This window comes from Amycolatopsis benzoatilytica AK 16/65, assembly GCF_000383915.1.
GTDB lineage: Bacteria > Actinomycetota > Actinomycetes > Mycobacteriales > Pseudonocardiaceae > Amycolatopsis > Amycolatopsis benzoatilytica.
On record NZ_KB912942.1, the window covers coordinates 8519619 to 8575513 of the forward strand.

A 55895-nucleotide genomic window follows, 5' to 3' on the forward strand; every position below is an offset into this window, starting at 1 on the left:
CCTCGGTGTTGCCGGCGGCGCCCGCGGACATGGTCATCGCCATGGCCGAGTTCTCGCCGTCCAGCCGCATCGCGCCGTCGACCTTCATGGTCTGCCCGTTGGCGGACGTCTCCATGGTCATCTTGACCGACTTGGCCTTCTGCGTGCCCTGCTTGGCCGCGTCGGCCAGCTTGAGCGCGTCGCTGAACGGCGAGGCGGAGCCGCCGTTCTTGTCCGGGGCCGCCTGGCCGGCCGGAGCGGCGGTGCCGTTCTCCGCCGCCGAGCCGCAGCCGGTCAGCACGAGCGCCAGTGCCGCACCGGCGGCGACAGCGAACGTCGTGGTCTTGCGCATGGGTCTTTCCCCCTAGAAAGGTCGGTCTCGTACCCGCGTTGTGCCGCCGGTCGCGATCCGGCGTGCGGTCCAGTGGCAGGGTGACTTCGAGAGATCGTTCCTCTGACGCCGTTCCGCGGAAAAAGGTTCCCGTCGCGGAGCGGGTTTTTCCGGTTCGTCCTGCCGCACTGCCTATCGGCAGCGGGTGCCGGAGGTTACCGAATCCAGATCACGGTTTGGTACTGCTTTTGCCCGCTGCCGGAGGAGTTCCGCCGGACGCATGCCGCAGCGCCGCCCGGCCGGGGCCGATGATCACGGTTCGGCGCGGATCTCCCCATTGCCCGTCTTCTCCCCGCCGCCCCCGCGCGACACCAGCAGCCTGCGCAGCGACGTCAGCCGCTCGGCGCTGGCCTTTCCGGCGGAGACCACCTCGTCCAGCGCGCAGTCCGGGTCCTCCGGCGCGCCGAGGTGGCCGCAGTTCGGCGGGCATTCCTCGGCGGCTTCGGCGAACTCCTCGAAAGCGTCCACGATGTCGTCCGCGGTGACGTGAGCCAGCCCGAACGACCGGACTCCGGGGGTGTCCACCACCCAGCCTCCGCCGGGCAGCGGCAGCGGCAGCGCGACCGCGGCCACCGACGTGTGCCGTCCCTTGCCGACCGCGCTGACGTCGCCGGTCGCCAGCTCCGCCGCGGGCACCAGCCGGTTGACCAAAGTCGACTTGCCGACTCCGGAGTGCCCGACGAGAGCGGTGACCCGGCCGTCGAGTCGTTCGCGCAGGCCCTCGGGCTCCTCGTCGTGCCTGCTGACGACGGCCGGGACGTCCAGGCCCGCGTATCCGGCGAGCAGCGCCTCGGGACTGGCCAGGTCGGATTTCGTCAGGCAGAGCACCGGTTCCAGGCCGCCCGCGTAGCAGGCGACCAGACAGCGGTCGATGAACCCGGGACGGGGCGGCGGGTCGGCCAGCGACGTGACGATCAGCAGCTGCGCCGCGTTCGCGACCACCACCCGCTCGAACGGGTCGGTGTCGTCGGCGGTGCGGCGCAGCACACTGGAGCGGTCGTCCACGCGGACGATCCGGGCGAGCGTGTCCGGCCGGCCGGACACGTCGCCGACCAGCGCGACCATGTCTCCGACCACCACCGACACCCGGCCCATCTCGCGGGCCCGCATGGCGGTCACCACCCGGTCCGGGTCGGCGTCGACCGCGCACGTCCAGCGCCCGCGGTCCTTGCCGATCACCATCGCGGTGACCGCGTCGGCGTGCTCGGGCCTGCGCTTGCTGCGCGGCCTGGAGCCCTTGCCGGGGCGGACCCGAACGTCGGATTCGTCCAGCCGTCTCCAGTCGCCTCGCGCCAAACCGCCCACGTCCTCCCGGTCGCCCGTGCCCGTCGTCCTTGCCTGGTCGAATGATCCCATGCCGCTCGCGCGGGTCCCGGTTCGCGTGCGACGATGGCCAGCGAGGCACCGGTGAGGAGGTTGGCATGTGCGGCCGTTACGCCGCGACGAAGGACCCGGCGAAGCTGGTCGAGGAGTTCGCCGCGGTCGACCTGACCGAAGGCCGGGCGCGGGTGGACCACAACGTCGCGCCGACCAAGAACGTCATCACCGTCGTGCAGCGGCACCCGCGCGACGCCGAGGGGCTCGTGCTCGAAGACGAACCGGCCGAGCGGTCGCTGCGGATCATGCGGTGGGGTCTCGTGCCGTTCTGGGCCAAGGACCCGTCAGTCGGCTCGAGGATGATCAACACCCGGGCGGAAACCGCGAAGGAGAAGCCCGCGTTCAAGCGCGCGCTCGCGTCGCGGCGCTGCCTGGTGCCCGCGGACGGCTGGTTCGAGTGGCGGCGCACCGGCACCGAGAAGGAGCCGTTCTATCTGACGGATCCTTCTGGCGCGTCGCTCGCGTTCGGGGGGATCTGGGAAAGCTGGCGGCCGAAGGACGACGCCGACGCCGCGCCGCTGATCACCTTCTCGATCATCACCACCGATGCCCAGGGACAGGTCGCCGAGATCCACGACCGGATGCCGCTGGTCGTACCGCGCGACAACTGGGCGGGCTGGCTCGACCCGGATCGCTCCGAGGTGGACGAACTGCTGGTGCCGGCTCCGCCCGCGGTGGTCGAATCGCTGGAGCTGCGGCCGGTGTCGAAACTGGTGAACAACGTCCGCAACAACGGACCGGAATTGCTGCGGCGCGCGGAAGCCGAGCAATCCGTCGACGCGTTGTTCGACGCGCCATGACCACCCTGGAGATCGACACGGAGTACGGCCCGGCCCGGGTCGAGCTGCATTGTGCTCCGGAGGGAGACGCGGTGCTGCTGCTCGGCCATGGCGCCGGCGGCGGGATCGGGGCGAAGGACCTGGTGGCGGTCGCCCACGCGGCCACCGAGGCCGGGGTGCACGTGGCGTTGGTGGAACAGCCGTACCGGGTGGCCGGCCGGCGCGCGCCCGCTCCGGCGAAACAGCTGGATGCGGCATGGCTGGCGGTGGCGGACGAGGTGTCGGCTCGGTTCGACGACTTGCCGCTGGTGTTCGGCGGCCGCTCGTCCGGGGCGCGGGTGGCGTGCCGGACGGCTGCGGCCGGGCAGGCGGTAGCGGTGTTGTGCCTGGCTTTTCCGGAACACCCGCCGGGCCGTCCGGAGAAAACCAGGCAAGCGGAGCTGGACGCGGTGGAGGTGCCCGCGCTGGTGATCCAAGGGGAGCGGGACCCGTTCGGCCGTCCGACGCCGGCCCCGCACCACGAGATCGTGGTGGTCGCCGGGGACCACTCGCTGTCGGCGGATCTGGACTCGGTGGCCCGGGCGGCGGCGGAGTGGCTGGGAAGGATCGTACGGCCGCATTTGTGACGGCTGTGGATAGGCTCGACCGGAATCACTGCTGGTCAGCGCGCTTTTTGCGGAGTTGTCCACAAGTTGTCGAGCCTGTGGGCAACTGTCGTGAACCGCCACGTGGCGCGCCTCGTTCGTGCCATGGTGGAGCGCATGACGTCCACCGAAGCAGGCGAGCTCGTTCCCAACGACTATGACACCTTCGGCGAGGCTTACGCGGTCGAGAACGAACGCAGCCTCATCAACGCCTACTACACCCGTCCGGCGATCCTCGACCTCATGGGCGACGTAAAGGACCGGAGAATTCTCGACGCCGGGTGCGGTGCCGGGCCGTTGTCCGCCCAGCTGCGCGACCGGGGCGCGGTCGTGTCCGGGTTTGACTTCAGCGCCACGATGGTGGACCTGGCCCGCAAGCGGCTCGGCGCGGACGCGGACCTGCGGATCGCCGACCTCAGCCAGCCGCTGCCGTACCAGGACCAGTCGTTCGACGACGTCATCGCGGCTTTGGTGCTGCACTACCTGGAGGACTGGGCCGCGCCGCTGGCCGAACTGCACCGGGTCCTGCGGCCGGGCGGACGACTGGTGCTGGCCGTCAACCATCCGCACATCTACAAGTACGTTCGCCCGGAGGGCAACTATTTCGGCATCGAGAAATGGGCCGAGGAGTACACCTTCAACGGCAAGAATGCCGTCCTCGAATACTGGCATCGGCCGCTGCGCGCGATGACCGCCGCGTTCACCGACGCCGGCTTCCGCATCGCCGTCGTCGACGAACCGTATCCGGCACCGGGCGCGCGCGAGCGGTTTCCCGAAGAATTCGGGGAGAAGGAAGCGTTTCTCTGCTTCCTCTTCTTCGTGCTGGAAGCCGCTTAGCGCCTGTGTCGCATGGTGCGGTCGCCTACTGCCGACCTGCTCCGGAGGCAGGTTTGATCGGCCGTCGGGGAAGGGAAGGGCCCCTTGAGGGACTCAGATTCCCTCAAGGGGCCCTTCACGGACGAGGTCCGCGCCCTGTCACCTGCACCAAACGAGACACGCTCTTAGCCGGCCGCGATCGGCGCGATCACCGCACCGGTGAGCCGCACCAGTTCGGCCGGGTCCAGTTCGACCTCCAGGCCACGCCGTCCACCCGAGCAGAACATCGTCGGGAAACCCGACGCCGAACTGTCCACCACCACCGGCAGCCGGCTGCGGTGGCCCAGCGGCGAGATTCCGCCCAGCACGTAACCGGTCGCGCGCTGCGCGGCGGCCGGATCGGCCATCTTGGCTTTCTTGCCGCCGGCGGCCGCGGCGAGGGCCTTCAAGTCCAGCTGGCCGGTGACCGGCACCACGCCGACCACGAGCTTGCCGTCGACGTCCGCGACCAGGGTCTTGAACACCCGCGCCGCGTCGAGTCCGAGGGCTTCCACCGCTTCGAGTCCGAATGACTCGGCGCGCGGGTCGTGGTCGTAGGTGTGCACGGTGTGCGCCACTTTCTGCTTCTGCAGCAGCGCCGTCGCCGGAGTGCCTTTGCCCGCCATGGCGCGAGTCTAGGCAACCGCCGGGGAATGCTTGGACGGCACGTTCTGTTGAAGACACCGTGAACACCACGCTCGCTACTCCCCGATCCGGCAGGAGCCGTCCCAGGACCGGCTTGCCGAACCCGCGCGTAAACTCGGTGCTGCCGTATGCGCACAAGCGCATCGACGCCGAACGGGAAGGGAACGGTTTGCCGAGCACCCCCAACTCCGCGCCGGAAACGGCGGCCGACGACCTGGAGCTCGCCGAGCGCTTCGAGCGCGACGCGATGCCCCTGCTCGACCAGCTCTACGCGGCCGCCATGCGGATGACCCGTAACCCGTCCGACGCCGAGGACCTGGTCCAGGAGACCTACCTGAAGGCGTACGCGGCGTTCGCGTCCTTCAAGGCGGGCACGAACCTCAAGGCGTGGATGTACCGCATCCTCACCAACACCTACATCAACGGCTACCGCAAACGCCAGCGGCAGCCGGTGCAGCAGCCGACGGACGAGATCACCGACTGGCAGGTCGCCCGGGCGGAAAGCCACACCTCGAGCGGCCTGCGCTCGGCCGAGGTCGAGGCGATGGACAACCTGCCCGACACCGACGTCAAGGCGGCCCTGCAGAAGCTGCCCGAGGAGTTCCGGCTCGCGGTCTACCTCGCCGACGTCGAGGGCTTCGCGTACAAGGAGATCGCCGAGATCATGGACACTCCGATCGGCACAGTGATGTCCAGGCTGCACCGCGGCCGCGCCCAGCTGCGCGACCTGCTGGCCGACGTCGCGCGCGAGCGCGGCTTCATCCGGGGGAACCGCGAGGAGGTGGCGAAACGATGAGCGCGGAAGACGTGCCCGCGGAGAAGATGCCCTGCGAGGACGCGCTCGCCGAGATCTACCTGCTGCTGGACCGCGAATGCAGTCCAGAACGCGACGCGGAGCTGCGCCGGCACATCGACGACTGCCCGCCGTGCCTCGAGGAGTACGGCATCGACGAGCAGATCAAGCACCTGCTCGCCCGCAAGTGCGGCGGCGACCTCGCCCCGGCGGAGCTGAAGAGCCGGCTGCGCGCGTCGATCCGGCAGACCGTGGCCAGCCAAGGGGGCATCACGGTGGAACGCACCGAGATCACCTTCGAGCAGCGCACCACCAGCGACTGACCAGACGACGACGGCCCCCATACCGAATCGGTGCGGGGGCCGTGCCGTGTCCAGGCGCGGACTCAGGCGTTGGGCTTCTTGCCGTGGTTGGCGCCGTTCTTCTTGCGGTCGCGACGCTTGCGGGCGCGCTTCGACATGTTCTTCTCCTCGGTGTGCGCTGAGTGGCCCGGGGCCGGGGTTCGACACACCGGCCGGGCACGGGTCAACCGTTCAAGTGTGGCATGCGGGTCGCGGCACCTCGGCGGCACCCGCCGCTGCGCTCTGGTTGGATGAACACAGGAGGTGCTCAGGGATGAATCACACCGCACGCGAGGGCGGCCGGTAGCCGTGTCCACGCTCGCTGATCTCCTCGCCGAAAACACCGGCTTGCCTGGTGAAGCGGCCGACCATCTGCAGACCGTCGTCGCGGAATGGCAGCTGCTCGCCGACCTCTCGTTCGCCGATTTCCTGCTCTGGGTCCCGGTCTCCGCGGAGCACCACCCGGACGGCGGAGATTTCGTCTGCGTCGCGCACGCGCGGCCCACCACCGCGCCCACCGCGCACCCCGAGGACGTCGTCGGGACCCGGTTCACCGTGGAAGAGCACCCGCAGCTGGCCAAGGCCATGCGCGAGGTGAAAATCTGCCGTGAGGAAGACCCGCACTGGTACCGCGACCTGCCGATGCGCCGCGAAGCCGTGCCGGTGAGCTTCGGCGGCGAGGTGATCGCGGTGCTGAGCCGCGAGACCAACCTGGCCGCGCCGCGGGTGCCGAGCCCGCTGGAGATCGCGTATCTGGGCAGCGCCGGCGACCTGTGCCAGATGATCGTCGACGGCACCTTCCCGCCGCCCGGAGGCAACCAGGCCGACACGCACACCAGCCCGCGCGTCGGCGACGGCCTGATCCGGCTCGACCCGGCCGGCACGGTCGTGTTCGCCAGCCCGAACGGGCTGTCCGCCTACCACCGGATGGGCCACGAATCGGACCTGGTCGGTCAGCGGTTGGCCCCGCTGACCCGGTCGCTGATCCGCGACCCGTTCGACGCCACCGAGGTGTCGCACCGGATCATCGAAGCTCTCGACGGCAAGCCGTCGGCCCGCACCGAGGCCGACTCGAAGCGCGGCGCGGTGGTGCTGTTCCGCGCACTGCCGCTGCGCCCGGCCGGACAGCCGGCCGGTGCGTTGGTGCTGGTCCGCGACGTCACCGAGGTGAAGCGCCGGGATCGCGCGCTGCTGTCGAAGGACGCGACGATCCGCGAGATCCACCACCGGGTCAAGAACAACCTGCAGACCGTCGCCGCGCTGCTGCGGCTGCAGTCGCGGCGGACCACGAGCGAGGAAGCCCGGCTGGCGCTGGGCGAATCGGTACGCCGGGTGTCGTCGATCGCGATGGTGCACGAGGCGCTGTCGATCTCCGTGGACGAGCGAGTGGACCTGGACAAGCTCCTCGACAACGTGCTGCCGATGGTCGGCGAGGTCGCCACCGCGGAATCGAAAGTCGGGCTCACCCGCAAGGGCTCGTTCGGCGTGGTGGTGGCCGAGATCGCGACGCCGCTGGTGATGGTGCTGGCCGAGCTGGTGCAGAACGCCATCGAGCACGCGTTCCCGCAGGGCAGACCGGGCAAGGTCGAGCTCATCGTGGAACGGTCGGCTCGCTGGCTGGACGTGCTGATCCGCGACAACGGCCGGGGACTGCCGTCCGGGTTCTCGCTGGAACGCAGCGACGGGCTGGGCTTGCAGATCGTCCGGACGCTGGTGGAATCGGAACTGCGCGGGTCGCTGTCACTGCGGAAGGTGCGCACCGACGAGGCGGGCAACCGGGTGCCGGGCACCGAGGCGGCGCTGCGGATCCCGTTGTCACGCCGGCTCTGATCGCATAATCCGGAGACGGGTCCGCTGCGCCGGGCTACGGTTCGGCGCATGCCAGAACTTCACTGGCGTCCGCTCACGAAAGCGGACGCCCAGTCGTCGGCGGATCTGCTCAACGCGATCGAAACCGTCGACCGGATCGGCGGCACCCGGCTCGTCTCGGAGGGGATCGAAGGGGCGAAGAAGGTGCACGCGCTGCACCATCCGACGCGGAAACTCGCCGTGGACATCCACCAGGCGGAAAAGATCAGCAGAGCTCTTTCGTGCGCACGGGTTCGCGCCCGCCCGCTATTTCCAGCGGATCACGCATCCGCTCGGCGGGGCCACCGCGCCGATTCCGGACGGCTTCGCGACCGAGCGGTGGTCGGCGGAGAACGCCGACGATTTCCGGCTCGTCCGGAATGAGTCCTTTCTGGACCATTGGGGCGCGACGCCGGTGTCGGCGGAGGCGTCGGGGAACAAGTTCGCCAACCACGCCATGCAGCCGGAGATCAGTTTTCTGCTGCGGGACAAGGCAACTGGTGGCGCGGCGAGTCTCGTGCTGACGCGGTCCTGGGAAGCCGACACCGAGACGACCGGGATCCGCGACGCGCATTTCATGGTCGTCGGAACTCGTCCCGCTTATCGGAATCACGGACTCGGCAGTGCCGCGATCGGATGCGCGCGGCCGGCGAACACGGATCCGGCCAAGCCAGCGCGTCGGTCGATTCGGCGTGCGCGCAGGGAGCGCCGAGGATTTTAGAACGAGGCGGATTCAGCGGGAGCGAGCGTTATGTGCGGTGGGCGCTGAACGTCTGAGCTGGAACGTCCAGGAAGGGAACTCGCGGGAATCAGAACCTTCGAAGCTCCCTTCCCGGACACACGGAAGACAGTGGGCACGATGAAGGGCCGGTACCAGATGGAGCGGTACCGGCCCGTTCAACGTTCCGCGGGAGGACTTGAGTAGTCCGGGGCGAGGCGGCACCCGGGTGCAGGGTGGCCGACCTCGGTTGTTACGCTCAAACCGGGTAGATGTCGCCATGTGCGGCACGGACACGGCAGTGTCCGCCGGGCGAGAGTCCGGTTCGAGTGGTGGTGCTGTTGAGCGTGGGTGGTGCAGCTGAGCCGTAAAGGCTCAGGCGGTGGTACGCGTGCCGATGTGCGTACGGCGGCGCTTGAGCGCGCGTCGCTCGTCTTCGCTCATTCCGCCCCAGACGCCGGCGTCCTGGCCGCTGGCCAGAGCCCAGGCCAGGCAGTCGGAAGCTGCGGGGCAGCGGTGGCACACGGCCTTCGCCTCGGAGACCTGCAACAGAGCCGGACCGCTGGTTCCCACCGGGAAGAACAGCTCGGGGTCCTCGTCTCGGCAGGCCGCGTCGTGGCGCCAGTCCATGTTCGTGAGCTCCTTCACAGTGACGCGGGAGGGCCGCGCCACAGTAGTGGCGGTCGTGTTTTTGGGTGCTTGTGAATGCTTTCACGAAGCACCGCGTTCGACAAGGGTTTCGCCAAGATCGGTGAGTCAGCTCACCCGGCCGAGCTATGCCTCTGACCTGCGGTTTCATTCTGAAACGACCCGCTCGCCGGAAGGCTGATGCGGTGAACGGAGGGTTTGCGTCGCCGAGCGGCAAGCGACACTTTGCCGCGGGCGATCAGTGGTCGACTGGTCACACGACTACGGTGAGTGCATCCGGGACGCTCTGGAACTCGACCCGGGTGCGTTGCCCGACGAGGTCGCCGTCGACCTGGAAGTTGACCGGTTCAGCTGCGTCGATGCGGATCAGAGGCACATCGTCGCGACGGAGCAGACGCCGGCCATGCTGATCACTGTCGGTGAGGAGAGCTTGCCGTACATGCTTGAACACGGTGGGCAAGCGAAGACCGTTCAACGCGAACAGGCCCAATCCGGTCTCGAGCGAGCAGCCGGAGTTGAGATGGACCGGACGTTCCCCGAGGTAAGTCCACGGATCGGTGTTCGACACGAACGCCGTCACCGCCTGGGCCGGTTCCTCGCCCGGGATCCGCACGGTCAGCGCGGGCCGGCCCAGCGGGGGCCGGAAGTAGGAGCGCACCGCGGCGCGCAGATAGAGGCTGGCGCTGGTCTGTTTGCCTCGCCGCTTCGCGACCCGGCCGACGACGTCGGCGTCCCAGCCGAGCCCGGCGTTGAAGGTGAACCAGTGCCCGTCGGCCAGTCCGAGCCCGATCCGGCGGGTACGTTCGGTCTCGAGCGCGGTGAGCAGCTGGTGGGTCGCTTCGACCGGGTCGCCCGGCAGCCCGACCGCGCGCGCGAACACATTGGCGGATCCGCCAGGCACGACGCCCAGCATCGGGATCGAGCCGCAACTTCCCGGTGCGCCGTCGGAATCGGCGAGCAGACCGTTGACGACCTCGTTGACGGTGCCGTCGCCGCCGTGCGCCACGACTAGGTCGAAGCCGTCCCGCGCGGCGGAACGGGCCACCGCGAGCGCGTGGCCGCGGTAGTCGGTTTCGACGACGTCGAGCTTCACCTGGCTGGCCAGCGCGTGCGCCAGCACGTCCCGGCCACCCGCGGTGGTCGAGGTGGCCTGGGGGTTCACGACGAGGATGGCACGCACTACCGCAGAGTAAGTGGTTTTCGCCCGGCGGGCGTACCTCCTGCGCCACAAGGTGACGCGAAGCTCAGCGCGGTCCCTGGCCCGGTGACCTCGGCAACGACCTTGTCGACCTGTGCCGGGCGGCCCTCCTCTGCAGACGGCGAAACTCCGCTCGTCGTTGACAAGTGCACCCGGGCCGACCGCCCGCTCATCCACGACAAGGTCGATTTTCCCGGGCTCCGCCGCCGCGCGAAAACGGCCGACCGGGTGGCATACGATCGGTAGTGCTCACGCACGGTCACTCGCCCTGGTCGGGTGGCTGTGCTCCCGCAAAGCACCTGGATCCGCACCGCCACTTGCACCCGCATCACCGGAACCCGCACCGCACCTAAACCCGCACCCGCAGAACCTGAACCCGCACCGCATCTGAAGGGCCGCCTCCCGTGTCGCACCCCGAAACCCCGCCGCCCACTCCGATCGAGGTCCGCCTGGCCGGCGTCCTGACCGGCTTGCCCGGCGTGGGGCTGCTGGTCTTCGGCGTGGCGCTGCTGGTGCATGGGCTGTCGAACCCGCCGATTCCGGGCAACAACGTGTGGGCGGAGTTCGGTACCTACGCGGTGCTCGCGGTGGTCTTCCTGGCCGCGTCGGTGGGCCTGCTGCTGGGCCAGGTGTGGGCGCGCTCGCCGGGAGTGGTCGTCGCGCTGCTGCTGGTCGGCGTGGGCTGGTACTTGCTCGGCCCGTCCGGTCAGCCGCTGTGGGGCGTGCCGATCGGCCTGTGCGGCGTGGCTGCGCTGGTGCTGCTGTTCCGCCGCCCGGCGCGGGCCTGGGCTCTCGGGATGCACGAGGACGAGACCGAGGAAGAGGCCGCGGAGCGCGGCGGTCTCGCCGGCCGGCGCGCCGAGCGGGAGCGGCGCGAGCGCGACTGACCGCTGAGGTTCGCCCCCCGGTTGCCCCCGCCCCGACCGCCCCAATGCCACATTGGGTGCATCTAACGCACCGAATGCCACATTGGGTGCGTCGGATGCAGCGAATGCCACATTGGGGTGGCCGGGTGGGGTAGCTCCCGGGGCTCAGGCTTGCTTGGCGAGGGTTTTGAGCGGATCGTCGGTCAGCCGGTACACGGACCATTCGTCCTGCGGCAGCGCGCCGAGCGCCCGGTAGAACCCGACTGCCGGGTTCCAGTTCAGCACCGACCATTCCAGGCGGTGGTAGCCCTTGTCGACGCATTCCGCCGCCAGCGTCGCCAGCAAGACCTTGCCCAGGCCCGAGCCGCGCTGTTCCTCGCGGACGTACAGGTCCTCCAGGTAGATCCCGTGCGTTCCGCGCCAGGTCGAGAAGTTCAAGAACCACAAGGTGAATCCGGCGACCTGGCCGTCCACCTCGGCCACGTGGCCGAACAGTGCCGGGGCTTCGCCGAACAGCGCGGAGTGCAGCTGTTCGGTCGTCAGGTGGCATTCCTGCGGCGCGCGTTCGTATTCGGCCAGCGCGTAGACCAGCTCGACGACGGCTTCGACGTCGTCCGGCCGGATCCGCCGGACGCGGGGGTCGGTCACGTCATCCCTCCAACGCGGGCAGCAGGTTCAGGTGTTCGATCTGCGGTTCGCCGCGCTCGTCGCCGAGCACCGCGAGGCCGGCCGGGTCGAGTCCGAAGTGGACACCCGCGGTGCCGGGCAGGCCGAGCCAGCGCGCGACGAGCACACGGCTGAAATGCCCGTGTCCCACCAGGACCACGTCGCCGTTCTCGATCTCGCGGCGGGCTCGGTCGAGCACCTTGTCCGCGCGGGCCTGGACGTCCGCCACGCTTTCGCCGCCGGGGACCGGGCGGGTCCACACCGTCCAGTCCGGGACGGTTTCGCGGATGGTCGCGGTGGTGATGCCTTCGTAGTCGCCGTAGTCCCATTCGGCGAGTTCGTCGGCGACCTCGTCCACGCGCAGCCCGGCGAGTTCCGCCGTGCGCAGCGCTCGGGTGCGCGGGCTGGACAGCACCAGCCCGGGACCGCCGAGCAGGGTGCGCAGGGTGCCGCCCGCCGCGCGTGCCTGTTCCTCGCCGGCCGGGGTCAGCGGGATGTCGGTGCGTCCGGTGTGCCTGCCGTTCGACGACCATTCGGTCTGGCCGTGCCGGAGGAGAAAGAGCCGATGTGCCACGCGGCCGAATATAGCCGGGGCGGGTTTGCCCGGCAGGTCCGTCGTATGCTTGGCTACTCGTGAGTAACTTCACCTGGGAGGTGCTGATGGGTTCGCCCTCGACGTACGCGCTGTGGCGCAAGCTGGTCGCCAAACCCGGCGGCAAGCAGCTGTTTTCCGCCGCCATGTGCCTGCGGGTGCCCTACTTCGGCACCGTCTTGCCGAGTGTTCGCGAGCTGCGGCCCGGTCACTGCACGGTCGCCGCGCCGAAGTGGTGGGGTGTCCACAACCACATTCGCACCTTCCACGCGATCGCTGCCTGCAACCTGGCCGAAATCGCGATGGGAATGCTGGCCGAGGCCACTGTGCCGGACACGCACCGCTGGCTGCCCAAGGGCATGGAAGTGAGTTACGTCGCGAAGGCCGAGACCGGGCTGCGGGCGATCGCGGAACTGCCCGAGCTGCCCGAGTTCGGCGACGCCGGATTCGATCTTCCGGTTCCGGTGCGGATCGTGGACAAGGCCGGCACCGAAGTGGTGACCGCGACGATCACGGTGTGGGTCACCCCCCGGAAAGCGGCCTGACCGGCAAATCCGGCACCGCGAGCTGCCCCGGTCGGGTGAAACTTAACACCGTTTACTGGGCAAACGCGAATACTGTTCGCCTTGACCTTGTCAGGGCGCGCGGCACCGGGCCAGCATGCTCCGATGCCCCTCAACCGCCGCCGATTCCTCGGCCTCGCCGCGCTGAACTCCGCCGCGGCCCTCGGACTGACCAGCATTTCGACGGCGAGCGCCCGCGCTGCCACCTCGGTGCCCCTGCCCGACTTTTCGCCCGCGGTGGTGATCGGCACCGGGTACGGCGCGGCGGTCACCGCGCTGCGGCTCGGTGAGGCGGGAGTGCCCACGCTGATGCTCGAAATGGGCCAGTTGTGGAACGAGCCCGGCCCGGACGGCAAGGTCTTCTGCGACATGCTGAAGCCCGACCAGCGTTCGATGTGGTTCAAGAAGCGCACCGAGGCCCCGCTCGCGTCGTTCCTGTGGCTGGACATCGCCAACCACGACATCAACCGGTACGCGGGCGTGCTGGACCGGGTGAACTACGGCGACATGTCGGTGTACGTCGGCCGCGGCGTCGGCGGCGGCTCGCTCGTGAACGGCGCGATGGCGGTGCAGCCGAAGCGTTCGTACTTCGAAGAAATCCTGCCGCGGGTGGACGCCGACGAGATGTACGGCAAGTACTACCCGCGCGCCAACGCCGGCCTTGGCGTGAACCACATCGACCCGGAGTGGTTCGAGACCTGCAAGTCCTACCAGTTCGCCCGCGTCTCCCGGAAAGCCGCGCGGAAGGCCGGCCTGACCACCACTTTCGTGCCCAGTGTGTACGACTTCGAGTACCTGAAGAAGGAGGAAGCCGGCACCGTCGAGCGTTCCGCGCTCGCGTCCGAGGTGATCTACGGGAACAACCACGGCAAGCGTTCGCTGGACAAGAGCTACCTCGCCGCCGCGCTCGGCACCGGGCACGTCACCATCCAGACGCTGCACGAGGTCCGCGAGATCATCCAGCAGCCGGACGGCACTTACACGCTGGCCGTGCGCCAGTCCGACGCGCTGGGCAACGTGCTCGCGACCAAGCACGTGAACACCAAGCACCTGTTCCTCGGCGCGGGCAGCCTCGGCTCCACCGAGCTGCTGCTGCGCGCCCGCGAAACCGGCCGCCTGCCGAAGCTGAACGACGAGGTCGGCCAGGGCTGGGGCACCAACGGCAACGTGATGCTCGGCCGCGCCAACCACGTCTGGGACACCACCGGCAGCCTGCAGTCCGGGATGCCCGCACTGGGCATCGACGACTGGGACAACCCGACGAACCCGGTGTTCGCCGAGATCGCGCCGGTGCCCGCCGGGCTGGAGACCTGGGTGAGCCTGTACCTGGCGATCACGAAGAACCCGGAACGCGGCCACTTCACCTACGACGCCGCCTCGGATTCGGCGAAGCTGCAGTGGACCGCCGACCAGGGCCAGCCGTCGATCGACGCGGCGAAAGCGCTGTTCGACCGGATCAACAAGGCGAACGCCACGATCTACCGCTACGACCTTTTCGGCGACACCCGGCCGTTCGAGAACCGGTTCACCTACCACCCGCTCGGCGGTCTGGTGCTGGGCAAGGCGACTGACGACTACGGCCGGGTGAAGGGATATCAGAACCTGTACGTGACCGACGGCTCGCTGATCCCCGGCAGCACCGGCGTGAACCCGTTCGTGACGATCACCGCGCTGGCCGAGCGCAATGTCGAACGGGTCATCGCCGAGGACGGCGTGCGCGCTTAGCGGTGCGCCGAGCGCAGCTTTTCGTAGTGCGCCACGCAGTCCTCGTAACGCGGCAGCAGGCCCTGGTCGAGTGCTTCGGCCAGGGTCGGCGCCGCACTGTCCTTTTCGGACACGATCGGAGTCAGTCCGGCCGGCCAGGGCAGGTCGAGCGCCGGGTCGAGCGGGCTGATCCCGTGCTCGCCGCCGGGGTTGTAGGGCTCCGAGCAGAGATAGGCCATCGCGGTGTCGTCCTCCAGCGCGATGAAGGAGTGCCCGATCCCCTCGGCCACGTACACCGAGCGGAACCCGGCCGAATCGAGCCGCACCGCGTCCCATTCGCCGAAGGTCGGCGAGCCGACCCGCAGGTCCACGACTACGTCGAGCAGCGCGCCGGACGGGCAGTAGACGTACTTCGCCTGCCCGGGCGGGGTGTCCGCGAAGTGCACGCCGCGAATGGTGCCCGCGCGGGAAACGCTGTGGTTCGTCTGCGCGACGCGCATCGGGTGCCCGGTCGCCCGGACGAAGACCTCTTCCTGCAACGGCGCTACGAACAGCCCGCGCTCGTCCGGGAAGAGGCGCGGGACGAACTCGAACGTGTCGGCGACCTTGAGCGGGCGAAAGTCCATGAGGCTCACCTTATCGAGCAGATTTCCGGAGGTTCGCGGGAACTGCTTACGAAACCGGACGGACGTCTTGGGAATGGCGAATCTGTGACATGAGCCGCACCGAGGGGTCGGCGGCGGCAGGGGGCCTGTCATGATTGACAGACCGCAGCGTCCGCAGCCATCGCCACACCCCACGGATCGGATGGCCGCTGAGACGTTTCGCCGACAGGCCGGCGCTACCGCGCTGGGCTGCCGTACGGAGGACGAGTTCCCACCCGGGACGGGCACGCCTTCGCCCGTTGACCAGGTGGTCCCCCGCTCGCAGTCCCAGGAGTACCTTCGATGACCCAGACCCATCCGCCCGTTTCCGGCATCCCTACGACAGGAACACCGATGCCCCACCAGGCCAGCAGCGCAGCGGCCGTGACCGACGCCGAGATCTTCGCCGGGCACGAGGGCGGCAAGCTCTCGGTGGCCGCCACGCGGCCGATCTCCGACCCGCGCGACCTTTCGATCGCCTACACGCCCGGGGTGGCGAAGGTGAGCCGCGCGATCGCCGAGGACGCGGCCAAGGCGAAGCGCTACACCTGGGCGGACCGGCTGGTGGCAGTGGTCAGCGACGGCACCGCAGTCCTCGGGCTCGGGGACATCGGCGCGAGCGCTTCGCTGCCGGTCATGGAGGGCAAGTCGGTGCTCTTCAAGACCTTCGGCGGCCTGGACTCGATCCCGCTGGTGCTGGACACCACGGACGTGGACGAGATCGTCGAGACGCTGGTCCGGCTGCGCCCGTCGTTCGGCGCGGTGAACCTCGAAGACATCTCCGCGCCGCGCTGCTTCGAGCTGGAGGACAAGCTCAAGCAGGCGCTGGACTGCCCGGTCATGCACGACGACCAGCACGGCACCGCGATCGTCACGCTCGCCGCGCTGCGCGGCGCGAACCTGGTGCTGGACCGCGACATCGCCGGCGAGCGCGTGGTCGTGTCCGGGGCCGGCGCGGCGGGGGTGGCCTGCGCGAAGATCCTGCTCGCGGCGGGCGTCGCGGACGTGACGGTGCTCGACTCGCGCGGCATCGTGCACGCCGGACGCGAGGACCTGAACCCGATCAAGCGCCAGCTGGTGGAAACCACCAACAAGGCGGGCCTGACCGGCGGGCTGGCCGAAGCGCTGCGCGGCGCGGACGTGTTCCTCGGCCTGTCCGGCGCGACGATCGACCCCGACCTGCTGTCCACCATGGCCGACGACTCGATCGTGTTCGCGTTGTCCAACCCGGACCCGGAGGTCCACCCGGACGTCGCCGCCCGGCACGCGGCGATCGTCGCGACCGGCCGGAGCGACTTCCCGAACCAGATCAACAACGTGCTGGCGTTCCCCGGCGTGTTCCGCGGCGCGCTGGACGCGGGCGCGCGGGCGATCACGGAGAACATGAAGCTGGCGGCCGCGGACGCGATCGTCGCGGTGGCTTCGGACGACCTCGGGCGGGACCGGATCGTGCCGAGTCCGCTGGACCCGCGGGTCGCGCCGGAGGTGGCGGAGGCGGTGGCCAAGGCCGCGGTCTCGGACGGCGTCGTCGGCTGAGCAGCTGATCTTGGAAAGGCTCCCCGGCGCTCGGTGCCGGGGAGCCTTTCTGTACGCCACCCGTTGCCAACGTCAGTGAAAGGCCCCTTACCGGAATCCAAGTCCCTCAAGGGGCCCTTCACGGACAGCTCCACCTGCCCGTTCAGCCCGGCAGCAGCTCCGCCAGCCGGTGCCGTGGCACGTCGACCAGGCGCAGGTCCGCTAGCTCCGCCGGCACGTGCAACGCCGCGTTCCCCAGCCGGGCGTGCGCCCGGGTCAGCAGTTCCGACGGATGGTCCACCAGGTCCGCCACCACGATCGCGTGTCGGTTGTCCGGGTTGCTGCGCAGCAGCCGCAGGCGGTACTTGTCCGAAATGAGCCCGGTCAGCGCTGCCTGCGCGGCCGCGTCCGCGAGGTCCGGGTGGTTGTTCGGCACCAGCAGCGCGAGCCGACGGGCGTTCGTGCCCAGCAGAGTGCGCAGGAGCCACGGGCCGGGGTCGGCGGAGAGGTCCATGGCGATCGCGTCGCCTTCCGGGCCGGACGTCGCCCAGCCGACGGGGCGGGTTTCCAGTGCGAGGCCGCCCTCGGCGGCGATCTCCCGGACCGCGGCGAGCAGGCCCGGTTTCGTCCCGGCCGCTTCGACCGACTGCGGGCCATGCGTGTAAATCGCCGAACTTCCCTTGCGCGCGAACGACTTCTTCGCCTTGGCGGTCGGCTGGCAGACGTAGAGGTCCGCCGCGCTGCCGATCGCCTGAGCACCGGTGTAGCGGTTGAAGTCCGGGAGGATCGCTTCGAACGTCAGGCCCAAGGTGGCGAGCGAGCGCTGCACCTGCGCGCCCAAGGCCGGATGGCGCGGGCTGTAGCCGTATGCCAGCAGAATCCGGCCGTCGGTCGGTTCCCGCAGCGCTTGCACGGCGCGGGCGGCGAACAGGCCCATGCCTTCCGGCGTGTACGGCGGGTCGCTGAACACCAGATCCGCCTTGCCGAGCAGCGCGGGCGGCAGGCCGACGCGCAGATCGGCGTGTGCGGTGAAGATGTCGCGCTCGCCGGTGGTGTCCAGGTAGGACAGAACGCGCTCGTCGAGATCGACGACGGTCAGCTCGGCCTCCGGGCGGACCGCGCGCACGGCGAGCGACGTCAGATCGTGGTCGCCGAGGAACAACACCTTGCTGCGGCGGAGGTCGTAGCGCGAATTCAGCCACAACGCGCGGCGCAGCACGGTTTCCGCGGTCGCCTGCACGTGATCCAGTGCGGCGAGCGGCGGCGGGACCGCGGCGATCCGCTCGGCCAGCAGGGTGAGCAGCGCGGGGTGGGCGGCGACGGCCGCGTCGAGCGGGTCGGGAAGCTCCGGCAGTGCGTAGGAGGCGTAGGACTCGCGGGCGGCGGGGGCGATCCGCACGCCGGCGGCCGACCGTTCCAGGTCTGGTTCGAGTGCGGTCAGCAGGTCTTCGACGCTTCGTCGCGGAGCCGCGGTGAGCCGCACCAGGTCGGCCAGTTCGCAGGAACCGCTGCGGAGCAGGCCGAGCACGTCGTACAGCGGGCGGACGGCGGCGCCATGTGCGGCGAGGACGTCGTCTAGTGCGGTCACAGGGTCCGAGAGTAATGGCCACGCCGCGAGACAGGCTGCCAAGCCCGCGCGAGTCGGCTACCGTCGGACTTTGCACCGACGTGGGGAGAAGTCTGTGGCCATCGAATTCCGAGACGTCGTCAAACGCTATCCGGACGGCACCGTCGCGGTCGACGGCCTCTCGCTCACCGTGGAAGACGGCACCATCACCGTGTTCGTCGGTCCGTCCGGCTGCGGCAAGACGACGTCGCTGCGGATGATCAACCGGATGGTCGAGCCCACGTCCGGAGCGGTGCTGCTGGACGGCAAGGACGTCAGCGAGGGCGATCCGGCGGTGCTGCGCCGCGGCATCGGTTACGTGATCCAGCACGCCGGCCTGTTCCCGCACCGGACGGTGCTGGACAACGTCGCCACCGTGCCGCTGCTGTCTGGATGGGACAAGCGCAAGGCACGCGCCCGCGCGGGCGAGCTGCTCGAAACGGTCGGCCTGCCCGCCGAGCTCGGCAAGCGGTATCCGGCGCAGCTTTCCGGCGGCCAGCAGCAGCGGGTCGGCGTGGCCCGCGCGCTCGCCGCCGATTCGCCGGTGCTGCTGATGGACGAGCCGTTCTCCGCGGTCGACCCGGTGGTCCGGGAGGGTCTGCAGGACGAGCTGCTGCGGCTGCAGTCCCAGCTCGGCAAGACCATCGTGTTCGTCACGCACGACATCGACGAGGCGGTGCGGCTCGGCGACAAGGTCGCGGTGCTGCGCGTCGGCGGGAAACTGGCCCAGTACGGCACTCCGGCCGAGGTGCTGCGGCATCCGGTGGACGATTTCGTCGCGTCGTTCGTCGGCCGCGACCGCGGCTACCGCGGGCTTTCCTTCCTGCCCGCCAGCGGCGTCGAGGTCTCGCCCGCGAACACCGTCGAGCTGGGGAGCACAGTGGACGGTCCGTCGGCGGGCTGGCTGCTCGCGGTGAACGACGACAAACAGCCGCGCGGCTGGCTGCCGCCCGGCTCCAGAGTGGATGGTCCGCTAGCCGAAACAGATTTGGTGGCAGGCGGCTCCCTGTACGTGCAGGGCACGCCGATCCGCGGCGCGCTGGACGCGGCGTTGTCGTCACCGGCCAGTCTCGGCGTCGTGGTGGACGACGAGCTGCGAGTGCTCGGGACGGTGGTCGCGCACCAGGTGCTGGATGTGATCGAGGCTTCCCCGCAGGCGTCCTGATGGGCGGCTTCTTCGGTGAGCTCGGCCGGTACCTCTCCAGCGCGAACAACCGCGGCGAGATCCTCCGCGACCTGCTCGCCAACGTCTATCTGGCGCTGGTCCCGCTGGTCGCCGGCATCGCGGCGGCGATCCTGTTCGGCTGGCTCGGGCACCGCTGGCGGCCCGCCCGCAGCGTGCTGCTGGTGGTCGGGAACCTGCTGTACACGATCCCGTCGCTGGCGCTGTTCGTGGTGATCCCGGGCATCATCGGCACGAAGATCCTGGACAGCGTGAACGTGCTCGTCGCGCTCACGATCTACACCACCGCGCTGCTCGTGCGGCCGGTGCTGGACGCGCTGGAAGCGGTGCCGCCGCACATCGTCGCGGCCGCCACGGCGATCGGGTACCGCGAACCGCGCCGGTTCTTCACCGTCGAACTGCCGCTTTCGGTGCCGGTGCTGGCGGCCGGGGTGCGAGTGGCGTCGGTGAGCAACATCAGCCTGGTGAGCGTCGGCGCGCTGATCGGCACCGGCGCGCTCGGCGTGCTGTTCACCGACGGGTTCCAGCGGGAGTACTTCTCGCCGATCGTGGTCGGCATCGTGCTGACGATGCTGCTCGCGCTCGTCGTGGACCTGCTGCTGGTGCTGCTGCGCAATCTCCTGACGCCTTGGGAGCGAGCGGGCCGCGCGCCGGTCGAGGAGGGGGCCGGATGATCGGGGACGTTTTCGCCTGGTTCACCACGGCGGCGAACTGGGCGGGGCCGGACGGCATCGGGAACCGGCTCGCCCAGCACGTCGGCTACGTCGTGCTGGCGCTCGCCATCGCGCTGGTGATCGCGATCCCGATCGGACTGTTCGTCGGGCACACCGGGCGCGGCGGGATCGTGCTGGTCAGCGTGGGCAACGCGATTCGGGCGCTGCCGACGCTCGGGCTCGTCACGTTCCTGTTCCTGCTCTTCACCGAGAGCACGACGGCGACCGTCATCGGGCTGGTGGTGCTGGCGATCCCGCCGGTGCTGGCCGGGACCTACGCCGGGCTGCAAGCGGCCGAGCACGAGGTGATCGACGCCGCGCAGGGCATCGGGATGACCGGCTGGCAGCGCCTGTGGCAGGTGGAGGTGCCGATCGCGCTTCCGCTGGTGCTGGGCGGAATCCGCAACGCGGTACTGCAGCTGATCGCCACGGCCGCGGTGGCCGCGTATGTCGGATTGGGCGGCCTCGGCCGGTTCCTGCTCGACGGACTGGCCATTTTGGACTACACCGAGGTTGTCGCGGGTGCGATTCTGACCGCGCTGCTGGCGATCGTGGTCGACCTGCTGCTGGCCGCGGCGCAACGGGCGTTGGTGCCCAAGGGCGTCCGGCTGGCGGCGCAGGCCGCGTCCGGCCGGGCGGTGGCCGCGGGAGGAGCAGCGTGAAACGGTGGGGGATGCTGGTGGCGGGCCTGGCCCTGCTGACGACGGCGTGTGGGAATCCACTGGCCGGCGGCGGTGAGGGCGGCAGCGCCGGGGACATCATCATCGGCGCGTCCGATGTCGGCGAAAGCTCTTTGCTGGCCCAGATTTACGCGGGCGCACTGCGCGGCGCCGGCGCGCGCAACGTGACCGTGCGGCCGCCGGTCGGCAGCCGCGAGGTCGTGGTGAAAGCGTTGCAGGACAAGTCGTTGTCCGTGGTGCCGGACTACAGCGGCAACCTGCTGCGGTACTTCGACAAGAACACCTCGGCGACCACGCCGGAGGACGTGTACGCCCAGCTGAAGCAGAAGATCCCGGCCGGGTTCGAAGTGCTCGCCCAGTCGCCCGCGCAGGACAAGGACTTGCTGGTGGTGGGCAAGGCGCTCGCCGACTCCGGAGTGAAGACGTTCTCCGATCTGGGGCCGCGGTGCCAGGACCTGGTGATGGGCGGGCCGGGGCAGTGGAGCAGCCGGTGGAAGGACCGGATCAAGCAGCTGTACGGCTGCGAGTTCAAGGAAATCCGCACCACCGACACCGGCGGGCCGGTCACCGTCGCCGCGTTGAAATCGGGCGACGTGCAGGTGGCGGACCTGTTCAGCACCTCGGCGACGATCAAGTCCAACGGGTTCGTGCCGCTGGTGGACGACAAGTTCATGTTCCCCGCGCAGAACATCGTGCCGCTGGTCGCGAAGGGCACGTTGACCGAGGCCGAGACGGCCGCGCTGAACCGGGTTTCGGCGGCGCTGACGACTGACCAGCTGACCGAGCTGAACGTGCAGTACACCGACGAGAAGCGCAACGCGAAAGACATCGCGGAGGAGTTCTTGCGGCGCAACGGGTTGCAGGCGTAGCTCAGTCCAGCGCGTCGTACTCCTCAGGTGGCCGCGCGAGCTCCGGATGGTCGATCCAGTAGTAGCCGGGGTGGATCTGCAGCATCGCCCAATGCCAGGCTTCGTCGTGGAAGACCAGCCCGCGATACGGGTTGTCGGCGGCCTCGTACGGATACGCGTCCAGCGCGGCCGCTTCGGCTTCCTTCGCCGACTTGCCGCCGTAGTGCCGCATCACCCAGGCGAAGCGGCGGCGCTCGCCTTCCAGGTACTCGACGTACTCGGTCTCGTCCGAGGTCATAGCCGTTCGAAGGCCGCCGAGTACCGGAACGCGCCGCGGTTTTCCTTGGCGTAGTTCGCCAGCGGCAGCGCTTGGAAGTACGGTGCCCATTCCGCGACCGGCGGCGTGATGCCGAGCGTGTCCGCCAGGACGAAGCCGAACCGCGAGTAGTAGCCGGGGTCGCCGAGCAGCACGATCAGGCCGTAGCCGAGCGCGTTGGCCGCGCCGACCGTCGCGTACATCAGAGCGGAGCCCGCGCCTCCGCGTTGCCGGCCGGGCAGGACGCCGAGCGGACCGAAGCCGATCGCGACGTCCGGGTCGTCGCCGAGCTGAGCCGGGCTGGAGCAGGCGTGGCCGATGATTTCGCCGTCGAGCACGGCGACCAGGGAGAGCGCCGGGAGCAGGTCGCCGTCCGCGGTCAGCTCGGTGACCAGCCTGGCCTCCGGGATCTCACCGGTGACCCCGGCGTTCTGCGCCTGGAACGCGGCGGTGTGGACGGCGTGCACGGCCGCTGCGTCATCTGCGGTGGCCTGGCGGATCAGCATGGGGGCAGTGTCCCGGAACCGCGGTGGCCGGGGAATCGAATTTCGGCGGTCTGGCGTTCCGGACGACGTGCGCCGCCGAGGTTCCGGGCACTGCTCCGCCAGCAGCACCCGCTCCCGGTTCGCCGCCGGACGGCGAACCGGGCATAACCGGAAGGTATGGATTTGAATTTCAGATGATATGAAACTCGTATTAGTTTGGCGTATGCTCGGAGCCATGGACACGAAGGCAGCCGGATACCGGCGCAAGGTCAACACGATCAACCGGTTCGTCACCGCACTGCAGCGCGTCGGGCTCGCGTTCGGGCCGATGGAGCTGCTCACCGTGCCGGGACGGCGCAGCGGCGAACCGCGGACGTTCCCGCTGGCGGTGCTGAAGGTGCAGGGGGAGCAGTACTTGATCCAGGCGTTCCCGAAGGCGGCCTGGGTGGCGAACATCCGGGCCGCGGGTGCCGGGACGCTGTCGCGGGGACGGCGGTCGCGGCGGGTGCGGTTCCTGGAGGTGCCGGTCGCCGAACGCGGGCCGGTGTTGCGGGAGGTAGTGGCGTCCGGGCCGCCGAGCGTGGGAAAGCGGTACGTGACGACGGGGCTGGCGGAATCGCCTACACCGGACGGGGTGGCGGCGGCCGCGGCGAGGATCGCGGTCTTCCGGATCGAGGCCGCGGGCTAGGACGGTCGCCTGGGCACGCCGAAAGTCCGTGAAGGGCCCCTTGCGGGAATCTAAGTCCCTGAAGGGGCCCTTCACGGACGGCAGGCGAGTGACGGCAGGCGAGAGACGAGGGCGACGGGACGGGGTGCATGGAGACCGGCGGGCCGGAACGGCGGAGGCCGCCGCAGGAAAATCCTGCGGCGGCCTCCGGCGACAACCCGACCGATCAGTCGAACGCCTTCGCGATCAGCGCCTTCTGCTCGACCTCGTGCACCTTGGACGAGCCAGCCGACGGCGCGGCCATCGGGCGCCGTGCCGACACGTCGAGGCCGGCGAAAACCTCCGGGAACTTGCGCGGCAGGTTGAGCCCGAAGAACGGCCACGCACCCTGGTTCTCCGGCTCCTCCTGGACCCAGAGGATCTGCTTCGCGTTCGCGTAGCGCTCCACCGCGGCCAGCAGCTTCTTCTTCGGCAGCGGGTAGTACTGCTCGATCCGCACGATCGCCACGTCGTCGGCGCCGCGCTTCGCGCGCTCGGCCACCAGCTCCCAGTAGAGCTTGCCCGAGGTGAGCAGCACCTTGCGGACCTTCGCCGGGTCCTGCGTGGCGTCGTCGATCACCGACATGAACCGGCTCTGGCCGGTGATGTCCTCGACCGACGAGGTCGCGGCCTTGTTCCGCAGCATCGACTTCGGGGTGAAGACGATCAGCGGACGCTGGATGCCGTCGAGGGCGTGCCGGCGCAGCAGGTGGAAGTAGTTCGCCGGGGTGGAGGGCACCGCGACGGTCATCGACGCTTCCGCGCACAGGGACAGGAAGCGCTCGATCCGGCCGGACGTGTGGTCCGGGCCCTGGCCCTCGTGGCCGTGCGGCAGCAGCAGCACGACATCCGAGCGCTGGCCCCACTTGGCCTCGCCGGAGGAGATGTACTCGTCGATCACGGTCTGCGCGCCGTTGACGAAGTCGCCGAACTGCGCTTCCCACATGACCAGCGCCTCGGAGTTCGCCACCGAGTAGCCGTACTCGAAGCCGACCGCCGCGTACTCCGACAGCGCGGAGTCATAGATCATCACGCGGCCCTGGCCGTCGGCCAGGTGCTGCAGCGGCGAGTACTCCTGACCGTTCTTGCGGTCGATGAACACCGAGTGCCGCTGGGTGAAGGTGCCGCGGCGGGAGTCCTGGCCGGACAGCCGCACCAGGCGGCCCTCCATCGCCAGCGACCCGAACGCGAGCAGCTCGCCGAACGCCCAGTCGATGCCGCCTTCGCGGGACATCTTGTGCCGGCGCTCCATGACCGGCTTGACCCGCGGGTGCGGGGTGAAGCCCTCGGGCAGGTCGACGAACACGTCGCCGATCCGCTCCACGACCTCGCGGGTGACCGCGGTCGCGACCTTCGCCGGGATCTGCTGCTCGCCCTCCACCGACGGGCTCGCCTTCGCCGGGTGCCGCTCCAGTTCGCGAACCTCGTTGAAAACGTGCTCGAGCTGGCTGGAGAAGTCGCGCAGCGCGGCCTCGGCCTCGTCGACCGAGATGTCGCCGCGGCCGATCAGGGACTCGGTGTAGGTCTTCCGGACCGAGCGCTTCGCGTCGATGATGTCGTACATCGCCGGCTGCGTCATCGACGGGTCGTCGCCCTCGTTGTGGCCGCGGCGGCGGTAGCAGATCAGGTCGATGACGACGTCCTTGTGGAACGCCTCGCGGTAGTCGACGGCCAGCTTGGCCACCCAGTGCGCGGCCTCCGGGTCGTCGCCGTTGACGTGGAAGATCGGCGAGCCGATCATCTTCGCCACGTCAGTGGCGTACTGGCTGGAGCGGGAGTGCTCCGGCGCGGTGGTGAACCCGACCTGGTTGTTGACGATCACGTGCACGGTGCCGCCGGTGCGGTAGCCGCGCAGCAGCGCCAGGTTCAGCGTCTCGGCCACGACGCCCTGACCGGCGAACGCCGCGTCGCCGTGCATCAGGACCGGCAGCACGGTGTAGCCCTCGCCGCCCTTGTCGAGGATGTCCTGCTTGGCGCGGACGATGCCCTCGAGCACCGGGTCGACGGTCTCCAGGTGCGACGGGTTGGACGCCAGCGACACCTTGGTCTCGCCGTCGCCGAACATCCGGAAGTACTTGCCCTCGGCCCCGAGGTGGTACTTCACGTCGCCGGAGCCGTGCGCCTGGCCCGGGTCGAGATTGCCTTCGAACTCCTGGAAGATCTGGCTGATCGGCTTGCCGACGATGTTCGCCAGCACGTTCAGCCGGCCGCGGTGCGGCATGCCGATGACGACCTCGTCGAGCTCGTGCTCGGCGGCCTTGTCCAGGATGGTGTCCAGCAGCGGGATGGCGGTCTCGCCGCCCTCCAGCGAGAACCGCTTCTGGCCGACGTACTTGGTCTGCAGGAAGGTCTCGAACGCCTCGGCGGCGTTGAGCTTCGACAGCACGTACTTCTGGACGGCGGGGTCCGGCTTCTCGTGCGGGATCTCGACCCGCTCCTGGATCCAGCGCCGCTCCTCCGGGTCGAGGATGTGCGTGTACTCGATGCCGACCGTGCGGCAGTACGAGTTGCGCAGCACGCCGAGGATGTCGCGCAGCTTCATCCGCTCCTGGCCGGCGAAGCCGCCGACCGGGAACTCGCGGTCCAGGTCCCACAGGGTCAGGCCATGGGACAGCACGTCGAGGTCGGCGTGGCTGCGCTGGCGGTAGTTCAGCGGGTCGGTGTCGGCCATCAGGTGGCCGCGCATCCGGAACGCGTCGATCAGCTCGATGACGCGCGCGGTCTTGTCGACCGGGCCTTCCGGGATGTCGGCGACCCAGCGGATCGGCTCGTAGGGCAGCCGCAGGCTGGTGAAGACGTCGTCGTAGAAGCCGTCCTCGCCGAGCAGCAGCTCGTGGATCCGCTTCAGGAACTCGCCGGACTCCGCGCCCTGGATGATCCGGTGGTCATAGGTCGAGGTCAGCGTCATGATCTTGCTGACCGCGAGGTCGACCAGGGTCTTCTCGCTGGTGCCCTCGAAGGAGGCCGGGTACTGCATCGCGCCGACGCCGATGATCGCGCCCTGGCCGGCCTGCAGCCGCGGCACCGAGTGGTTGGTGCCGATGCCGCCCGGGTTGGTCAGCGAGATGGTGGTGCCCGCGAAGTCGTCCGCGGTGAGCTTGTTCGTGCGGGCCTTCTTGACGATCTCCTCGTAGGCCTGCCAGAACTGCATGAAGGTCATGTTCTCGGTGGCCTTGATCGAGGCCACGACGAGAGTGCGGGAGTCGTCCTTGCCCTTCATGTCGATCGCGAGACCGAAGTTCACGTGCTCCGGCGTGATCGCGAACGGCTTCCCGTCGACCACCTGGTAGTGCCGGTTCATGTTCGGGAAGTCGCGGAGCGCGCGCACCATGGCGTAGCCGATGAGGTGCGTGAAGGAGATCTTGCCGCCGCGGGTGCGCTTGAGGTGGTTGTTGATGACGATGCGGTTGTCCGCCATCAGCTTCGCCGGGACGGCGCGCACACTCGTCGCGGTCGGCACGGACAGCGAGGCGTCCATGTTCTTGGCGATCGCCGCGGCCGCGCCGCGCAGCTGCTTCGATTCGGGCTCCTGCTTCGCGGCGGGGGCGGCGGCCTTCGCCGCGGGCGCCGGGGCCGCGGGCTGGGCGGCGGCCGGGGCCTTGGCAGCCGGGGCGGTGGCAGCCGGGGCGGGCGCGGCCTTCGCGGCCGGAGCCGGAGCGGGCGGGGCGGCCGGAGCCTTCGCCGCCGGGGCGGGCGCGGGCTTGGCGGCTGGAGCGGCGGATCCGCCGTTCGCTGCCGCCGGGGTGCCGTTTCCGCTGGCAGTGGGCTTGTAATCGGCGAAGAAATCGTGCCAGGCGGCGTCTACCGACTGGGGATCCGCGAGGAACTGGTCGTACATCTCCTCGACCAGCCACTCGTTGGGGCCGAATTGTGACGCAGGGCTGCTGCTGGACACGGCTTGGGCTCGCCTCTATCCGTCTCGATCTTGAATCGGGGTAATGCGCCTACCAGGCTAACCCCCTTGATAACAGACGTGTGATCGAACTGGCTTGTGTGAGGCGTGGCGCACTCGGGCGTCGGCCACCGACCCGGTCACTGACTCGATCAAGTCCTGCTGGCGGCTCCTGTCCGAGGCGAGAGAACCGGCGAAAATCCCTCCGTTCGTAGTGCCGGAACGACGGAAATAAGACGGCGGATCGGCCGGACGTCGAACGGATGGTCGACGAATGGCGGAGGGCTCGGTCGTTTGGCGCGGGGCTTCCGGCGAGCCGGAAGGGGAAGGGCCGCATCTCGCTCACCGGGACAGCCGCCGGCTGCGCGGTCAGTGCGAGACGTCCGCCCCGATCGACGCGGCCAGCTCCGGAGTCAGCGGATAGACGGTCTCCCCGGGAAGCAGCCGTTCGGCCTCGGCGACCCGGCCGGCCGCGAGATGGCCCCGGATCGCGTGCATGGCCGGCGTCACATCGCGGATGCCGGTGATCCAGGAGTCCGCGTAACGGTCGACGGCTTCTCCGCTGAGGCCGATCTGCAGGCTGCGGTGCGGCAGCGGCCGGTGGTACAGGTCCCGTTCCGGGTCCCATTGGATACGGACCGGGCTCGTCCGGACCTCGGTTCGCCAGGCTTGCTGGCTGGCGTGGAACTTCGCGTCGTAGTGGCTGAGCGCGGCGTGTTCCAGCGCCCAGGCGAAGCCGTCGCGGGTGAGGTCCAGGGCGAGGACTTGTTCTTGGCCCGGCTTCTGGCCCCAGCCGCAGCGGTAGGCCATCCATCGGAAGGACGGCTTGATCCAGGTCATCCGTTCCCGTTTGAACGGGGCGACGAAGGTGCCCGCGGCCAGCGCGGGTCCGGCGATCTCGCGCGGGTAAGCCTGATACACCGTGATGGTGGTGTCGGTGTGCACCGCTCGGATCTGCCGGGCGGGTATGCGGTCTTGCATCCGGCGATGGTGACAGGCGTGCGCGGCGAGTTCGACGCGATTACCGGCGGCCCGGCACTGCATCCGGGATCGTCGGCGCCCGTTCCGGCGGCGTTGGGGCCGTCGTCGCGGCTCGTTCACGGCGCGCTGCTCTGCTGTCGGAAGGCTGCGGCCCGTCTCGGGCCGGCGGCGGGTTCCGGCGAGCAAGGCGGTGGTGACGCGATGTGGCTGGTCGAATGTCCGTCGTTCTGGGATCAGGGCCTGATTCGCCCGGTCGTGACCGAGCACGGCACCGTCGTGCTGATGTGCGATTCCTGCACTGTGGTGTGGCGCACTCCGGACGGCATCGAGGAGTTCGAGCACGTCGAGCCGGAGGCGCCGGACTGGTCGGTCGGTCCGGACACGCACGTCCGGCCTGGAACGACCCGGTGGGCCGAACCCGCTGACGTCGCTTCCGCGGGATGGGCCGACCTCCAGTGGCGCGAACTGCCGTACCCGGCCGGCCAGTGCCAGCCGGTGTCAGCCGATGCCTGAGCCCGCCTGACGAGTCCGGCGGCGGTACCTGGGGAGAGCCTGACGAGCCGGGCGGTGCGCTTCGCGTGCCGCCCGGCCGCTGCGCGCTGCCCGGAAACTCTTGCCCAGCCCTCGCTATTCAGTGTTACTATCTACTAGTACTCAGTGTTACTAGATAGCTGAAGGGCGTCCGATGGGCAGGCAGGCGACGGAGATGCTCAAGGGGACCCTGGAAGGCATCGTCCTGGCGGTCCTCGCCGGGCGGGCCGCCTATGGCTACGAGATCACCGCGTGGCTGCGGGAGCAGGGGTTCTCCGACATCGCCGAGGGCACGGTCTACGCGCTGCTCGTGCGGATCGAACAACGCGGTCTCGTCGACGTCGAGAAGGTCCCGTCCGAGAAGGGGCCGCCGCGGAAGGTCTACTCGTTGAACGCGCGGGGACGGGAGAGCCTGGGCGAGTTCTGGCGGAACTGGACGTTTCTCGCCGACCGGCTCGAGCGGCTTCGGGGCGCGGGGACAGGGGAGTGAGCCATGGAAACGGAAGCAGGGGAAGTCAAGAACCGGTATCTCCGGTACTTGGAGGCGATCACCGGATCTCTGGAGGACAAAAAGCGCTACCGGCGCTACAAGGCGCGGATTGAGGACCTGCCGTCCGATCACCGGACCGCGGCCAAGGCGTTGCAGCGGTATCTGCAGTACTTCGGGCCCGGCACGTCGGACAATCACCTGACGATGCTGGACGATCTCGCCGACCTGTTCGAGCAGGCCGTGGCCGACGGGACGTCGGTGCGCGACATCGTCGGCGACGATCCGGTCGAGTTCGCGGAGGTGTTTCTCCGCAACTATCCCGAAGGCAGCTGGATCGCCCGCGAACGAGCCCGGCTGGCCGAAGCGATCGACCGCGCCGCCGGCGGTGCGCTGTGACCGCGGCGATCCGGGTGCGCGGGCTGGAAAAGTCGTACGGGAAACTGGACGTGCTGCGCGGAGTCGACTTCGAGGTCGCGCGCGGCAGCATCTTCGCGCTGCTCGGGTCCAACGGCGCGGGCAAGACCACGGTCGTGCGCATCCTGTCCACCTTGCTCAAAGCCGGCGCAGGGCAGGCAGAGGTGAACGGGTTCGACGTGGCGAGCCAGGCGGCGCGGGTGCGCGAGTCGATCAGCCTCACCGGGCAGTTCGCGGCGGTGGACGAGATCCTCACCGGGCGCGAAAACCTGGTGCTGGTCGGCAAGCTCCGGCATCTGAAGAACCCGGGCGGGATCGCCGACGAGCTGCTGGAGCGGTTTTCGCTGACCGGCGCCGGGGGCCGGAAAGTCTCGACCTACTCCGGGGGGATGCGCCGGCGGCTCGACATCGCGATGAGCCTGATCGGGAATCCGCCGGTGATCTTCCTCGACGAGCCGACCACCGGGCTCGATCCGCAGGCGCGCAACGAGGTCTGGCAGGCGGTCGAGGAACTCGCCGCAGAGGGCGGCACGGTGCTGCTGACCACCCAGTACCTGGAGGAAGCCGAGCGCCTCGCCGACCGGATCGCGATCCTGCACGAAGGACGGGTACTGGTAAACGGCACGCTCGCCGAGCTCAAGCAGCTGCTGCCGCCGGCGAAGGTCGAGTACGTGGAAAAGCAGCCGACGCTCGAGGACGTCTTCTTCTCCCTCGTCGGCAACGGCGCTACCGAGTGAGGGGACGATCGTGAACACGCACTTCTTCGGCGACTGCTTTGTCCTGTTAGGCCGGTCGCTGCGGCACATCACCCGCAGCCTGGACACCGTCATCACCACCACGATCACCCCGATCTTCATGTTGCTGCTGTTCGTCTACGTGCTCGGCGGCGCGATCAAGACCGGGACCGGCTCCTCCTACGTCAGCTACCTGCTGCCCGGCATCCTGCTCATCACCATCGCGTCCGGCATCTCCTACACCGCGTTCCGGCTCTTCCTCGACCTGAAGGGCGGCATCTTCGAACGCTTCCAGTCGATGCCGATCGCCCGGTCGGCGGTGCTGTGGGCGCATGTGCTGACCTCGGTGGCGGCGAACCTGGTCTCGGTCGCGGTGGTCGTGCTGGTCGCGTTGGCGATGGGCTTTCGCACCGGAGCCGGACCGCTGGCCTGGCTCGCCGTCCTCGGCCTGGTGGTGCTGGTGACGCTGGCGCTGACCTGGGTCGCGGTGATCCCCGGGCTCACCGCGAAAACCGCGGACGGCGCGAGTGCGTTCTCCTATCCGCTCATCTTCCTGCCGTTCATCAGCTCGGCGTTCGTCCCGACCGGGACGATGCCCGGACCGGTGCGCGCGTTCGCCGAGCATCAACCGGTGACGTCGATCGTCAACACCGTCCGGGCGCTGTTCGCCCAGCAGCCGGTCGGCTCCGGCATCTGGGTCGCGCTCGCCTGGTGCGCCGGGACCCTGGTGGTGGCGTACTTCTTCGCCACGGCGATCTACCGCCGCAAGATCTCCTAACCCAGCGCCCACAAGCGGGCGTAGTGGCCCCCGGCCGCGACCAGTTCCTGGTGGGTGCCTTCTTCGACGATCCGGCCGTGGTCGAGCACCACGATCCGGTCCGCTTTCGCCGCGGTGGCCAGCCGGTGCGCGACCACGAAGGTGGTGCGCCGGCGGGCCAGGTGCTCGGTAGCGCGCAGCACCGTCGCCTCGGTGGCCGGGTCCAGCGCGGCGGTCGCTTCGTCCAGCAGCAGGACGTCCGGGTCGACCAGTTCGGCCCGGGCCAGCGCGACCAGCTGCCGTTGCCCGGCGGACAGCGAACGCCCGCGTTCGCCCACTGGCTGCCGGAAACCGGCGGGCAGGGCAGCGACACCGTCCAGCGCGCCGACTGCGCGTACGGCCGCCTCGACCTCCGCGTCGGTGGCTTCGGGCCGGCCGTACCGCACGTTGTCCGCGACGGTGCCGGAGAACAGGTGCGCTTCCTGCGGCACCACGCCCATCCGCGCGCGCAGCGAGGGCAGGTCGTACTCGCGTACGTCCACACCGTCGATCAGCACCGCGCCGCCGGTAGCGTCGTAGTAGCGCGCGACGAGCTTCACCGCGGTGGATTTGCCCGCACCGGTCGCCCCGACCAGCGCGACGGTCTCGCCGGGCGAGACGTCGAGCACCAGGTGTTCCAGCGCGGGCTTTTCCGCTCCGGCGTAAGAGAAGTCGACGTCTTTGAACCGGACCTCGCCGGTCAAGTGCTCGGGCAGCGGGACCGGTTTCTCCGCGGCAGGCACCGAGGTCGGCGTGCGCAGCAGGTCGCCGATGCGGCTCAGGCCGACGCGCGCCTGCTGGTAGCCGTCGAACACCGACGACAGCTGCTGGATCGGCGAGAAGAACTGCTGCAGGTACAACAGGAATCCCAGCAGCACGCCGGCTTCGAGGGTGCCTCCCGCGACGCGGTGGGCACCGACGACGAGCACCGTGGTGGTCGCGAGATCCGACAACAGCGACACCAGCGGGAAGTACGTCGCGATATACCGCTGCGCGCGCAGCCGGGATCGCCGGTAGTCGTCACTGCGTGACGCGAACACGGCAGCCGAACGCTCTTCGCGGGTGTACGCCTGAGCGACGCGCAGGCCGCTGACGTTCTCCTGCATGTCCGCGTTGACGACGCTCACCTTCTCGCGGGCCTCGCTGTACGCGCGCGATGCGACCCGCCGGAATACCAGCGTGGCGACGAGCAGGATCGGCAGCATGGCCAGTGCGTACAGCGCCAGCGCGGCATCGGTGACCAGCAGTGCGACCGTGATGCCGACCAGAGTGAGCGCGCTGACGACCGCGGTGGCGAGGCCGGTCTGCAGGAAGGTGGACAGCGCGTCGACGTCTGTGGTCATCCGGGTCATGATCTTCCCGGACAGTTCGCGCTCGTAATAGTCCAGGCCGAGCCGTTGCAGGTGTGCGTAACTGCGCACGCGCAGCGAATACAGCACGGTCTCGCCCACTCGCGCGGTGAGCCGGGTCTGCCAGCGCACCACGAACCAGTCGGCCGCGACCACCAGCGCGCCGATGCCGGCCAGCAGCCACACCACGCTCGCGACGCCGGGCAGCACGCCGTGGTCGACCCCGCGCTGGTACAAAGCGGGCAACGCGAGCGAGGCCAGCGCGTCCGCCGCGACCAGGGCGATCACCCCGACGAGCGGCCAGCGCACCGGACGCAGCAGCCGGGCCAGCCGGAACGCCGGGTCGGGCGCGGTCGAGTCCACTTCGGACAGCTGAGGCCGGTCGAGGGCCGGCGGCAACCGGCGGACGCCTTCGAGCAGCTCAGGGGTCGGCGGAACGTCCGCGCCGCCGCTGCCCGCGAAGCCGGAACCGCCGCCAGGCGTGCCGCCGCGAGCCTGCGCGGCCTCGGCCAGCGCATCGACCTCGTCGCGTTCGTCGTGCGGCCAGAGCGCCGGGGTAGTGCCGTCCGTGCCCGGTTCGAGGTTCTCGCAGCGGTGCGGCTTTTCGACGTCGTCGTCCGGCCCGGCGACCAGTTCGCGGAACAGCGGGCAGCGGGCGAGCAGCTCTTGTTCGGTGCCGACGTCCACGACTCGGCCCTGGTCGAGCACCGCGATCCGGTCCGCCAGCTGCAACGTGGACCGCCGGTGCGCGATCAGCAGCGTGGTGCGCTCGGCGGTGACCGCCCGCAGCGTGTCGTGGATCGCCGCTTCGGTGACGGTGTCGATCGCGGAGGTGGCGTCGTCCAGGATCAGCACGCGCGGGTCAGTGAGCAGCGCACGGGCGAGACCCAGCCGCTGCCGCTGGCCGCCGGACAGCGTGAGACCGCGCTCGCCGACCTCGGTGGCATAGCCGTCGGGCAGCGCCCGGATGAACCCGTCCGCTTCGGCGGCGCGGGCCGCGGCGAAGACTTCCTCGTCGCTCGCGTCCGGCCGGCCGTAGGCGATGTTGTCGCGGACCGAGGTCGAGAACAGGAAGGCTTCCTCGAAGACCACGCCGATGGCTTGGCGGAGGTCTTTCAGTGCCGCGTCGCGCACATCGAGGCCGCCGACTCGCACGGCGCCTTCGTGCACGTCGTAAAACCGGGGCAGCAGCATGGAAATCGTGGATTTGCCGGACCCGGCGGTGCCGACCAGCGCGAGCGTTTCGCCCGGATTCGCGGTGAGCGTCAGGCCGTTCAGCACCGGGTCGGTGCGGGTGTAGCCGAACTTCACGTCTTCCAGCTCGACCCCGAGCGCGCCCGGCGGCAGCGGCCGCGCGTCCGGGCTGTCGGTGACCTCGGGCTGCGCGTCGATCAGCTCGTACACTCGCTCCGCGCCGGCGCGGGTGAGCTGCGCCTGCACGACCAGCCCGGACAGGAACCGCGCCGGCCCGATCAGCGCGGCGAGGTAGGTCGCGAACGCGAGGAAGGTGCCGAGGCTGATTTCCCCGTTCAACGCGAGCAGGCCGCCGATCGCCAGCACCGCGACCTGTCCGGCGGCGGGCAGCGCCGACGTGGTCGCAGTCGGCAACGCGGACAGCTTCGCCGCCCGCAACCGTTCGGCGAACAACTTGCGGGCCGTGCGCTCCAGCCGTGACACCTCGCGCGCTTCCTGCCCGAAGCCCTTTACGACGCGCACGCCGGTGACCGTCTCTTCGACCTGCTGCGCGACGTCCGCCGCGCGTTGCTGCGCGGACCAGGTCGCCGGGAACAGCCGCCGCCGGCTCATCCCCACCACGATGCCGACCGCCGGCGCGACCACCAATGCGATCAGCGTGAGCAGCGGCGACATCCACAGCATCGCTCCGAGCGACAGCACCGCGAAGATCACCGACCCGGCGGACAACGGCACCTGCATCAGCAGACCGGTGACCAACTGCAGGTCCGAAATCGCTCGCGAGACGACTTGGCCGGTGCGTAACGCGTCCTGTTTGCCGCCGTCTAGCCGGGAAACGGCGCCGAACACCCGGTTTCGCAGATCGTGCTGGACGTCCAGCGCCAGCCGTCCGCCGACGTAGCGGCGCAGAAACGCCGAAGCGAACGCGACCACCTGCAACGCGACCAGCGCGACCGCGAGCCCGGTCAGCTGGCCGGTGTGCCCGGCCACCGCGTCGTCCACCGCGGACCGCACCAGCAGCGGACTGGCCGCCTGCACGCCGACGCTCAGGATCGCGGCAGTCAGCGAGAGCACTACCACCCCGCGGTGCTGCCAGCAGGCAGCACTCAACCGGCGCACCCAGCCGACCGGCTGAGGCGCCGTCCCGGCAACCGGACGGTGTTGACGCGCGGGCGTCGCAGTGGTGGTCACATCAGAAGCCTAGGGACGGGGACCGACACTTTATTCCCGAGCGGCCGCCGCGCCGCGACCCGCCGGAGACTCCCGGCAGCCCGTTTTCCTGCGCGCCAAGACAGCGTGACGAAGGGCACGCTGCCCTCCGCAGGGGGTCCGGAGGGCCTCCGGAGCGCACAGATGCCGAGGTGGAGCGGCATAACCGGAAGGTTGAACTTTCATCCGTGCCGCCAGGTAAACGCACGGCAATTCCACCCCCGGGCGAGCACTTCCGGCGAATGTTCTTTAAGCTGGTACTCGGCGACCCGCTCCCAGTGACCCCCAGGCTGGTTGAGCGGGTCGCCCCTTTAGTTCGGGCTCCCTCAGATCTTGTGGCATCGTGGCAAGATGCGGATCTTGCTCGTGGAGGATGAACAACGGCTGGCCGAAGCGCTGCGGGCGGGGCTCACCGCCGAGGGCTACGCCGTCGATGTCGCCCACCACGGGCGGGACGCGCTCTGGCACGCCTTCGAGCACCCTTACTCCGCGATCATCCTCGACATCATGCTGCCCGGCCTCAATGGCTACCGCGTCTGCCGCCGGCTGCGGGACGAGGGCAACACCACCCCGATCCTGATGCTGACTGCCAAGGACAGCGAGGACGACGAGATCGAGGCCCTCGACACCGGTGCCGACGACTTCCTTTCCAAGCCCTTCTCCTACGGCGTCCTGCTCTCCCGCCTGCGCGCGCTCATCCGCCGCGGCGGCACCACCCGGCCGGGGCTTCTCAAGCTGGGGGATCTCGAGCTCGACCAGGCCAGCCGGACCTGCCGGCGAGGCACCGCCGACATCACCCTCACCTGCAAGGAGTTCACTCTCCTCGCCTACCTGATGCAGCGGCCCGGGCAAGTCGTCACCAAGGCCGAGCTGCTCGACAACCTGTGGGACTTCGCCGCCTCCGCGACCGCCAACCTCGTCGAGGTCCACGTCAGCGCGTTGCGCCGCAAGATCGACCTCCCGTTCGGTGCCGAGACCATCCGGACGGTGCGCGGCGCCGGCTACCACGTGGTGACGGCGGGTGCCTGACTTCTGGCGCACCACCCGTTTCCGCGTCGCGGTGATGGCCTTCGCCGCGTCCGGCGCTTCGCTGGGAGCCATGTCGGGGTGGTTCGTGCTCCACGCGCAGAGCCGGCTCGAGAACGTCGCCGCGCGGTTCGCCGCCGCCGACGCCGACGCCGACGCGATCGTGCAGTTGCTGAACAACGGCACCCGGCCCGCGGACCTGCGGCTGCTTGTGCGCGACTCGATCTACGAGATCAAGGACCGCTCGGGTACCTCCGTCGCCTCCTGCCCGGCCCTGCGCGAAGGCACCCTGTCCGCGTACGACACCGAGGTGACCTTGCGGTCGTACCAGATCGACCGGACCAGCCAAGCGTCCGTCGGCTGCACCTCCGAACTGGCCGGCGCCGAAGACGACCTGACCCTGCACGTCGTCCACGCCGACAGCGGCACCGGCGGATACGCCGTGTACGCCGGCGTGCAGCTCGATCCCGAAGCCCGGGCGGCCGTCGACTCCCTCAGAACTGTTCTTGCGCCCGGCGTCCCGGGGGTCGCGCTGCTCATCGGCGTTCTCGCGTGGCTGGCCGTCCGCCGGTCGCTGCACCCAGTCGAGGCTATCCGCTGCGAAATCGCCGAGATCGGCGCGCACAACCTGAGCCGGCCGCGTCCCCGCACTGCGTACCGGGGACGAGATCGCGCGTCTCGCCGAGACGATGAACACCATGCTCATGCGGCTCGACGAGGCCGTCACGCGGCAGAGCCGATTCACCTCCGACGCGTCGCATGAGCTGCGCACCCCGCTCGCGTCGCTGCGGACGCAGCTCGAGGTGCTGCTCGCCCACCCCGACCGCCTCGATTGGCATCACACCTGCGAGAACGCACTGCTCGACGTCACTCGGCTGCAGGACCTCGTCGCCGACCTCGTGCTGCTCGGCAAGCTCGACTATGCCGGGCCCGACCTCCATTCGCCCGTGTCACTGTCCGAAGTGGTCGACGCCGTCGCGGCCGGGCGAGCCGAGATCGAGGTGAGCGGGGCACCTGAGGTCCTCGGGCACCGGTCGCGACTGGAACGGCTCGTCCGCAACCTCGTCGACAACGCCCAGCGGTACGCGAAGTCCCGGGTCGTCGTGGAGGTGTCCGCAGTGGATGGTTGGGCGGTGCTGTCGGTCACAGACGACGGGCCCGGCGTACCCGAAGCGGACCGGCAGCGCATCTTCGACCGGTTCGTCTGTCTTGACGACGCCTAGGCCCGCGACGGCGGCGGATCGGGGCTGGGCCTGGCAATCGTCGCCGACATCGCCCGCGCCCACGGCGGCACGGCCGAACTCGAAGGGGGAAGCCGGTTCGTCGTCCGGCTGCCGGAGCTGAAGGGGTCTTAAGTCGCCTTAAGGCTCGGTTCAGCGTCCAAGATCGACGCTGCGGGTGTGATCATCTCTTGGCGGCCCCTTGACCATGCTGAATACCGGGCGTCGTCGTGGTTCCCCGGCCTTGGCGGCGTGCGTGCGCTCGCCGCGCTGGCCGTCGTGTTCTTCCACTACGGCGGCCCGGTCTTCGACCGGCTGCAGGGCTGGATCGCAGTCCAGCTGTTCTTCGTGCTGTCCGGCTTCCTCATCACCACGCTGGCGCTGCGCGAAGAGGACCGCACCGGCCGGATCTCGTTGCGGAACTTCTACCTCCGCCGCGTCTTCCGGATCATGCCGGTGTACTTCCTGCTGCTCGGCCTGACGGCGCTGGCGATGACCCTCTCCGGGACGTACCAGAGCAGCAGGCTCGGCGACGCGATGTGGCACTACCTGACGTTCTTCAACGAGTTCGTCACCTACAACACGCCGTACCCGACATCGTGGTCGCTGGGCGTGGAGGAGAAGTTCTACCTCGTCTGGCCCGCGCTGCTCGTCCTGACGTCGTTCGCGCGGACGGGAAAGACCGCGTTGCGCCTGATGATCGGCATCGGAGGGCTGGGGTTCGTGCTCGGGGTGCTGCCGCTGGGGCCCACGCACCAGTGGGCGAGCCTGTCCGTGCACTACGGCTCGCTGGTCGTCGGCTGCCTGCTCGCACTCGCGCTGCACCACCCGCGCGGGTTCGCGGTGCTGCGGCCGCTGACCAGCCCGGCCGCGGCGGTGCTGGTCGCGCTGGGATTTTGCGGGCTGCAGCTCTCGGTGGAGCCGATCAGGCGGGAGCTCGGCGGGTACTGGCAGTTCGTGGTCCCGATCTACGCGTTGGGATCGGCCTTGCTGCTCGTGGCGGTGATCGCGCGGGGGCCGGTCCGGCGGTTGCTCGCGAGCCGTCCGCTCACCTACATCGGAGACCGGTCCTATGCGCTCTACCTGGCCCAGACCGGGGCCGGGGGCGTGACCGCGCTCTTCCTGCCGAACAGCGTGCTCAAGGCCGTCGCGACCGCGGCCATCGCGCTGCTCTTCGCGTGCGTCCTGCGGCGTTGGGTGGAACTGCCCGCCATCGAGTTCGGGCGAAGGCTCATAAAAGAGGAGCGGGCCCCTGACGCACCGCGAAAGGGACCCGCTCGGGTGCCTTAGGTCAGGCGAGCACCGTCTCCACCGCGGTGTGCGGCAGGTCGTGCGCGGCCGCGACGGGGCCGTTGGTGAGGGCGCCGTCGTGCGTGTTCAGGCCCAGGGCGAGGGACTGGTCGGCGGACAGCGCGGCCTTCCAGCCCTTGTCGGCCAGCTGCACGGCGTACGGCAGCGTGACGTTGGTGAGGCCGTACGTCGACGTACGCGGGACAGCGCCCGGCATGTTCGCGACGCAGTAGAAGACCGAGTTGTGCACCGTGTAGGTCGGGTCGTCGTGCGTGGTCGGGCGCGAGTCGGCGAAGCAGCCGCCCTGGTCGATGGCGATGTCGACGAGCACGCTGCCCGGCTTCATGCGGGACACCAGGCCGTTCGAGACCAGCTTCGGGGCCTTCGCACCCGGCACCAGCACGGCACCGATGACCAGGTCCGCTTCCAGTACCGACTCCTCGACCGACAGCCGGTTCGAGGTGACTGTGCGGATGCGGCCGCCGAAGTCGTTGTCGATCTGGCGGAGGCGGTCGACGTTCGTGTCCAGGATCTCGACGTCCGAGCCGAGACCCAGCGCGACGCGGGCGGCGTTCAGGCCCGCCACACCGCCGCCGATGACGACGACGCGGGCCGGGTGCACGCCGGGGATTCCGCCGGGCAGGACGCCGCGGCCGCCGCTCGGCTTCATCAGCGAGTACGCGCCCACCTGCGGGGCCAGCCGTCCGGCCACCTCGGACATCGGGGCCAGCAGCGGCAGCGCGCCGTTCGGCTTCTGGACCGTCTCGTAGGCGATGCCGGTGGTGCCCGCGGCCAGCAGCGCGTCGGTCAGCGGCCGGTCCGCGGCGATGTGCAGGTAGGTGAACAACACCAGGTCCTTGCGCAGGCGCGGGTACTCCTCGGCGATCGGCTCCTTGACCTTCAGCACGAGCTCGCCCTCGGCCCAGGTCTCGTCCGCCGTGGCGAGCACCTTGGCGCCCGCGGCGACGTACTCCTCGTCGGTGATCGACGAACCGGTCCCGGCACCCGTCTCAACGAAGACGTCGTGCCCGCGACCGACCAGTTCGTGCACGCCCGCCGGGGTCAGCGCGACCCGGTATTCGTGCCTCTTGATCTCACGGGGAACGGCGATGCGCACTGCTGGCCTCCTGCGGGCGGTGTCCGGAACAAAGGTGCTGACACTCACGGTGAAGCACCCAGACGGCGGTGTCATCATTCCGTCAGAACAGTCTTGCGCGCGGTTGATAGTGCTGACAGGACAAACCGGTTGACCTCGACCGCACTCGAGGTAGTTGGCTGTGCTCCGGCGGAGATCTTCAGGAAGGGCATCTATGCGAGCGGTGTGGCTGCGGGAGTTCGGCGGACCGGCGGTGCTGGTGGCGGGGGACGCGCCCGATCCGGTTCCCGGGCCGGGGCAGGTGCTGATCGAGGTGGCGTTCGCCAACGTCACGTTCGTGGAAACGCAGTTCCGGGCGACCGGGGCCGGGCCGTTCGCCGGCTCGCTGCCGATGGTTCCGGGCAACGGGGTCGGCGGCGTGATCAGCCGGATCGGCGAAGGGGTGGCCCCGGCTCTGATCGGGAAACGCGTGGTGACCTCGACCGGTGGCAGCGGCGGCTACGCCCAGCGCGCGGTCGTGGACGCCGAGCTGGTGTTTCCGGTGCCGCAGGCGCTGAGCCTCGACGCGGCCGTCGCGTTGCTGGCCGACGGCCGCACGGCGACCGGGCTGGTCCGCGCGACGGCGGTGGCGCCGGGCGAGCGGGTCCTGGTCGAAGCTGCCGCCGGCGGGGTCGGCAGCTTGCTGGTGCAGCTGGCGAAGGCGGCGGGCGCGGAGGTCGTCGCGGCGGCGGGCGGCGCGGAGAAGGCGGCCCAGGCGCGGGATCTGGGCGCGGCGCTGGCGGTGGACTACACGAATCCACAGTGGACGGACGAGGTCGGGCCGGTGGACGTGGTCTTCGACGGCGTCGGCGGCGAGGTCGGCACGGCGGCGTACCGGCTGGTGCGGCCCGGCGGGCGGATGGCGATTTACGGCCTGTCCAGCGGATCGTGGGCAGAAGTGCCCGAAGAGGAAGCAGCGAAGCGCGGAGTCGAGGTGATCCGGTCTATCGGCGACGCGGCGGCGATGCGGGAGTACACCGAGTCCGCGCTGGAAGCCGCCGCGGCGGGCCAGCTCACGCCGGTGATCGGGCAGCGATTCCCGTTGGAGCGCGCGGCCGACGCGCACGCGGCGATCGAATCGCGCGGCACGATCGGGAAGACACTGCTGGTCGCATGACGCCCCAGCCTCCGGCGGCCTCGCTGCCGATCCGTGAGGGGGTCCTTGAGGGACGTGGGTTCCGTGAGGGGGTCCTTCACGGACAGTCGATCGAGCCAGCGGCCAGGGGTGCGGTCAGCTCCACCGGAGCGCGACCAGCTGGGTGAGCAAGGCGAGCCGGACGTCCGGGTCTTCGAGATCCAGCGGAACCAGTTCGAGAAGCCGTTTCATCCGGTACCGCAGGGTGTTCGGGTGGATCCGCAGCCGTTCCGCGGCGGCCCGCGGATCGCCCGGATGCCGAAGCCATTCGTACAACGTGTCGACGTAGCCGGCGTTGCTCGTCTCGTCGTGCGCTCGCAGCACGCCGAGCGGACCGAGTTCGGCGACTTGGGCGGAGGCCGCCGCGGCGGCGGCGCGGTGCAGGACCAAGGCCGTCCACGCCTCGTCGTAGGCCACCGCGCGGCCTGCCACCAGCCCCGCCCGAAGCAGGCCCAGCGCTTCGTCGGCCTGCGCGCGAGACGAAGCTAGCGCGGTCGGATCGCCGGGTGCGCCGGCTGCCGCGCGCGGAACTCCGCCGCGTCGAGAGACCGGCTGGGCGAGCAGCACGTCCCGCAGCTCGGGCCAGCCGGTTCCGGCGCGGTCGGGCACCACGACGTACAAGAGCCCGCCCAGTTCGGTCGCGACCGGCCGCCGTCCGACGCCGTGCGAGATCCGTTCCAGCAACGCCAGCAACAGCCCCTCGGCGTCCCGGCTGTCCCCGCCGCTGACGTCCACGACCACCACTCGATGCGGTTCGTCGGACAGGTCCAGTTCGGCGGCCACCCGGCGCGGCGGCACCTGGCCCTCGAGCACCGCGCGCAGCAGTTCGGCGGATGCCCGGCGCTGCGCGTCGGTGTGTGCTCGCCGCCGCAGCAAATGCAGCGCGACCACCGGCGCGGCGTCGGCGAACGCGGCCGCGCGTTCCTCCGAAACCGGACCGGGCACGACCGCCCACATCGATCCCAGCAGCTCGCCGCCCATCCGGATCGGCACGATCAGCCGCGGCAGCGTGCCGTCGCGCTGGGCCGGGACGAAAATCGTCTGACGGCCGCGCGACAGCTCCCGGAAGACGCCGCGCGAGCGGAACCGGGCCAGCACGTCGTCCGGGATCCGGCGGCCCATGATCGTCGCCACCCGCGCCGGGTCGGTCAGGTCCTGGCGGGCGGAGTAGGCGAGCACGCGCGAGTTGGTGTCCTCGATGGTCACCGACGCGTCCACCACGGCGGCCACCGCGTCGGCGAGCCGGAAGAGGTCGCCGGAGCCCGGGTCGCCGCCTTCCTCGAGCGCTTCGGATTCGTCGGCGATCGCGTCCAGGACTGTGCGCAACAGCCAGACCAGCTGCGCCCACGACGTCGCCGCGTGCACCTGGATCAACGCGATCCCAGCGGTTTTGGCCGCGCGTTTCACCGGCGGTTTCGCGGCGAGCGGCGGCTTCAGCAGCACGGCGGCGGCACCGCGCGACGCGCTCGTCCGGACCAGCGCGGCGGCGTCCTCGGCTTCGACGGTCGCGACGCCCAGCACCAGATCGCCCGCGGCGATGGCCGACTCCGCGCCCGGCTCCGCGATCACGACGTCGCCGACCGCCGGGCAGCCTTCGGGCACGAGCAGCGCGTGGAGCAGCGTGGGACCGACCCGGTCCACGACGCTGCGCACCGAGACCACAACTACCTCCAGCGCTTGCTCGTCTTAGCTGGAACGGTAGAAGACTTCCCCGGTTGTGCCACTCGCGGTACTGCGTTCGGTGCTCACCGGAACGCGGCTGAACACCTTCGACCACGGCTTGAAGTAGGACACCAGCGTCGCGAGCAGCAGCAGGGTCAGCCCGACGCTCATGGCGCCGGTGCCGGACACCGCGCCCGCCCCGACCGTCTCGCCGCGCGCGGCCTCGTCGGCGTATCGCACGAACATGGGGACCACCAGCAGGTTCCCGCCGCCGAAAAGGGCGAGCGTCGCCAGCAGCTTCCACAGCACCCAGTAGTAGCGCACCAGCTTCCACTTCGTGCCGAGGCTGAGCACCACCCCGGTGGCCAGCGCGAGCAGGCTTGCCGGGAAGTACAGCACGCTCGCGAGCAGCCCGGCGATCACGTGCGCGCCGCGCGTGGTCACCGGGTCGGACCCGGCGAGCGCGACCACGTTGCACACCAGGATCGCGAGTTCCGCGCCGATCCAGCCGACCGAAGTCACGACGTGCGCGAACAGGAACCACTTGCGGGTCGCCGGGCGCATTCGCCAATCCATGACCTGAGAATGCGCGGCAGCGAGCAGTCTCGTCGTCCGTCAGAGCTCGGTACTTGCGCGTACGTCCGGGTGCGTAGTGCTCCCATCCCGTGAGAGCTGTTGGGCGATTCGCCCGGCCTGGTTACCGTCTGCGCCCAGCCGATCGCTTTCGAACCGCTAGGAGCAGGACATGCCGGAAGACACCACGAGCTGGTCCTTCGAGACCAAGCAGATCCACGCCGGGGCGGCGCCCGATCCGGCCACTGGCGCCCGCGCCACACCGATCTACCAGACCACCTCGTACGTCTTCCGCGACACCCAGCACGGGGCCGACTTGTTCAGCCTCGCCGAGCCGGGCCACATCTACACGCGCATCAACAACCCGACCCAGGACGTGCTGGAGCAGCGTGTCGCCTCGCTCGAAGGCGGGGTGGCCGGGCTCGCGTTCGCGTCCGGTTCGGCGGCGATCACCGCGGCGGTGCTGACCCTGGCCGGTGCGGGCGACCACATCGTCACCAGCCCGTCGCTGTACGGCGGCACCTTCAACCTCTTCCAGTACACGCTGCCGAAGCTGGGCATCGAGGTCACCTTCATCGAGGACCAGGACGACGCGGAGCAGTGGCGCGCGGCGGCCCGGCCGAACACGAAGCTGTTCTTCGGCGAGACGCTGGCCAACCCGAGCAGCGCGGTGCTGGACATCCGCAAGGTCGCCGACGTGGCGCACGAGGCCGGCGTACCGCTGGTCGTGGACAACACGGTGCCGACGCCGTACCTGGTCCGCCCGATCGAGCACGGCGCGGACATCGTCGTGCACTCGGCCACCAAGTACCTGGGCGGCCACGGCACCTCGGTGGCCGGGGTGCTGGTCGACGGCGGCACCTTCGACTTCGGCAAGGACCCGGCGAAGTTCCCGGGCTTCAACGAGCCGGACCCGAGCTATCACGGTTTGAAGTACTGGGAAGCGCTCGGCCCGGGCGCGTTCGCTGCCAAGGCGCGGGTACAGGTGCTGCGCGACACCGGTGCGGCGATCGCTCCGCTGAACAGCTTCCTCATCCTCCAGGGCATCGAGACGCTCTCGCTGCGACTGGAGCGGCACACCACCAACGCGCAGGCGCTGGCCGAGTGGCTGGAAGAGCGCGACGAGGTCGAGAAGGTCTACTACGCGGGCCTGCCGTCGAGCCCGTTCTACGAATCCGCGCAGAAGTACCTGCCGCGAGGTGCCGGCGCGGTGCTGTCGTTCGAACTGCGCGGCGGCATCGAGGCGGGCCGGAAGTTCGTCGACGGCACCGAACTGCACAGCCAGCTGGTGAACCTCGGCGACGTGCGCAGCCTCATCGTGCACCCGGCGTCGACCACGCACAGCCAGCTCACGCCGGAGGAGCAGGTCGCCGCGGGTGTTACGCCGGGCCTGGTCCGGCTCGCCGTCGGCTTGGAAGGGATCGAGGACCTCAAGGCCGACCTGGAGGCGGGTTTCCGCGCCGCGAAGGCGGCGCAATGACCGAATCCGGTGCGGGTCTCCCGCCTGTCACCGGTGCGTGGCGGGCGGGGGACCCACCCGGTGCCCGGCAGTGGTTCACCGGCCCCGGGGCGCTCGCGCTGGAGGCCGGTGGAGCACTGCCCGAATACACCCTCGCCTACGAAACGTGGGGGAGGCTGAACGCGGACCGCTCGAACGCCGTCCTCGTCGAGCACGCGCTGACCGGCGACAGCCACGCCGCCGGACCGGCTGGTCCCGGGCAGGTCAGCGCGGGTTGGTGGGACGAGCTGATCGGGCCGGGCAAGGCGTTCGACACCGATTCGCTGTTCGTCGTCGCGCCGAACGTGCTCGGCGGCTGCCAGGGCTCGACCGGGCCCTCCTCTCCGGACCCGGACGGGAAACCGTGGGGCAGCAGGTTTCCCGCGCTGACCGTGCGGGACCAGGTCGCGGCCGAGGCCGCGCTGGCCGACGCACTCGGCATCGATCGCTGGGCCGCGGTCGCCGGCGGTTCGATGGGCGGGATGCGTGCGCTGGAATGGGCGGTCACGCTGCCCGGCCGGGTTGAATCCGTGCTCGTGCTCGCCTCGACCGCTCGTGCCTCGGCGGAGCAAATCGCCTGGGCCGCGCCGCAGCTGCACGCGATCCGGTCGGACGTGGCGTGGCACGGCGGCGACTACTACACCGCGGCCGAAGGCCCGCATCGCGGACTGGGCGTGGCACGGCGGATCGCGCACGTCACCTATCGCTGCGAACCGGAGCTGCGGACGCGGTTCGGCAATCGCGCGCAGGAGCGCGAGGACCCGCTGCGGGGCGGACGGTTCGCCGTGGAGTCCTATTTGGATCATCACGCGGACAAACTGGTCCGCCGGTTCGACGCGGGTTCGTACGCGGTGCTCACCGAATCCATGAACACGCACGACGTCGGCCGCGGCCGGGGCGGGGTGGCGGCCGCGCTGGGCCGGGTCACCGCGCGGACCGTGGTCGCTTCGGTGGACAGCGACCGGCTGTACCCGCCGTACCAGTCGGACGAGATCGCGGCCGGGACCGGCGGCACGGCCGCGGTGCTGAACTCGCCGTACGGGCACGACTCGTTCCTCATCGAGACCGAGCAGATCGCCGGGCTGGTCAAGACGTTGCTGGGCTGAAGATGGGCTGAAATGCCGTGAAGGGAACATTGAGGGACTCTGAGTCCCTCAATGTTCCCTTCACGGACCTTCGGACGTCAGCCGATCGCGGAGGTCAGCGGCGAGTAGTAGCCGCCCCGCTGCCCGGCGGCAGTCGGGTGGTACGACTCGTCCACCGGCCAGGTGAGGCTGTGCAGGTAGTCGCTCGCCGACGAGCAGATGTTGTGCCCGTCGAACGCCGAGCGGACGTCGACGAACTTCGCCCCGGCGGCCGCTGCCCGCGAGGACAGCACCGACGCCAGCGTGTCCGCGCCGGAGTTGATCGCGGTGCGCTTGGTGTCGCTCAGCCCGACCGAGCAGGAGCCCGGCACGGTGTAGAAACGCGGGTAGGAGAGGACGACCAGGCTAGCGTTGGGCGCCTTGCTCTTCGCCGCGGCGTAGACCTTGTCCAGCAGCCCGGGCAGGGTGTTCTGGACGTAGGTCTTCGCGGTGTTGACCCGGTTGACGCAGGTCTGGTCGTCGTTGAGGGTGCACGTGGTGATCACGTCGGTGAAACCGGCGTCGTTGCCGCCGACGGTGAGCGTGATCAGCGTGGCGTTGGACGGCATCGAGCTGATCTGGTTCAGCACGTCGCCGGTCTTGGCCCCGGAGCAGGCCAAGAAGGTGAAATTGGTGCCGGAGTGGGCATTGGCCCACAGCTGGCCGTAGGCGTTGGCACTGCGTTTGCAGCTGCCCGAGTCGCCGTAGCTGCCGGCTCCCACTCCAGAGGAGTAGGAGTCGCCGAGCGCGACGTAGTTGGCCGACGCGGCGGTCGCGACGTTCGCGAACCCCAGCGCCGTGGTTAGAGCGACCCCCAGGGCCGCGCACATCCGGAAGATGCGTCGTGATGGTTGACGGGTGTTTGCAGCCATAGGTCACTCCTGTCGTGACAGCTTGACGGGCTAAAGCTTTACCAGGTGAATCCACACCGGACACCCCTCTTGCCGCCGATGCGTCCAGTTGGCCCAGGCAGGAAGTAGCACCGGAAGTTAGCGCTCGCTAACCGGCGGACCTACTATTGGCGGATGTCGGTGAACTCCACCCCACTGGTGAACGGTGCGAAGGCGAACCGCCGGGAACAAATCCTCACCGCCGCCGCCGAGCTGTTCGCCCATCACGGCTTCCACGGCGTCGGCATCGACGACATCGGTGCCGCGGTGGGCATCTCCGGGCCCGGGCTGTACCGGCATTTCCGCAGCAAGGACGCCATTCTCGGGGAGATGCTGAACTCGATCAGCCACTTCCTGCTCGAAGGCGGCACCGCGCGCGCCGAGGCGGGCGGCACCCCGGACGAACTGCTCGCCGCGCTGGTCCGGTTCCACGTCGACTTCGCTCTGGATCACCCGGCGCTGATCACCGTGCAGGAGCGGAACCTCGCGAATCTCACCGACGGTGACCGCAAACAGGTGCGCGCGCTCCAGCGCCAGTACGTCGAGGTGTGGGTGCGCGCCATCCGGGAAGCGGTGCCGGGCCTGGGAGAACGCCAGGCGCGCTCGGCCGCGCACGCGGTCTTCGGCCTGATCAACTCGACGCCGTACAACCGCCATCTCGGTGACGGCGAACTCGCTGAACTGCTGTGCCGGCTCGCGCTGGGTGCGCTTTCCTCGGCGGCTTGAGCCCCGGATCCGGGGTATCCCCCCGGCCGCCGGTCTGGTGTTTGATAGGCACGTGACCGCGGACCGGAGCGAGGGCGAGCAGCGACTCGTCGAGAAGGCGCAGCGCGCGCTCGTCGCCATCAGCCTTGGCGAGGACGAGGAAGCGCTGGAAGAGGTCACGTCCACTGCCTCGGAGCCCGGCGAGCGCTCTGAGGAGACGAAGGAGCTGATGCTCCTGCTGTTCGGCGAGTGCAGCGCGATGGTGTCCACCCTCGGCGACGGCGGGACGGCCCCGGTCAAGGTGCAGGTGTTCGACGAGAGCGGCGAAGAGGTCTCGATCGACCAGGCGGACCCGCCGGTGCGCACCGCGGTCCGGACGCTGCTGGCCGAGGTGCACGGCAATACCGCGGCTGCGCGGGAGCAGGTCGAGATCGCGTTGGCCAGCGCGGCGCCGGACGAGGTGGACAGCCTGCTGCTGCAGGCGCTGCGGTGGACCATCCGTCTTTCGGTGGAATGTCTGGAGCGGGATCTGCCGGTGGCCGGCTGGATCTCGGACGCCGTCGCCGGCTGAACCTCCCCGCTCGCTTCACCCGCCCGTGACCGCCCCAATGTGGCATTGGGTGCATCTGACGCACCCAATGTGGCATTCGGTGCGTGTGACGCACCCAATGCCACATTGGGGTGCTTTGGACTGGGCTGGACACGGCGGTTAACGGCCACTAACATCAGGCTTCGAGTTAACGACCGCTAACGTCTCGACGGAGAGTCATGGACACGCCGGTACTGCGCAGTTCCGCGGATCCGAACAGCGATGCTTTCGCCAGCAGCGTCACCTCGCACGGCGCGCTGGTGGAGGATCTGCACAAGCGGCTGGCCGCCGCCCGTCTCGGCGGGACGGAGAAGTCCCGTGCCCGCCATGTGGAACGCGGCAAGTTGCTGCCGCGCGATCGGGTGGACACGCTGCTCGACCCGGGGTCGCCGTTCCTCGAGCTCTCGCCGCTCGCGGCGAACGGGCTCTACGACGACGAGGCGCCGTCCGCGGGCATCATCACCGGCATCGGGCGGGTGTCCGGCCGGGAGTGCGTGATCGTCGCGAACGACGCGACCGTCAAGGGCGGCACCTACTACCCGATGACGGTCAAGAAGCACCTTCGGGCGCAGGAAGTCGCGCTGCACAACAACCTGCCGTGCATCTACCTGGTCGACTCCGGCGGTGCGTTCCTGCCACGCCAGGACGAGGTTTTCCCGGATCGCGAGCACTTCGGCCGGATCTTCTACAACCAGGCCACCATGTCCGCGCGCGGCATTCCGCAGATCGCCGCCGTGCTGGGCTCCTGCACCGCGGGCGGCGCGTACGTTCCGGCGATGAGCGACGAAGCGGTCATCGTTCGCAATCAGGGCACCATTTTCCTCGGCGGCCCGCCGTTGGTGAAGGCCGCGACCGGCGAGGTCGTCACCGCTGAGGAACTGGGCGGCGGAGACGTGCACTCGCGCCATTCCGGCGTCACCGACCACCTCGCCGACGACGACGCGCACGCGCTGCGGATCGTCCGCGACATCATCTCCACACTCGGCCCGCGCACGCCGCGGCCGTGGGACGTCAAGGCGATCGAGGCGCCGGCGGTCAGCGAACGCGAGCTGTACGGCGTGGTCCCAACGGATTCGCGCACCCCGTACGACGTGCGCGAGGTGATCGCGCGGATCGTCGACGGCAGCCGGTTCGCGGAGTTCAAGAAGGAGTACGGCTCGACGCTGGTCACCGGCTTCGCGCATATCCACGGTCACCCGGTCGGCATCATCGCGAACAACGGCGTGCTGTTCGCCGAGTCCGCGATGAAGGGCGCGCACTTCATCGAACTGTGCGACCGGCGCTCGATCCCGCTGGTGTTCCTGCAGAACATCACCGGGTTCATGGTCGGGCGCGCCTACGAAGCGGGCGGCATCGCCAAGCACGGCGCGAAAATGGTCACCGCGGTGGCGTGCGCGCGGGTGCCGAAGTTCACCGTGATCATCGGCGGCTCGTTCGGCGCGGGCAACTACTCCATGTGCGGCCGCGCGTATTCGCCGAGGTTCCTGTGGATGTGGCCGAACGCCCGGATTTCCGTGATGGGCGGCGAGCAGGCGGCGTCGGTGCTTTCGACGGTGCGCCGCGACGCGATCGAAGGCCGCGGCGGCGAATGGTCCACTGAGGATGAAGAAGCGTTCAAGGCGCCGATCCGCGAGCAGTACGAGGATCAGGGCAGCCCGTACTACTCCACGGCGAGGCTGTGGGACGACGGCGTGATCGACCCGGCGGACACCCGCACGGTGCTCGGCCTCGCGCTGTCGGCCGCGGCCAACGCGCCTTGGCCCGAGGTCAACTACGGCGTCTTCCGGATGTGAATGGCATGGTTGAGGGTTCTTTGTTCAACACTGTTCTGGTCGCCAACCGCGGGGAGATCGCGGTCCGCGTCATCCGGTCGCTGCGTGCGCTCGGAATCCGGTCGGTCGCGGTGTACAGCGACGCGGACGCCGACGCCCGGCACGTCCGGGAGGCCGACACCGCGGTCCGCCTCGGCCCCGCGGAAGCGGCGAAGAGCTACCTGTCGATCCCGGCGATCATCGCTGCCGCCAAGGAAACCGGTGCGCAGGCGGTGCACCCGGGGTACGGCTTCCTCGCCGAGAACACCGCGTTCGCGTGGGCCTGCGCGGAGGCCGGGCTGGTGTTCATCGGCCCGCCGCCGGAAGCGATCGACAAGATGGGTGACAAGATCCGGGCGAAGGCCACGGTGTCCGCGGCCGGCGTCCCGGTGGTGCCCGGTGCGTCCGATGTGGACATTCCGGACGGCGGGTTCGCCGCCGCGGCCGCGAAGGTCGGGTATCCGCTGCTGCTGAAGCCGTCCGCGGGCGGCGGCGGCAAGGGCATGCGGCTGGTGCACGCGGAGTCCGAACTGGACGCGGCGATCGAGTCCGCGCGTCGCGAGGCGAAGAGCTCCTTCGGCGACGACACGCTGCTGATGGAACGGTTCGTCACGACGCCGCGGCACATCGAGATCCAGGTGCTGGCCGATCAGCACGGCACCGTGCTGCATCTGGGCGAACGCGAGTGCAGCCTGCAGCGGCGGCACCAGAAGATCGTCGAGGAAGCGCCGTCGGTGCTGCTGAACGAACAGACCCGGGCGAAAATGGGTGCGGCCGCCGCGGAAGCCGCCCGGTCGGTCGGGTACGTCGGCGCGGGCACCGTCGAGTTCATCATGTCCGCGCACAACCCGGACGAGTTCTTCTTCATGGAGATGAACACCCGGCTGCAGGTGGAGCACCCGGTCACGGAAATGGTGACCGGACTCGACCTGGTGTCCTGGCAGGTGCGGGTGGCGGCCGGGGAGCCGCTCACGCTGACCCAGGACGACGTGCGCCTCGACGGGCACGCGGTCGAGGCCCGGGTCTACGCGGAGGACCCGGCACGCGGGTTCATCCCGACCGGCGGCACCGTGCTGGCCGTGCACGAGCCCTCCGGCGACGGCGTGCGGGTGGACTCGTGGATGTCCGAGGGCGCGGTCGTCGGATCGAACTACGACCCGATGCTGGCGAAGATCATCGCGCACGGCCCGGATCGCGCGTCGGCACTGCAGAAGCTGGACCGGGCGCTGGCCGACACCGCGTTGCTCGGCCTCGGCACGAACGTCGCGTTCCTGCGCGGCCTGCTCGCCGACGAGGACGTCCGCGCCGGGCGACTGGACACCGAACTGGTGGACCGGCGACTGTCCGAACTGGTCTCCTCGGAAGTGCCGGCGGAGTTCTTCGTCGCGGCGGCGATGGACCGGCTGCTTTCGCTGCAGCCGACTGGCGCGATCGTGGACCCGTGGGACGTCCCGAGCGGATGGCGGCTCAGCGGGCCGGGCGGGATCACCTTCCGGTTGCGTGCCGGCGAAACCCAGGCCGTGGTGCGGGTCGAAGGCACCCCGTCGGGTGCTTCGGTGCGCGTCGACGACGCCGAGCCGGTGCGGGTATCGGCGCGCCGGGAAGGCGATCTGCTCGAGGTGCGCCGGGCCAGCGGAGTTGAGCGGTACCGGTTCGCGGACGGTCCGGACCGGACCGTCTGGCTGGCTCGCGAAGGCCGCTCGATTGCCTTCGCGGATCAGGAAGTCACGCTGTCTTCGCGCGGCGAAGCAGCCGGCGCCGGCCCGGTGAAGAGCCCGATGCCGGGCACCGTGCTGGTGGTGAAGGCCGCCGAAGGCGACGTGGTGAGCGCGGGAACGCCGCTGCTGGTCGTCGAGGCGATGAAGATGGAGCACACCGTGACCGCGCCGATCGACGGCGTGGTGACCGAGCTTTCCGTGCGGGTCGGCCAGCAGGTCGCGCTGGACGAGACGCTCGCCGTGGTGAGCGCAGCAGAGGAGAAGCAGTGATCGACTTCCGGCTGGACGACGAGTACGAAGCGCTTCGCAAGACGGTCGAGGACTTCGCGCACAGCGAGGTCGCGCCGGTGATCGGGCCGCTGTACGAGAAGGAACAATTCCCGTACGAGCTGGTTGCCAAGATGGGCGCGATGGGCTTGTTCGGCCTGCCGTTCCCGGAGGAATTCGGCGGCATGGGCGGGGACTACTTCGCGCTGTGCCTCGCGCTGGAGGAACTGGCGCGGGTCGACTCGTCGGTCGCGATCACCCTGGAAGCCGGGGTTTCGCTGGGTGCGATGCCGATCTACCGGTTCGGCACCCAGGAGCAGAAGGAAACCTGGCTGCCGCAGCTGACCAGCGCCGAAGCGCTCGGCGGGTTCGGCCTGACCGAACCGGGCGGCGGCTCGGACGCCGGGGCCACCCGCACCCGCGCCCGGCTCGACGGCGACGAGTGGGTGATCAACGGCAGCAAGGCGTTCATCACGAACTCCGGCACCGACATCACGAAGCTGGTCACCGTCACCGCGGTCACCGACGTGATGGAGAACGGCCGCAAGGAGATTTCGGCGATCATCGTCCCGTCCGGCACGCCGGGCTTCGCGGTGGCCCCGAAGTATTCGAAGGTCGGCTGGAACTGCTCGGACACCCACGAGCTGTCTTTCACCGACGTCCGGGTGCCCGCCGAGAACCTGGTCGGCAAGCGCGGCCGCGGCTACGCCCAGTTCCTGTCCATTTTGGACGAGGGCCGGGTGGCGATCGCGGCGCTGAGCGTCGGTCTCGCACAGGGGTGCGTGGACGAATGCCTGAAGTACGCGAAGGACCGGGTCGCGTTCGGCCACCGGATCGGCGAGTACCAGGCGATCCAGTTCAAGATCGCCGAGATGGAGGTCCGCGCGCACACCGCCCGGTTGGCCTACTACCAGGCGGCGTCGAAGATGCTGCGCGGCGAGCCGTTCAAGAAAGAGGCGTCGATCGCGAAGCTGGTCGCGTCGAACGCGGCGATGGACAACGCCCGCGACGCGACGCAGATCTACGGCGGCTACGGCTTCATGAACGAGTTCCCGGTCAGCCGGTTCTACCGGGACGCGAAGATCCTGGAGATCGGCGAGGGGACCAGCGAGGTGCAGAAGATGCTCATCGCGCGCCACCTCGGCGTGGGGGCCTGAGACCCAGCGCTGCCGGGACGTCCGGGCGGTTTCCCGGCAGCGCTGTTCGACCCGTTGTGTCGGATAATAATACCGGTATAGTTATACGGCATGGTGGAGCTGAAGACCGCGACCGAGATCGCGGCGATGCGGGAAGCCGGCCGGGTCGTGGCGCGGGCGCTGGCCGGGGCACGCGCGGCGGCGGCCGTCGGAGTGCGGCTGACCGAGCTGGACGACGTGGCGGCACAAGTGATCCGGGACGCGGGCGCGAAGCCGTCGTTTCTCGGCTATCACCCGGAGTGGGCACCGATGCCGCACCCGGGCTCGGCGTGCGTCAGCGTGAATTCGGCGATCGTGCACGGCATCCCGGACCGCACCCGGTTGCGCGACGGCGACCTGGTGAGCATCGACTGCGGCGCGCTGCTCGACGGCTGGAACGGCGACGCGGCGGTCAGTTTCGTGGTCGGCGAAGCGGATCCGGCCGATCTGGCGTTGATCGCGGCGACCGAGGAAGCGCTGGTCCGGGGAATCACGGCCGCCCAGCCGGGCGGTCGGCTCGGCGATCTGTCGCACGCGATCGGCTCGTATGGCCGGGAGCTCGGCTATGGCCTGCCGGACGATCACGGCGGGCACGGCATCGGCCGGGCGATGCACGAGGAACCGTTCCTGCCCAACGACGGTCGCTTCGCATTCGGAGCACACGGTGGCGATCACCCCCGACGGGCCGGAGATCCTTACCCTGGAGTGATGGAGTTCAGCATCCGGCCTGGGGCCGCCGGTGACGCGGACGTGTTGTTGGGGTTTTTCGACGAAGCAGTGGAATGGCTGGTCGCGCGCGGCAGCGCCGGGCAGTGGGGCGCCGAGCCGTGGAGCGGGATCCCGAAGCGGGTCGAGCGGGTGCGCGAGTACGCCGCCGACCCGGAGTTCCGGATGGCGGAAGTCGGCGGGAAGCCCGCTGGCGCGTTGGTCCTCGGGCGGGTCATGCCGTACGCCCCGCAGGTCGACGAGCCTGAACTTTACGTGCGGCTGCTGATCACCTCCCGCCGGTTCGCCGGGCACCGGGTCGGCTCGCGACTGCTGCGGCACTCGATGGACGAGGCGAAACGGCGCGGGATCGAGCTCGTGCGAGTCGACTGCTGGGCCGGTGGTGACGGCGATCTGCCTCGCTACTACCAGAGTCAGGGCTTCACGCCGACCGAGCAGTTCACGGTCGACGGGTGGCTCGGGCAGGTCCTTGAACAACGAGTTGGGGGATAGCGGCCGGGCCCGGCCGGGCGGACGATATTGGCGAAACGTCAATAGACCGAGGAGTCCGCCATGGCCAGGCCGTCGCTCGCCGGGAAGCTCACTGGGAAGGTCGTCGTCGTGACCGGCGGCGCGCAAGGCATCGGAGCGGCCACCGCGGCCGCGTTGCACCGGTGCGGCGCACGGTTGGCGCTCGGCGACCTGGACCGGGTCCGAGCCGAGAAGACTGCCGGCGAGCTGGGTCCGGACGTCGTGGCGTTACCGCTGGACGTCACCGACACGGCCGCGTTCACCGCGTTCCTGGACGAGGTCGAACGCCAGATCGGGCCGATCGACGTCCTGATCAACAACGCCGGCATCATGCCGCTCTCCCCGCTGGACCAAGAGGACGACGCGGCCACCCGGCGACTGCTGGAGATCAACGTGCACGCGGTCGTGCACGGCACCCGCGAGGCGGTCAAACGGATGAAGCCGCGCGGCAGCGGGCACATCGTCAACATCGCGTCGATGGCCGGAAAGTCCGGATTCGCCGGTGCTGCCACGTACTGCGCTACCAAACACGCAGTGGTCGGGTTGTCCGAGGCGGTCCGGCTGGAGCTGCGCGGCACCGGCGTCGAGGTGTCCTGCGTGATGCCCGCGGTCGTGCGCACCGAGCTGGCCGCCGGGGTGGCCGAAGCCCGATTCATCAAGTCGGTGGGGCCGGACGATGTCGGGGCCGCGATCGTGACCGCCTTGCTGCGCCCGAAATTCGACGTGTTCGTCCCGAAATCGCTCGATCTGACCGGCCGGATCGCCCGGCTTTTCCCTCGCCCGTTCGGAGAATGGCTCGTCCGCGTCCTGGGCGGCGACCAGCTGCTCGCGTCGGCCGCGCATTCGCCGGAGCGGGCGGAGTACGAGGACCGGGCGGCCCGCAGCGTGCCGTCCGTCCCGCCTGGTGGGAGCGTCTGATGTGGACATGCGCTTGCCGGGTGCTTGCGGGAGTGGCGTGTTGTAGCCGAGCCCCGCCGCACGGCAAGATGCCGGGCAACGGACAAGCTCCAGGAGGCGCTGCATGGTTTCCCCACCGGCCCGGCTGGCCGCCGCGGCGGCGAACGTCGTCGGCAAGGTGTTCCAAGGTGGGGTCGCCGACCTCCGGCCGATGCCGCGGGTGCTGATCGACCAGGGACCCAACCGGTCCGTCTACCGGATGACGCACGGCTCGGCGCAGGCCTCCGGCCCGCCGGTGCTGCTGGTGCCGCCGCTGGCCGCGCCCGCGCTGTGTTTCGACCTGCGCCGCGGCTGCAGCCTGATCGAGCATCTGGTGGAAGGCGGCCGGCCCACCTACCTGGTGGACTACGGCATGGTCGCGTTCTCCGACCGCAGGCTCGGCATCGAGCACTGGATCGACGAGGTGCTGCCGCGGGCGATCCGGAAGGTCAGCGAGGACGCCGGCGGGCAGGGCGTGCACCTGGTGTCCTGGTCGCTCGGCGGGATCTTCTCCATGCTGGTCAGCGCGGACCAGCCGAACCTGCCGATCGAGTCGATCGCCGCGATCGGCTCTCCGGTGGACTTCACGGCGATCCCGATCATCGCCCCGTTCCGCCCGCTGGTGGACCTCACCGGCGGCTACCTGCTCACCCCGGTGTACCGCGCGTTCGGCGGCGCACCGTCCTATTTGGTCACCCGGGTGTTCCGTGCGACCGGGATCTCGAAGGAGATCACGAAGCCGCTGGCGATCCTGAAGAACCTCGACGACCGCGACTATCTCGCGCAGATCGAGGCGGTGGACCACTTCATGGACAATATGTACGCCTATCCCGGGCGCACGTTCGGCCAGCTGTACCACCGGCTGTTCCGCACCAACGACCTGGCGGAGGGAACGGTCGACCTGAACGGCCGCAAGATCAGCCTGGCGGACGTGAAAGTGCCGATGCTCGTGGTGGCGGGCGAAAACGACACCATCGCGCCGCAGGCGTCGGTGGAACGCGTCGTGCAGCTG

54 protein-coding genes and 2 pseudogenes (2 of these 56 cut by a window edge) are annotated in these 55895 nt (G+C 69.7%); 37 read left to right on the forward strand and 19 right to left on the reverse strand.

Features of this window, described 5'->3' with window-relative positions; translation table 11 throughout:
• Both AMYBE_RS0139855 and rsgA read right to left on the reverse strand, forming a co-directional pair.
• Nucleotides 1–331, reverse strand: the beginning of a protein-coding gene (locus AMYBE_RS0139855) for an SCO4651 family lipoprotein (RefSeq protein WP_020665004.1). 581 nt of this gene lie to the left of the window's left edge; the window shows 331 of its 912 coding nt (coding positions 1–331); the start codon lies at nucleotides 329–331; its stop codon lies off the left edge, out of view.
• 291 nt (nucleotides 332–622) lie between these two features.
• Nucleotides 623–1666, reverse strand: coding sequence for a ribosome small subunit-dependent GTPase A (gene rsgA / locus AMYBE_RS43140; RefSeq protein ID WP_051125052.1), 1044 nt, complete (start codon nucleotides 1664–1666; stop codon nucleotides 623–625).
• A 125-nt stretch (nucleotides 1667–1791) separates the two neighbouring features.
• Between rsgA and AMYBE_RS0139865 the strand changes: the two genes are divergently transcribed.
• The 3 genes from AMYBE_RS0139865 to AMYBE_RS0139875 all read left to right on the forward strand — a co-directional run bounded on the left by AMYBE_RS0139865 (nucleotide 1792) and on the right by AMYBE_RS0139875 (nucleotide 4007).
• On the forward strand, nucleotides 1792–2547 hold the full coding sequence (locus AMYBE_RS0139865) for an SOS response-associated peptidase (RefSeq protein WP_020665006.1): 756 nt from the start codon (nucleotides 1792–1794) through the stop codon (nucleotides 2545–2547).
• A complete protein-coding gene (locus tag AMYBE_RS0139870; protein WP_020665007.1) occupies nucleotides 2544–3152 on the forward strand; it encodes an alpha/beta hydrolase family protein in 609 nt (202 codons plus the stop codon). The genes AMYBE_RS0139865 and AMYBE_RS0139870 overlap by 4 nt, the downstream gene beginning before the upstream one ends.
• A 135-nt stretch (nucleotides 3153–3287) precedes the next feature.
• On the forward strand, nucleotides 3288–4007 hold the full coding sequence (locus AMYBE_RS0139875; RefSeq protein WP_020665008.1) for a class I SAM-dependent methyltransferase: 720 nt from the start codon (nucleotides 3288–3290) through the stop codon (nucleotides 4005–4007).
• 164 nt (nucleotides 4008–4171) lie between these two features.
• Here AMYBE_RS0139875 and ybaK read toward each other — a convergent pair whose 3' ends face one another.
• Complete coding sequence (ybaK, locus tag AMYBE_RS0139880; RefSeq protein WP_020665009.1) at nucleotides 4172–4651, reverse strand: Cys-tRNA(Pro) deacylase; 480 nt, start codon at nucleotides 4649–4651, stop codon at nucleotides 4172–4174.
• 188 nt (nucleotides 4652–4839) lie between these two features.
• Here ybaK and AMYBE_RS0139885 point away from each other — a divergent pair, with 188 nt between their 5' ends.
• Nucleotides 4840–5466: a sigma-70 family RNA polymerase sigma factor gene (locus tag AMYBE_RS0139885; RefSeq protein WP_027928530.1), complete on the forward strand. Its 627-nt coding sequence runs from the start codon at nucleotides 4840–4842 to the stop codon at nucleotides 5464–5466.
• On the forward strand, nucleotides 5463–5786 hold the full coding sequence (gene rsrA, locus AMYBE_RS0139890) for a mycothiol system anti-sigma-R factor (protein ID WP_020665011.1): 324 nt from the start codon (nucleotides 5463–5465) through the stop codon (nucleotides 5784–5786). Before AMYBE_RS0139885 ends, rsrA begins: the two co-directional genes overlap by 4 nt.
• Before the next feature lie 62 nt (nucleotides 5787–5848).
• On the opposite strand, the gene AMYBE_RS46985 is transcribed toward rsrA, so the two are convergent.
• Nucleotides 5849–5923: a 50S ribosomal protein bL37 gene (locus AMYBE_RS46985; RefSeq protein WP_098515123.1), complete on the reverse strand. Its 75-nt coding sequence runs from the start codon at nucleotides 5921–5923 to the stop codon at nucleotides 5849–5851.
• Between the two features lie 190 nt (nucleotides 5924–6113).
• Here AMYBE_RS46985 and AMYBE_RS0139895 point away from each other — a divergent pair, with 190 nt between their 5' ends.
• Nucleotides 6114–7634, forward strand: coding sequence for a sensor histidine kinase (locus AMYBE_RS0139895; RefSeq protein ID WP_020665012.1), 1521 nt, complete (start codon nucleotides 6114–6116; stop codon nucleotides 7632–7634).
• Between the two features lie 48 nt (nucleotides 7635–7682).
• Entirely contained in the window at nucleotides 7683–8036 is a 354-nt protein-coding gene (locus AMYBE_RS46555; protein ID WP_020665013.1) for a hypothetical protein, read from the forward strand.
• A 709-nt stretch (nucleotides 8037–8745) separates the two neighbouring features.
• Here AMYBE_RS46555 and AMYBE_RS0139910 read toward each other — a convergent pair.
• Together AMYBE_RS0139910 and AMYBE_RS0139915 are read right to left on the reverse strand one after the other, a co-directional pair.
• The gene (locus AMYBE_RS0139910; RefSeq protein ID WP_009082948.1) at nucleotides 8746–9000 is read right to left on the reverse strand and encodes a WhiB family transcriptional regulator; all 255 of its coding nucleotides are present in this window, start codon (nucleotides 8998–9000) and stop codon (nucleotides 8746–8748) included.
• Between the two features lie 271 nt (nucleotides 9001–9271).
• Nucleotides 9272–10198, reverse strand: a complete 927-nt coding sequence (locus AMYBE_RS0139915) for a diacylglycerol/lipid kinase family protein (protein WP_020665015.1) — start codon at nucleotides 10196–10198, stop codon at nucleotides 9272–9274.
• Between the two features lie 422 nt (nucleotides 10199–10620).
• On the opposite strand from AMYBE_RS0139915, the gene AMYBE_RS0139920 reads away from it, so the two are divergent.
• A complete protein-coding gene (locus AMYBE_RS0139920; protein ID WP_020665016.1) occupies nucleotides 10621–11103 on the forward strand; it encodes a hypothetical protein in 483 nt (160 codons plus the stop codon).
• A 144-nt stretch (nucleotides 11104–11247) separates the two neighbouring features.
• On the opposite strand, the gene AMYBE_RS0139925 is transcribed toward AMYBE_RS0139920, so the two are convergent.
• Nucleotides 11248–11730, reverse strand: a complete 483-nt coding sequence (locus AMYBE_RS0139925) for a GNAT family N-acetyltransferase (protein ID WP_020665017.1) — start codon at nucleotides 11728–11730, stop codon at nucleotides 11248–11250.
• Between the two features lies 1 nt (nucleotide 11731).
• Entirely contained in the window at nucleotides 11732–12322 is a 591-nt protein-coding gene (locus AMYBE_RS0139930) for an acid phosphatase (protein ID WP_020665018.1), read from the reverse strand.
• Nucleotides 12323–12408: 86 nt separating this feature from the next.
• Between AMYBE_RS0139930 and AMYBE_RS0139935 the strand changes: the two genes are divergently transcribed.
• Nucleotides 12409–12885, forward strand: coding sequence for a hotdog fold domain-containing protein (locus AMYBE_RS0139935; protein WP_020665019.1), 477 nt, complete (start codon nucleotides 12409–12411; stop codon nucleotides 12883–12885).
• A 123-nt stretch (nucleotides 12886–13008) separates the two neighbouring features.
• Nucleotides 13009–14628 (forward strand): GMC oxidoreductase, encoded by a 1620-nt coding sequence (locus AMYBE_RS0139940; protein WP_020665020.1) that lies wholly within the window; start codon nucleotides 13009–13011, stop codon nucleotides 14626–14628.
• Here AMYBE_RS0139940 and AMYBE_RS0139945 read toward each other — a convergent pair.
• Nucleotides 14625–15233: a dTDP-4-dehydrorhamnose 3,5-epimerase family protein gene (locus AMYBE_RS0139945; protein ID WP_020665021.1), complete on the reverse strand. Its 609-nt coding sequence runs from the start codon at nucleotides 15231–15233 to the stop codon at nucleotides 14625–14627. The genes AMYBE_RS0139940 and AMYBE_RS0139945 overlap by 4 nt on opposite strands.
• 372 nt (nucleotides 15234–15605) lie before the next feature.
• Here AMYBE_RS0139945 and AMYBE_RS0139950 point away from each other — a divergent pair, with 372 nt between their 5' ends.
• Nucleotides 15606–16787 (forward strand): NAD(P)-dependent malic enzyme, encoded by a 1182-nt coding sequence (locus AMYBE_RS0139950; RefSeq protein ID WP_020665022.1) that lies wholly within the window; start codon nucleotides 15606–15608, stop codon nucleotides 16785–16787.
• 142 nt (nucleotides 16788–16929) lie between these two features.
• Here AMYBE_RS0139950 and AMYBE_RS0139955 read toward each other — a convergent pair whose 3' ends face one another.
• A complete protein-coding gene (locus tag AMYBE_RS0139955) occupies nucleotides 16930–18354 on the reverse strand; it encodes a bis-aminopropyl spermidine synthase family protein (protein WP_020665023.1) in 1425 nt (474 codons plus the stop codon).
• A gap of 94 nt (nucleotides 18355–18448) precedes the next feature.
• Between AMYBE_RS0139955 and AMYBE_RS0139960 the strand changes: the two genes are divergently transcribed.
• Genes AMYBE_RS0139960 through AMYBE_RS0139975 form a run of 4 tightly spaced genes read left to right on the forward strand, consistent with a single transcriptional unit; the run spans nucleotide 18449 to nucleotide 21817 of the window.
• Nucleotides 18449–19537, forward strand: coding sequence for an ABC transporter ATP-binding protein (locus AMYBE_RS0139960; RefSeq protein WP_020665024.1), 1089 nt, complete (start codon nucleotides 18449–18451; stop codon nucleotides 19535–19537).
• Complete coding sequence (locus tag AMYBE_RS0139965) at nucleotides 19537–20229, forward strand: ABC transporter permease (protein ID WP_020665025.1); 693 nt, start codon at nucleotides 19537–19539, stop codon at nucleotides 20227–20229. Before AMYBE_RS0139960 ends, AMYBE_RS0139965 begins: the two co-directional genes overlap by 1 nt.
• Nucleotides 20226–20930 carry an ABC transporter permease gene (locus AMYBE_RS0139970; protein ID WP_020665026.1) on the forward strand — a complete coding sequence of 235 codons (705 nt, stop codon included), beginning with the start codon at nucleotides 20226–20228 and terminating at the stop codon, nucleotides 20928–20930. The genes AMYBE_RS0139965 and AMYBE_RS0139970 overlap by 4 nt, the downstream gene beginning before the upstream one ends.
• Before the next feature lie 11 nt (nucleotides 20931–20941).
• The gene (locus AMYBE_RS0139975) at nucleotides 20942–21817 is read left to right on the forward strand and encodes an ABC transporter substrate-binding protein (RefSeq protein ID WP_020665027.1); all 876 of its coding nucleotides are present in this window, start codon (nucleotides 20942–20944) and stop codon (nucleotides 21815–21817) included.
• 1 nt (nucleotide 21818) lies between these two features.
• Here AMYBE_RS0139975 and AMYBE_RS0139980 read toward each other — a convergent pair whose 3' ends face one another.
• Both AMYBE_RS0139980 and AMYBE_RS0139985 read right to left on the reverse strand, forming a co-directional pair.
• Nucleotides 21819–22094, reverse strand: a complete 276-nt coding sequence (locus tag AMYBE_RS0139980) for a hypothetical protein (protein ID WP_020665028.1) — start codon at nucleotides 22092–22094, stop codon at nucleotides 21819–21821.
• A complete protein-coding gene (locus AMYBE_RS0139985; RefSeq protein WP_020665029.1) occupies nucleotides 22091–22618 on the reverse strand; it encodes a GNAT family N-acetyltransferase in 528 nt (175 codons plus the stop codon). The genes AMYBE_RS0139980 and AMYBE_RS0139985 overlap by 4 nt, the downstream gene beginning before the upstream one ends.
• Before the next feature lie 214 nt (nucleotides 22619–22832).
• Here AMYBE_RS0139985 and AMYBE_RS0139990 point away from each other — a divergent pair, with 214 nt between their 5' ends.
• Nucleotides 22833–23285 (forward strand): nitroreductase family deazaflavin-dependent oxidoreductase, encoded by a 453-nt coding sequence (locus AMYBE_RS0139990; protein WP_027928532.1) that lies wholly within the window; start codon nucleotides 22833–22835, stop codon nucleotides 23283–23285.
• A gap of 205 nt (nucleotides 23286–23490) precedes the next feature.
• Here the strand turns inward: AMYBE_RS0139990 and AMYBE_RS0139995 are convergent, their stop codons facing one another.
• Together AMYBE_RS0139995 and AMYBE_RS0140000 are read right to left on the reverse strand one after the other, a co-directional pair.
• The gene (locus AMYBE_RS0139995) at nucleotides 23491–27198 is read right to left on the reverse strand and encodes a multifunctional oxoglutarate decarboxylase/oxoglutarate dehydrogenase thiamine pyrophosphate-binding subunit/dihydrolipoyllysine-residue succinyltransferase subunit (RefSeq protein ID WP_084470315.1); all 3708 of its coding nucleotides are present in this window, start codon (nucleotides 27196–27198) and stop codon (nucleotides 23491–23493) included.
• Nucleotides 27199–27564: 366 nt separating this feature from the next.
• The gene (locus AMYBE_RS0140000; protein WP_034287666.1) at nucleotides 27565–28176 is read right to left on the reverse strand and encodes a DUF4291 domain-containing protein; all 612 of its coding nucleotides are present in this window, start codon (nucleotides 28174–28176) and stop codon (nucleotides 27565–27567) included.
• Nucleotides 28177–28182: 6 nt separating this feature from the next.
• On the opposite strand from AMYBE_RS0140000, the gene AMYBE_RS46560 reads away from it, so the two are divergent.
• The 5 genes from AMYBE_RS46560 (at nucleotide 28183) to AMYBE_RS0140025 (ending at nucleotide 31123) form a co-directional block, all read left to right on the forward strand.
• Entirely contained in the window at nucleotides 28183–28689 is a 507-nt protein-coding gene (locus AMYBE_RS46560) for a hypothetical protein (RefSeq protein ID WP_245573337.1), read from the forward strand.
• Between the two features lie 172 nt (nucleotides 28690–28861).
• A complete protein-coding gene (locus AMYBE_RS0140010) occupies nucleotides 28862–29197 on the forward strand; it encodes a PadR family transcriptional regulator (protein WP_020665034.1) in 336 nt (111 codons plus the stop codon).
• Between the two features lie 3 nt (nucleotides 29198–29200).
• Complete coding sequence (locus AMYBE_RS0140015) at nucleotides 29201–29593, forward strand: DUF1048 domain-containing protein (protein ID WP_020665035.1); 393 nt, start codon at nucleotides 29201–29203, stop codon at nucleotides 29591–29593.
• Nucleotides 29590–30348 carry an ABC transporter ATP-binding protein gene (locus tag AMYBE_RS0140020; RefSeq protein WP_020665036.1) on the forward strand — a complete coding sequence of 253 codons (759 nt, stop codon included), beginning with the start codon at nucleotides 29590–29592 and terminating at the stop codon, nucleotides 30346–30348. The genes AMYBE_RS0140015 and AMYBE_RS0140020 overlap by 4 nt, the downstream gene beginning before the upstream one ends.
• 10 nt (nucleotides 30349–30358) lie before the next feature.
• On the forward strand, nucleotides 30359–31123 hold the full coding sequence (locus AMYBE_RS0140025; RefSeq protein WP_020665037.1) for an ABC transporter permease: 765 nt from the start codon (nucleotides 30359–30361) through the stop codon (nucleotides 31121–31123).
• Here the strand turns inward: AMYBE_RS0140025 and AMYBE_RS0140030 are convergent.
• On the reverse strand, nucleotides 31120–34875 hold the full coding sequence (locus AMYBE_RS0140030; RefSeq protein ID WP_425386928.1) for an ABC transporter ATP-binding protein: 3756 nt from the start codon (nucleotides 34873–34875) through the stop codon (nucleotides 31120–31122). The two genes, AMYBE_RS0140025 and AMYBE_RS0140030, sit on opposite strands and share 4 nt — an antisense overlap.
• Nucleotides 34876–35244: 369 nt before the next feature.
• Here AMYBE_RS0140030 and AMYBE_RS0140035 point away from each other — a divergent pair, with 369 nt between their 5' ends.
• The 4 genes and pseudogenes from AMYBE_RS0140035 (at nucleotide 35245) to AMYBE_RS0140045 (ending at nucleotide 38429) form a co-directional block, all read left to right on the forward strand.
• Entirely contained in the window at nucleotides 35245–35922 is a 678-nt protein-coding gene (locus tag AMYBE_RS0140035) for a response regulator transcription factor (RefSeq protein ID WP_020665039.1), read from the forward strand.
• Nucleotides 35915–36682, forward strand: a complete 768-nt coding sequence (locus AMYBE_RS44525) for a HAMP domain-containing protein (protein WP_154676429.1) — start codon at nucleotides 35915–35917, stop codon at nucleotides 36680–36682. The genes AMYBE_RS0140035 and AMYBE_RS44525 overlap by 8 nt, the downstream gene beginning before the upstream one ends.
• A pseudogene (locus tag AMYBE_RS46565) lies at nucleotides 36624–37274 on the forward strand (sensor histidine kinase). Before AMYBE_RS44525 ends, AMYBE_RS46565 begins: the two are co-directional and overlap by 59 nt.
• A 45-nt stretch (nucleotides 37275–37319) precedes the next feature.
• Entirely contained in the window at nucleotides 37320–38429 is a 1110-nt protein-coding gene (locus tag AMYBE_RS0140045) for an acyltransferase family protein (protein WP_027928533.1), read from the forward strand.
• Between the two features lies 1 nt (nucleotide 38430).
• Here the strand turns inward: AMYBE_RS0140045 and ald are convergent, their stop codons facing one another.
• Nucleotides 38431–39546: an alanine dehydrogenase gene (gene ald / locus AMYBE_RS0140050; protein ID WP_020665041.1), complete on the reverse strand. Its 1116-nt coding sequence runs from the start codon at nucleotides 39544–39546 to the stop codon at nucleotides 38431–38433.
• Between the two features lie 193 nt (nucleotides 39547–39739).
• On the opposite strand from ald, the gene AMYBE_RS0140055 reads away from it, so the two are divergent.
• Nucleotides 39740–40681 carry a zinc-binding dehydrogenase gene (locus AMYBE_RS0140055; RefSeq protein ID WP_020665042.1) on the forward strand — a complete coding sequence of 314 codons (942 nt, stop codon included), beginning with the start codon at nucleotides 39740–39742 and terminating at the stop codon, nucleotides 40679–40681.
• Nucleotides 40682–40795: 114 nt separating this feature from the next.
• Here AMYBE_RS0140055 and AMYBE_RS0140060 read toward each other — a convergent pair whose 3' ends face one another.
• Together AMYBE_RS0140060 and AMYBE_RS0140065 are read right to left on the reverse strand one after the other, a co-directional pair.
• Nucleotides 40796–42361 carry a PucR family transcriptional regulator gene (locus AMYBE_RS0140060; protein ID WP_020665043.1) on the reverse strand — a complete coding sequence of 522 codons (1566 nt, stop codon included), beginning with the start codon at nucleotides 42359–42361 and terminating at the stop codon, nucleotides 40796–40798.
• A 24-nt stretch (nucleotides 42362–42385) separates the two neighbouring features.
• Nucleotides 42386–42937, reverse strand: coding sequence for a hypothetical protein (locus AMYBE_RS0140065; RefSeq protein WP_211226900.1), 552 nt, complete (start codon nucleotides 42935–42937; stop codon nucleotides 42386–42388).
• Nucleotides 42938–43106: 169 nt separating this feature from the next.
• Here AMYBE_RS0140065 and AMYBE_RS0140070 point away from each other — a divergent pair, with 169 nt between their 5' ends.
• Nucleotides 43107–44414: a bifunctional o-acetylhomoserine/o-acetylserine sulfhydrylase gene (locus AMYBE_RS0140070; protein ID WP_020665045.1), complete on the forward strand. Its 1308-nt coding sequence runs from the start codon at nucleotides 43107–43109 to the stop codon at nucleotides 44412–44414.
• Nucleotides 44411–45538, forward strand: a complete 1128-nt coding sequence (gene metX, locus AMYBE_RS0140075; RefSeq protein WP_020665046.1) for a homoserine O-acetyltransferase MetX — start codon at nucleotides 44411–44413, stop codon at nucleotides 45536–45538. Before AMYBE_RS0140070 ends, metX begins: the two co-directional genes overlap by 4 nt.
• 77 nt (nucleotides 45539–45615) lie before the next feature.
• Here the strand turns inward: metX and AMYBE_RS0140080 are convergent, their stop codons facing one another.
• Nucleotides 45616–46386: an SGNH/GDSL hydrolase family protein gene (locus tag AMYBE_RS0140080; RefSeq protein ID WP_020665047.1), complete on the reverse strand. Its 771-nt coding sequence runs from the start codon at nucleotides 46384–46386 to the stop codon at nucleotides 45616–45618.
• Between the two features lie 195 nt (nucleotides 46387–46581).
• On the opposite strand from AMYBE_RS0140080, the gene AMYBE_RS0140085 reads away from it, so the two are divergent.
• From AMYBE_RS0140085 to AMYBE_RS0140125, 9 genes and pseudogenes are all read left to right on the forward strand, one after another.
• Nucleotides 46582–47172 carry an SACE_7040 family transcriptional regulator gene (locus AMYBE_RS0140085; RefSeq protein WP_020665048.1) on the forward strand — a complete coding sequence of 197 codons (591 nt, stop codon included), beginning with the start codon at nucleotides 46582–46584 and terminating at the stop codon, nucleotides 47170–47172.
• A 52-nt stretch (nucleotides 47173–47224) separates the two neighbouring features.
• Complete coding sequence (locus AMYBE_RS0140090; protein WP_020665049.1) at nucleotides 47225–47722, forward strand: hypothetical protein; 498 nt, start codon at nucleotides 47225–47227, stop codon at nucleotides 47720–47722.
• A gap of 197 nt (nucleotides 47723–47919) precedes the next feature.
• Entirely contained in the window at nucleotides 47920–49533 is a 1614-nt protein-coding gene (locus AMYBE_RS0140095; protein ID WP_020665050.1) for a carboxyl transferase domain-containing protein, read from the forward strand.
• Nucleotides 49534–49553: 20 nt separating this feature from the next.
• Nucleotides 49554–51539: an acetyl/propionyl/methylcrotonyl-CoA carboxylase subunit alpha gene (locus AMYBE_RS0140100; protein ID WP_027928534.1), complete on the forward strand. Its 1986-nt coding sequence runs from the start codon at nucleotides 49554–49556 to the stop codon at nucleotides 51537–51539.
• Nucleotides 51536–52693, forward strand: coding sequence for an acyl-CoA dehydrogenase family protein (locus AMYBE_RS0140105; RefSeq protein ID WP_020665052.1), 1158 nt, complete (start codon nucleotides 51536–51538; stop codon nucleotides 52691–52693). Before AMYBE_RS0140100 ends, AMYBE_RS0140105 begins: the two co-directional genes overlap by 4 nt.
• Before the next feature lie 126 nt (nucleotides 52694–52819).
• Nucleotides 52820–53383: pseudogene (locus AMYBE_RS45575) on the forward strand (M24 family metallopeptidase); the annotation flags it as partial.
• A gap of 36 nt (nucleotides 53384–53419) precedes the next feature.
• A complete protein-coding gene (locus AMYBE_RS45580) occupies nucleotides 53420–53929 on the forward strand; it encodes a GNAT family N-acetyltransferase (RefSeq protein ID WP_027928558.1) in 510 nt (169 codons plus the stop codon).
• 60 nt (nucleotides 53930–53989) lie between these two features.
• Nucleotides 53990–54865 (forward strand): SDR family oxidoreductase, encoded by an 876-nt coding sequence (locus AMYBE_RS0140120; protein ID WP_020665053.1) that lies wholly within the window; start codon nucleotides 53990–53992, stop codon nucleotides 54863–54865.
• Between the two features lie 103 nt (nucleotides 54866–54968).
• Nucleotides 54969–55895, forward strand: the 5' portion of a protein-coding gene (locus tag AMYBE_RS0140125; protein WP_020665054.1) for an alpha/beta fold hydrolase. It continues 132 nt past the right edge of the window; the window shows 927 of its 1059 coding nt (coding positions 1–927); it begins with the start codon at nucleotides 54969–54971; its stop codon lies beyond the right edge, outside the window.

Coding starts and splice junctions, on each gene's coding strand:
- AMYBE_RS0139865 (WP_020665006.1), top strand. CDS start 1,792: ATGTGCGGCCGTTACGCCGCGACGAAGGACCCGGCGAAGCTGGTCGAG.
- AMYBE_RS0139870 (WP_020665007.1), top strand. CDS start 2,544: ATGACCACCCTGGAGATCGACACGGAGTACGGCCCGGCCCGGGTCGAG.
- AMYBE_RS0139875 (WP_020665008.1), top strand. CDS start 3,288: ATGACGTCCACCGAAGCAGGCGAGCTCGTTCCCAACGACTATGACACC.
- ybaK (WP_020665009.1), bottom strand. CDS start 4,651: ATGGCGGGCAAAGGCACTCCGGCGACGGCGCTGCTGCAGAAGCAGAAA.
- rsrA (WP_020665011.1), top strand. CDS start 5,463: ATGAGCGCGGAAGACGTGCCCGCGGAGAAGATGCCCTGCGAGGACGCG.
- AMYBE_RS46555 (WP_020665013.1), top strand. CDS start 7,683: ATGCCAGAACTTCACTGGCGTCCGCTCACGAAAGCGGACGCCCAGTCG.
- AMYBE_RS0139910 (WP_009082948.1), bottom strand. CDS start 9,000: ATGGACTGGCGCCACGACGCGGCCTGCCGAGACGAGGACCCCGAGCTG.
- AMYBE_RS0139935 (WP_020665019.1), top strand. CDS start 12,409: ATGGGTTCGCCCTCGACGTACGCGCTGTGGCGCAAGCTGGTCGCCAAA.
- AMYBE_RS0139940 (WP_020665020.1), top strand. CDS start 13,009: ATGCCCCTCAACCGCCGCCGATTCCTCGGCCTCGCCGCGCTGAACTCC.
- AMYBE_RS0139945 (WP_020665021.1), bottom strand. CDS start 15,233: ATGGACTTTCGCCCGCTCAAGGTCGCCGACACGTTCGAGTTCGTCCCG.
- AMYBE_RS0139950 (WP_020665022.1), top strand. CDS start 15,606: ATGCCCCACCAGGCCAGCAGCGCAGCGGCCGTGACCGACGCCGAGATC.
- AMYBE_RS0139965 (WP_020665025.1), top strand. CDS start 19,537: ATGGGCGGCTTCTTCGGTGAGCTCGGCCGGTACCTCTCCAGCGCGAAC.
- AMYBE_RS0139970 (WP_020665026.1), top strand. CDS start 20,226: ATGATCGGGGACGTTTTCGCCTGGTTCACCACGGCGGCGAACTGGGCG.
- AMYBE_RS0139975 (WP_020665027.1), top strand. CDS start 20,942: ATGCTGGTGGCGGGCCTGGCCCTGCTGACGACGGCGTGTGGGAATCCA.
- AMYBE_RS0139980 (WP_020665028.1), bottom strand. CDS start 22,094: ATGACCTCGGACGAGACCGAGTACGTCGAGTACCTGGAAGGCGAGCGC.
- AMYBE_RS0139985 (WP_020665029.1), bottom strand. CDS start 22,618: ATGCTGATCCGCCAGGCCACCGCAGATGACGCAGCGGCCGTGCACGCC.
- AMYBE_RS0139990 (WP_027928532.1), top strand. CDS start 22,833: ATGGACACGAAGGCAGCCGGATACCGGCGCAAGGTCAACACGATCAAC.
- AMYBE_RS0140000 (WP_034287666.1), bottom strand. CDS start 28,176: ATGCAAGACCGCATACCCGCCCGGCAGATCCGAGCGGTGCACACCGAC.
- AMYBE_RS46560 (WP_245573337.1), top strand. CDS start 28,183: ATGGTGACAGGCGTGCGCGGCGAGTTCGACGCGATTACCGGCGGCCCG.
- AMYBE_RS0140010 (WP_020665034.1), top strand. CDS start 28,862: ATGGGCAGGCAGGCGACGGAGATGCTCAAGGGGACCCTGGAAGGCATC.
- AMYBE_RS0140015 (WP_020665035.1), top strand. CDS start 29,201: ATGGAAACGGAAGCAGGGGAAGTCAAGAACCGGTATCTCCGGTACTTG.
- AMYBE_RS0140035 (WP_020665039.1), top strand. CDS start 35,245: ATGCGGATCTTGCTCGTGGAGGATGAACAACGGCTGGCCGAAGCGCTG.
- AMYBE_RS0140055 (WP_020665042.1), top strand. CDS start 39,740: ATGCGAGCGGTGTGGCTGCGGGAGTTCGGCGGACCGGCGGTGCTGGTG.
- AMYBE_RS0140065 (WP_211226900.1), bottom strand. CDS start 42,937: ATGGATTGGCGAATGCGCCCGGCGACCCGCAAGTGGTTCCTGTTCGCG.
- AMYBE_RS0140070 (WP_020665045.1), top strand. CDS start 43,107: ATGCCGGAAGACACCACGAGCTGGTCCTTCGAGACCAAGCAGATCCAC.
- metX (WP_020665046.1), top strand. CDS start 44,411: ATGACCGAATCCGGTGCGGGTCTCCCGCCTGTCACCGGTGCGTGGCGG.
- AMYBE_RS0140080 (WP_020665047.1), bottom strand. CDS start 46,386: ATGTGCGCGGCCCTGGGGGTCGCTCTAACCACGGCGCTGGGGTTCGCG.
- AMYBE_RS0140085 (WP_020665048.1), top strand. CDS start 46,582: ATGTCGGTGAACTCCACCCCACTGGTGAACGGTGCGAAGGCGAACCGC.
- AMYBE_RS0140095 (WP_020665050.1), top strand. CDS start 47,920: ATGGACACGCCGGTACTGCGCAGTTCCGCGGATCCGAACAGCGATGCT.
- AMYBE_RS45580 (WP_027928558.1), top strand. CDS start 53,420: ATGGAGTTCAGCATCCGGCCTGGGGCCGCCGGTGACGCGGACGTGTTG.
- AMYBE_RS0140120 (WP_020665053.1), top strand. CDS start 53,990: ATGGCCAGGCCGTCGCTCGCCGGGAAGCTCACTGGGAAGGTCGTCGTC.